At 68.4% G+C, this 53,485-nt stretch carries 52 protein-coding genes and 3 pseudogenes (1 of these 55 running past the window's edge); 28 read left to right on the forward strand and 27 right to left on the reverse strand.

The window, feature by feature from the left end:
- Positions 1–1,889: the 3' portion of a beta-glucosidase family protein gene (locus G1H10_RS25510; RefSeq protein WP_163743266.1), read on the forward strand. It extends 568 nt beyond the left edge of the window; only the last 1,889 of its 2,457 coding nucleotides appear in the window; the start codon falls outside the window, past its left edge; its stop codon occupies positions 1,887–1,889.
- Here the strand turns inward: G1H10_RS25510 and G1H10_RS34770 are convergent, their stop codons facing one another.
- Positions 1,890–2,408 carry a CGNR zinc finger domain-containing protein gene (locus G1H10_RS34770; protein ID WP_163743268.1) on the reverse strand — a complete coding sequence of 173 codons (519 nt, stop codon included), beginning with the start codon at positions 2,406–2,408 and terminating at the stop codon, positions 1,890–1,892.
- A 106-nt stretch (positions 2,409–2,514) separates the two neighbouring features.
- Between G1H10_RS34770 and G1H10_RS25520 the strand changes: the two genes are divergently transcribed.
- A complete protein-coding gene (locus G1H10_RS25520) occupies positions 2,515–3,093 on the forward strand; it encodes a putative glycolipid-binding domain-containing protein (protein WP_163743270.1) in 579 nt (192 codons plus the stop codon).
- Here the strand turns inward: G1H10_RS25520 and soxR are convergent.
- The gene (gene soxR, locus G1H10_RS25525) at positions 3,063–3,545 is read right to left on the reverse strand and encodes a redox-sensitive transcriptional activator SoxR (RefSeq protein ID WP_163743272.1); all 483 of its coding nucleotides are present in this window, start codon (positions 3,543–3,545) and stop codon (positions 3,063–3,065) included. The two genes, G1H10_RS25520 and soxR, sit on opposite strands and share 31 nt — an antisense overlap.
- On the opposite strand from soxR, the gene G1H10_RS25530 reads away from it, so the two are divergent.
- Complete coding sequence (locus G1H10_RS25530; RefSeq protein WP_163743274.1) at positions 3,473–4,261, forward strand: NAD(P)H-binding protein; 789 nt, start codon at positions 3,473–3,475, stop codon at positions 4,259–4,261. The genes soxR and G1H10_RS25530 overlap by 73 nt on opposite strands.
- Here the strand turns inward: G1H10_RS25530 and G1H10_RS25535 are convergent.
- A complete protein-coding gene (locus G1H10_RS25535) occupies positions 4,258–4,788 on the reverse strand; it encodes a winged helix-turn-helix transcriptional regulator (RefSeq protein ID WP_216853661.1) in 531 nt (176 codons plus the stop codon). The genes G1H10_RS25530 and G1H10_RS25535 overlap by 4 nt on opposite strands.
- A 38-nt stretch (positions 4,789–4,826) precedes the next feature.
- On the opposite strand from G1H10_RS25535, the gene G1H10_RS25540 reads away from it, so the two are divergent.
- The 4 genes from G1H10_RS25540 to G1H10_RS33395 all read left to right on the forward strand — a co-directional run bounded on the left by G1H10_RS25540 (position 4,827) and on the right by G1H10_RS33395 (position 7,926).
- The gene (locus tag G1H10_RS25540; RefSeq protein ID WP_216853662.1) at positions 4,827–5,642 is read left to right on the forward strand and encodes a class I SAM-dependent methyltransferase; all 816 of its coding nucleotides are present in this window, start codon (positions 4,827–4,829) and stop codon (positions 5,640–5,642) included.
- A gap of 185 nt (positions 5,643–5,827) precedes the next feature.
- Positions 5,828–6,457 (forward strand): YceI family protein, encoded by a 630-nt coding sequence (locus G1H10_RS25545; RefSeq protein WP_163743276.1) that lies wholly within the window; start codon positions 5,828–5,830, stop codon positions 6,455–6,457.
- 165 nt (positions 6,458–6,622) lie between these two features.
- Complete coding sequence (locus tag G1H10_RS25550; RefSeq protein WP_163743277.1) at positions 6,623–7,042, forward strand: nitroreductase family deazaflavin-dependent oxidoreductase; 420 nt, start codon at positions 6,623–6,625, stop codon at positions 7,040–7,042.
- 254 nt (positions 7,043–7,296) lie between these two features.
- Entirely contained in the window at positions 7,297–7,926 is a 630-nt protein-coding gene (locus G1H10_RS33395; protein ID WP_163743279.1) for a YceI family protein, read from the forward strand.
- A 229-nt stretch (positions 7,927–8,155) separates the two neighbouring features.
- On the opposite strand, the pseudogene G1H10_RS33400 reads toward G1H10_RS33395, so the two are convergent.
- Positions 8,156–9,454 (reverse strand): annotated as a pseudogene (locus tag G1H10_RS33400) (MFS transporter); the annotation flags it as partial.
- A gap of 53 nt (positions 9,455–9,507) precedes the next feature.
- Between G1H10_RS33400 and G1H10_RS25565 the strand changes: the two are divergent.
- On the forward strand, positions 9,508–10,401 hold the full coding sequence (locus G1H10_RS25565; RefSeq protein ID WP_163743280.1) for a LysR substrate-binding domain-containing protein: 894 nt from the start codon (positions 9,508–9,510) through the stop codon (positions 10,399–10,401).
- A 109-nt stretch (positions 10,402–10,510) separates the two neighbouring features.
- Here G1H10_RS25565 and G1H10_RS25570 read toward each other — a convergent pair whose 3' ends face one another.
- Positions 10,511–11,218, reverse strand: a complete 708-nt coding sequence (locus G1H10_RS25570; RefSeq protein ID WP_163743282.1) for a cation efflux transmembrane domain-containing protein — start codon at positions 11,216–11,218, stop codon at positions 10,511–10,513.
- A 113-nt stretch (positions 11,219–11,331) separates the two neighbouring features.
- A pseudogene (gene cmtR, locus G1H10_RS25575) lies at positions 11,332–11,670 on the reverse strand (Cd(II)/Pb(II)-sensing metalloregulatory transcriptional regulator CmtR); the annotation flags it as partial.
- A gap of 137 nt (positions 11,671–11,807) precedes the next feature.
- On the opposite strand from cmtR, the gene G1H10_RS25580 reads away from it, so the two are divergent.
- From G1H10_RS25580 to G1H10_RS25610, 7 genes are all read left to right on the forward strand, one after another.
- Positions 11,808–12,506 carry a response regulator transcription factor gene (locus G1H10_RS25580; RefSeq protein WP_163743286.1) on the forward strand — a complete coding sequence of 233 codons (699 nt, stop codon included), beginning with the start codon at positions 11,808–11,810 and terminating at the stop codon, positions 12,504–12,506.
- Positions 12,503–13,924, forward strand: a complete 1,422-nt coding sequence (locus tag G1H10_RS25585; RefSeq protein ID WP_163743288.1) for a HAMP domain-containing sensor histidine kinase — start codon at positions 12,503–12,505, stop codon at positions 13,922–13,924. Before G1H10_RS25580 ends, G1H10_RS25585 begins: the two co-directional genes overlap by 4 nt.
- A gap of 269 nt (positions 13,925–14,193) precedes the next feature.
- Complete coding sequence (locus tag G1H10_RS25590) at positions 14,194–14,823, forward strand: hypothetical protein (protein WP_163743290.1); 630 nt, start codon at positions 14,194–14,196, stop codon at positions 14,821–14,823.
- Positions 14,820–16,004, forward strand: a complete 1,185-nt coding sequence (locus G1H10_RS25595) for an efflux RND transporter periplasmic adaptor subunit (protein WP_163743292.1) — start codon at positions 14,820–14,822, stop codon at positions 16,002–16,004. The genes G1H10_RS25590 and G1H10_RS25595 overlap by 4 nt, the downstream gene beginning before the upstream one ends.
- Positions 16,001–16,717, forward strand: coding sequence for an ABC transporter ATP-binding protein (locus G1H10_RS25600; RefSeq protein WP_163743294.1), 717 nt, complete (start codon positions 16,001–16,003; stop codon positions 16,715–16,717). Before G1H10_RS25595 ends, G1H10_RS25600 begins: the two co-directional genes overlap by 4 nt.
- Positions 16,714–17,955, forward strand: coding sequence for an ABC transporter permease (locus G1H10_RS25605; protein ID WP_163743296.1), 1,242 nt, complete (start codon positions 16,714–16,716; stop codon positions 17,953–17,955). The genes G1H10_RS25600 and G1H10_RS25605 overlap by 4 nt, the downstream gene beginning before the upstream one ends.
- Before the next feature lie 188 nt (positions 17,956–18,143).
- The gene (locus G1H10_RS25610; protein WP_163743298.1) at positions 18,144–19,964 is read left to right on the forward strand and encodes a glycoside hydrolase family 15 protein; all 1,821 of its coding nucleotides are present in this window, start codon (positions 18,144–18,146) and stop codon (positions 19,962–19,964) included.
- A gap of 134 nt (positions 19,965–20,098) precedes the next feature.
- On the opposite strand, the gene G1H10_RS34170 is transcribed toward G1H10_RS25610, so the two are convergent.
- Genes G1H10_RS34170 through G1H10_RS25625 form a run of 3 tightly spaced genes read right to left on the reverse strand, consistent with a single transcriptional unit; the run spans position 20,099 to position 24,887 of the window.
- Complete coding sequence (locus G1H10_RS34170; RefSeq protein ID WP_163743300.1) at positions 20,099–23,011, reverse strand: helix-turn-helix transcriptional regulator; 2,913 nt, start codon at positions 23,009–23,011, stop codon at positions 20,099–20,101.
- Positions 23,005–23,982 carry a serine hydrolase gene (locus G1H10_RS25620; protein WP_163743301.1) on the reverse strand — a complete coding sequence of 326 codons (978 nt, stop codon included), beginning with the start codon at positions 23,980–23,982 and terminating at the stop codon, positions 23,005–23,007. The genes G1H10_RS34170 and G1H10_RS25620 overlap by 7 nt, the downstream gene beginning before the upstream one ends.
- Positions 23,979–24,887 carry a LysR family transcriptional regulator gene (locus G1H10_RS25625; protein ID WP_163743303.1) on the reverse strand — a complete coding sequence of 303 codons (909 nt, stop codon included), beginning with the start codon at positions 24,885–24,887 and terminating at the stop codon, positions 23,979–23,981. Before G1H10_RS25625 ends, G1H10_RS25620 begins: the two co-directional genes overlap by 4 nt.
- Positions 24,888–25,046: 159 nt before the next feature.
- Here G1H10_RS25625 and bla point away from each other — a divergent pair, with 159 nt between their 5' ends.
- Both bla and G1H10_RS25635 read left to right on the forward strand, forming a co-directional pair.
- The gene (gene bla, locus G1H10_RS25630; protein ID WP_163743305.1) at positions 25,047–26,084 is read left to right on the forward strand and encodes a class A beta-lactamase; all 1,038 of its coding nucleotides are present in this window, start codon (positions 25,047–25,049) and stop codon (positions 26,082–26,084) included.
- A gap of 298 nt (positions 26,085–26,382) precedes the next feature.
- Positions 26,383–26,538 carry a hypothetical protein gene (locus tag G1H10_RS25635; RefSeq protein ID WP_163743307.1) on the forward strand — a complete coding sequence of 52 codons (156 nt, stop codon included), beginning with the start codon at positions 26,383–26,385 and terminating at the stop codon, positions 26,536–26,538.
- An 80-nt stretch (positions 26,539–26,618) separates the two neighbouring features.
- Here the strand turns inward: G1H10_RS25635 and G1H10_RS25640 are convergent, their stop codons facing one another.
- The 3 genes from G1H10_RS25640 to G1H10_RS25650 form a co-directional block, all read right to left on the reverse strand.
- Complete coding sequence (locus G1H10_RS25640; RefSeq protein ID WP_163743309.1) at positions 26,619–26,984, reverse strand: STAS domain-containing protein; 366 nt, start codon at positions 26,982–26,984, stop codon at positions 26,619–26,621.
- A gap of 78 nt (positions 26,985–27,062) precedes the next feature.
- Positions 27,063–27,779, reverse strand: a complete 717-nt coding sequence (locus G1H10_RS25645) for a GAF and ANTAR domain-containing protein (RefSeq protein ID WP_163743312.1) — start codon at positions 27,777–27,779, stop codon at positions 27,063–27,065.
- Positions 27,780–27,883: 104 nt separating this feature from the next.
- Positions 27,884–28,843, reverse strand: a complete 960-nt coding sequence (locus tag G1H10_RS25650; RefSeq protein ID WP_163743314.1) for a TIGR03621 family F420-dependent LLM class oxidoreductase — start codon at positions 28,841–28,843, stop codon at positions 27,884–27,886.
- A gap of 150 nt (positions 28,844–28,993) precedes the next feature.
- On the opposite strand from G1H10_RS25650, the gene G1H10_RS25655 reads away from it, so the two are divergent.
- On the forward strand, positions 28,994–29,992 hold the full coding sequence (locus G1H10_RS25655) for a FliH/SctL family protein (protein WP_163743315.1): 999 nt from the start codon (positions 28,994–28,996) through the stop codon (positions 29,990–29,992).
- A 188-nt stretch (positions 29,993–30,180) separates the two neighbouring features.
- Positions 30,181–31,395, forward strand: coding sequence for a S1C family serine protease (locus tag G1H10_RS25660; RefSeq protein WP_163743317.1), 1,215 nt, complete (start codon positions 30,181–30,183; stop codon positions 31,393–31,395).
- A gap of 51 nt (positions 31,396–31,446) precedes the next feature.
- Here the strand turns inward: G1H10_RS25660 and G1H10_RS25665 are convergent, their stop codons facing one another.
- The gene (locus tag G1H10_RS25665) at positions 31,447–32,349 is read right to left on the reverse strand and encodes a TroA family protein (RefSeq protein WP_163743319.1); all 903 of its coding nucleotides are present in this window, start codon (positions 32,347–32,349) and stop codon (positions 31,447–31,449) included.
- 151 nt (positions 32,350–32,500) lie between these two features.
- On the opposite strand from G1H10_RS25665, the gene G1H10_RS25670 reads away from it, so the two are divergent.
- Positions 32,501–33,331 (forward strand): helix-turn-helix transcriptional regulator, encoded by an 831-nt coding sequence (locus G1H10_RS25670; protein ID WP_163743321.1) that lies wholly within the window; start codon positions 32,501–32,503, stop codon positions 33,329–33,331.
- Here G1H10_RS25670 and G1H10_RS25675 read toward each other — a convergent pair.
- The 10 genes from G1H10_RS25675 to G1H10_RS25720 all read right to left on the reverse strand — a co-directional run bounded on the left by G1H10_RS25675 (position 33,292) and on the right by G1H10_RS25720 (position 43,847).
- Positions 33,292–34,212 carry a polysaccharide deacetylase family protein gene (locus G1H10_RS25675; RefSeq protein WP_163743323.1) on the reverse strand — a complete coding sequence of 307 codons (921 nt, stop codon included), beginning with the start codon at positions 34,210–34,212 and terminating at the stop codon, positions 33,292–33,294. The genes G1H10_RS25670 and G1H10_RS25675 overlap by 40 nt on opposite strands.
- A 91-nt stretch (positions 34,213–34,303) precedes the next feature.
- On the reverse strand, positions 34,304–34,948 hold the full coding sequence (locus tag G1H10_RS25680) for an HAAS signaling domain-containing protein (protein WP_163743325.1): 645 nt from the start codon (positions 34,946–34,948) through the stop codon (positions 34,304–34,306).
- Between the two features lie 58 nt (positions 34,949–35,006).
- Positions 35,007–35,348, reverse strand: coding sequence for a PadR family transcriptional regulator (locus tag G1H10_RS25685; protein ID WP_163743327.1), 342 nt, complete (start codon positions 35,346–35,348; stop codon positions 35,007–35,009).
- A 49-nt stretch (positions 35,349–35,397) separates the two neighbouring features.
- Positions 35,398–36,765 carry a CoA transferase gene (locus G1H10_RS25690; RefSeq protein WP_216853664.1) on the reverse strand — a complete coding sequence of 456 codons (1,368 nt, stop codon included), beginning with the start codon at positions 36,763–36,765 and terminating at the stop codon, positions 35,398–35,400.
- Positions 36,766–36,776: 11 nt separating this feature from the next.
- Positions 36,777–38,990: a xanthine dehydrogenase family protein molybdopterin-binding subunit gene (locus tag G1H10_RS25695; RefSeq protein ID WP_163743329.1), complete on the reverse strand. Its 2,214-nt coding sequence runs from the start codon at positions 38,988–38,990 to the stop codon at positions 36,777–36,779.
- Positions 38,987–39,967 (reverse strand): FAD binding domain-containing protein, encoded by a 981-nt coding sequence (locus G1H10_RS25700; protein ID WP_163743331.1) that lies wholly within the window; start codon positions 39,965–39,967, stop codon positions 38,987–38,989. The genes G1H10_RS25695 and G1H10_RS25700 overlap by 4 nt, the downstream gene beginning before the upstream one ends.
- A 10-nt stretch (positions 39,968–39,977) precedes the next feature.
- A complete protein-coding gene (locus G1H10_RS25705) occupies positions 39,978–40,640 on the reverse strand; it encodes a (2Fe-2S)-binding protein (protein ID WP_174264658.1) in 663 nt (220 codons plus the stop codon).
- A gap of 306 nt (positions 40,641–40,946) precedes the next feature.
- Positions 40,947–41,597 carry a TetR/AcrR family transcriptional regulator gene (locus G1H10_RS25710; RefSeq protein WP_216853665.1) on the reverse strand — a complete coding sequence of 217 codons (651 nt, stop codon included), beginning with the start codon at positions 41,595–41,597 and terminating at the stop codon, positions 40,947–40,949.
- A gap of 249 nt (positions 41,598–41,846) precedes the next feature.
- Entirely contained in the window at positions 41,847–42,599 is a 753-nt protein-coding gene (locus tag G1H10_RS25715; protein WP_163743333.1) for an SDR family oxidoreductase, read from the reverse strand.
- Between the two features lie 54 nt (positions 42,600–42,653).
- Positions 42,654–43,847, reverse strand: a complete 1,194-nt coding sequence (locus tag G1H10_RS25720) for a PQQ-dependent sugar dehydrogenase (RefSeq protein WP_163743335.1) — start codon at positions 43,845–43,847, stop codon at positions 42,654–42,656.
- 134 nt (positions 43,848–43,981) lie between these two features.
- On the opposite strand from G1H10_RS25720, the gene G1H10_RS25725 reads away from it, so the two are divergent.
- Positions 43,982–44,683, forward strand: a complete 702-nt coding sequence (locus tag G1H10_RS25725; RefSeq protein ID WP_163743337.1) for a TetR/AcrR family transcriptional regulator — start codon at positions 43,982–43,984, stop codon at positions 44,681–44,683.
- On the opposite strand, the gene G1H10_RS25730 is transcribed toward G1H10_RS25725, so the two are convergent.
- Positions 44,684–45,055: a thioesterase family protein gene (locus tag G1H10_RS25730; protein WP_163743338.1), complete on the reverse strand. Its 372-nt coding sequence runs from the start codon at positions 45,053–45,055 to the stop codon at positions 44,684–44,686. It abuts the gene before it with no gap.
- 910 nt (positions 45,056–45,965) lie between these two features.
- On the opposite strand from G1H10_RS25730, the gene G1H10_RS25735 reads away from it, so the two are divergent.
- Both G1H10_RS25735 and G1H10_RS25740 read left to right on the forward strand, forming a co-directional pair.
- Positions 45,966–46,874 (forward strand): alpha/beta fold hydrolase, encoded by a 909-nt coding sequence (locus G1H10_RS25735; RefSeq protein ID WP_163743340.1) that lies wholly within the window; start codon positions 45,966–45,968, stop codon positions 46,872–46,874.
- Positions 46,871–48,292, forward strand: coding sequence for an FAD-binding oxidoreductase (locus G1H10_RS25740; RefSeq protein ID WP_216853666.1), 1,422 nt, complete (start codon positions 46,871–46,873; stop codon positions 48,290–48,292). The genes G1H10_RS25735 and G1H10_RS25740 overlap by 4 nt, the downstream gene beginning before the upstream one ends.
- Positions 48,293–48,352: 60 nt before the next feature.
- Here the strand turns inward: G1H10_RS25740 and G1H10_RS25745 are convergent, their stop codons facing one another.
- Entirely contained in the window at positions 48,353–49,333 is a 981-nt protein-coding gene (locus G1H10_RS25745) for an EamA family transporter (RefSeq protein ID WP_163743342.1), read from the reverse strand.
- A gap of 72 nt (positions 49,334–49,405) precedes the next feature.
- Between G1H10_RS25745 and G1H10_RS25750 the strand changes: the two genes are divergently transcribed.
- Positions 49,406–50,314 carry a LysR family transcriptional regulator gene (locus G1H10_RS25750; protein WP_163743344.1) on the forward strand — a complete coding sequence of 303 codons (909 nt, stop codon included), beginning with the start codon at positions 49,406–49,408 and terminating at the stop codon, positions 50,312–50,314.
- Between the two features lie 16 nt (positions 50,315–50,330).
- Here G1H10_RS25750 and G1H10_RS25755 read toward each other — a convergent pair whose 3' ends face one another.
- Complete coding sequence (locus tag G1H10_RS25755; protein ID WP_163743345.1) at positions 50,331–50,843, reverse strand: DUF805 domain-containing protein; 513 nt, start codon at positions 50,841–50,843, stop codon at positions 50,331–50,333.
- Positions 50,844–50,966: 123 nt separating this feature from the next.
- On the opposite strand from G1H10_RS25755, the gene G1H10_RS25760 reads away from it, so the two are divergent.
- The 4 genes from G1H10_RS25760 to G1H10_RS25775 all read left to right on the forward strand — a co-directional run bounded on the left by G1H10_RS25760 (position 50,967) and on the right by G1H10_RS25775 (position 53,331).
- Entirely contained in the window at positions 50,967–51,554 is a 588-nt protein-coding gene (locus G1H10_RS25760; protein WP_163743347.1) for a hypothetical protein, read from the forward strand.
- Positions 51,555–51,786: 232 nt separating this feature from the next.
- Complete coding sequence (locus G1H10_RS25765) at positions 51,787–52,350, forward strand: TetR/AcrR family transcriptional regulator (RefSeq protein ID WP_163743349.1); 564 nt, start codon at positions 51,787–51,789, stop codon at positions 52,348–52,350.
- Between the two features lie 63 nt (positions 52,351–52,413).
- Positions 52,414–52,701 carry a YciI family protein gene (locus G1H10_RS25770; protein WP_163743351.1) on the forward strand — a complete coding sequence of 96 codons (288 nt, stop codon included), beginning with the start codon at positions 52,414–52,416 and terminating at the stop codon, positions 52,699–52,701.
- 24 nt (positions 52,702–52,725) lie between these two features.
- Positions 52,726–53,331: a DNA-3-methyladenine glycosylase I gene (locus G1H10_RS25775; protein WP_163743353.1), complete on the forward strand. Its 606-nt coding sequence runs from the start codon at positions 52,726–52,728 to the stop codon at positions 53,329–53,331.
- 27 nt (positions 53,332–53,358) lie between these two features.
- On the opposite strand, the pseudogene G1H10_RS33415 reads toward G1H10_RS25775, so the two are convergent.
- Positions 53,359–53,485, reverse strand: a pseudogene (locus tag G1H10_RS33415) (IS630 family transposase); the annotation flags it as partial.

Genomic DNA, 53,485 nt, shown 5'->3' on the forward strand with positions numbered 1-53,485 from the left:
AGGCGCGTGCGTGGCTGGTGATGAGCTCCTACAACTCGGTCAACGGATCGACGTTGACCGAGAGCCCGCTGCTGGCCGCACCGCTGAAGGACGAGTGGGGCTTCGACGGTGTCGTGGTCAGCGACTGGGCCGCGGTCCGCTCGCTGGACAGCGCCCGTTATGCTCAGGACCTCGTGATGCCCGGCCCGAAGGGACCGTGGGGCGATGCGCTGGTCGCGGCGGTCCAGCACGGCGAGGTCGACGAGCTGACCGTCGACCGCAAGGTGTATCGGCTGCTCCGGCTGGCGGCCCGAGTCGGTGCCCTCGGCACGGAGCCCGCCGGCGTCGACCACCCGGCGGATGACGGCGTCGCGTTCGCCCGCGAGGCCGCCGCCGCGGGAACGGTCCTGCTCCGCAACGACGGTGAGCTGCCGTGGAATTGTGGCGGGATCAAGCGGATCGCCGTCATCGGCCACAACGCCAAGTTCGCCCGCACCCAGGGCGGCGGCAGCGCCACCGTCATCCCCGAACGGACGGTGTCCCCGCTGGACGGAATCCGACGAGCGTTCCCGGACGCCGAGCTCACCTATGCACTCGGAGCGGTGGTGCAGGAGGGCGTGGCCGCGCTGCCGCTCGAACACCTGACCAACCCGATCACCGGTGAGCCGGGGCTGCGTGCCCGGTTCCTCGATGCGGTCGGCGGCGAGATCTCCGCCGAGGACCGCCGATCCGCCGCGCTGGTGTGGTTCGGCGGCACCGCACCGATCGACGAATCCGCACGTCTCGAGCTGTCCACCTGGTACACGCCGGAGACGACCGGCACCATCCGGCTGGGCTTCGCCGCCGTCGGCGTCGCGCGCATCGTCGTCGACGGACGGACGGTGCTGGACACGGCCGTGGAGCCGGACACGGATGATCTGGCGTCGCTGCTGCTGGCGCCGCCGTCGGCGACCGCGGCGGTGAACGTCACCGAGGGCGTACCGATCGACATCCGCGTCGAGTACGAACTCGGCTTCCGGCCGGCCCGGCTGGCCGGTTCACTCGCGTTCACGCTCGGCATCGAGCCGGATGACTCCGACCCGGAAGGGATGATCACGGCCGCGGTCAGCGCGGCCCGCGCGGCCGACGTCGCCGTGGTCGTGGTCGGCACCGACTCCCGGGTGGAGTCGGAGGGTCACGACCGTCGCACGCTCGAGCTTCCCGGACGCCAGGACGACCTGGTCCGGGCCGTCGCCGCCGCCAACCCGCGGACGGTGGCGGTGGTCAACTCCGGAGCACCGGTCCTCCTGCCGTGGCGGGACGAGGTCGCGGCCGTTCTCGTCTCCTATTTCGGCGGCCAAGAGTTCGGCCACGCCCTGGCTGATGTGCTCTCCGGTGCGGTCGAGCCGGGCGGCCGGCTGCCGACCACCTGGCCGGCGACGCTCGACGACGTGCCGGTGCTGAACGTGACGCCGGCCGACGGCGTGGTCCATTATGACGAGGGCATCCACATCGGCTACCGCGCCTGGCTCCGGTCCCGGGCGGAACCCGCCTACCCGTTCGGCCACGGCCTCGGCTACACCAGCTGGGAGTTGTCCCGGGTCGCCTCGGACCGCACCGTCTCGCCGGGCGGCGCCATCACGGTGTCCGCCATACTGAGGAACACCGGTCAGCGCCCGGGCAAGCACGTGGTCCAGGTCTACGCCGAGCGGCCGTCGTCAGCGGTGGACCGGCCGGTGCGGTGGCTCGTCGGGCATGCGCCGGTCTGGGCGGACCCGGGTCAGTCCGTTCCGGTGGCGATTCCCGTCCCGGCACGTGCCTTCGCGCATTGGGACGACGGCTGGCGGTACGAACCCGGAGTGTTCACCCTCCGCGTCGGGTCTTCGGTGCGGGACCTGCCCGGCGAGGCGACCGTCAGCGTGCTGTCCTGATCAGGTGGTGCGGCGGGCACGCGCCCGGTATGCCCGTACCTTGGCGATACTGCCGCACGAGCGCCCACCCGCGTCTCCTGCCGTCATGAGGCACCAACGCTTGCTTGCGTTGCGCGTGTGATCGTAGAAGACCCAGCGACAGTCCGGGCAAGCCTTGAGACGAGCCCATCGACCGGAAGCGATCGCTTCCAGGACGGCGACCAGCGCCTCACCGGCCGGCCCGGCCTCGTGGCGGTACCCGATCCGGCCGTCGTCGACATCCGGCCGCACGTCGAGCCGGTCGATCCACGCATTGAGGACCTCGCCGGCCGGGGCCGACCGTTCCACCACGCCACGCAGGTCGTCGCGTAACCGTTGGACCGTGTCGTACTGGTCCTCCGGCAGCCGGCGCTGCCGGGCGTAACTCTCGAAGCGGTCGTCGGCGGTCCGAGTGTCATTGGGTATCAGCCAGCTGTTGAGCAGGCCGCGCACGTCTTCGAGGGAACCCGGGGCCTCCTGCCCCGTCGCGATGCTAACCACCTAACTGACTATACCGGTTGCAATGGCCGATCGCGACGATGTTAACTGTCGTTGTCATTAGCCGGTTACGCACGACGGCCCGAACGTCCGTACCGAGGAGGCGATCATGGATAGGCAGATCATGTGGAGTCCGATCAGATGGCCGGGTGCCGAGCACCTGTGGGTGTGCCGCGACAGCACCGGCGTTGTCGCCGACGGCCTGGTTATCGCCGTATTGGACGACGGTTCGCCGGTGCGCGTGTCTTATGAGGTCGTCTGCGACGACGCATGGCGTACCCGGCGGGTGAGCGTCGACGTGCATGGCGGCCCGAGTGTCGCACTGCTCTGCGGGGACGACGGCCGCTGGCGCGAGCCCGGCGGCGGCGAACGCACGGAGCTGGCTGGATGTGTCGATGTCGACATCGCACTGACCCCGTACACCAACACCCTGCCGATCCGCCGCCTCCAGCTCCAACCCGGCGAGTCCGCCGACATCCGCACGGTCTACGTGCGGTTCGAGCCCACCCTGACCGTCACCACGTCCGAGCAGCGCTACACCCGGCTCGACTCGGATGCGGACACCGTCTACGGGTTCCGATCCGGCGCGTTCGAGGCGGAGCTGCCGGTCGACGCCGACGGCGTCGTCATCGATTACCCCGGCCTCTGGAACCGCAGCTATCCGGCGTCATCGGCGATCGGCGCGTAGTCGTTGACCAGCCGGCGCGGCCCTGGGCCGTGCCGGCCCAGCTTGTCCCCGGGGTTGATCAGCGCACACTGATCGAAGGAGAGGCAGCCGCAACCGATGCAGTCGGTGAACAGATCGCGCATCCGCTCCAGCCGCTTGATCCGCGTGTTCAGCATGTCCTTCCAACACGCCGACGCACGCTCCCAGAATTCCTGAGTGGGCTCCGCATCATCGGGCAGGAACCCGAGCACCGCGCCGATATCCGACAGCGGGATACCGACGCTCTGTGAGGCGCGGATGAACGCGACCTGACGCAGCGTCGCCCGCGGGTACCGGCGCTGGTTCCCGGAGGTGCGGTGGCTGCGGAGCAGGCCCTGCCGCTCATAGAACCGCAGCGCGGATGCGGGCACACCGCTGCGCTCGGACAGCTCACCGATGGTCAACACGTCCGCGTCCGGAGCGAGGGATGCCATGCCCACACCATGGCGACCTCACGCAGCCGGACGCCCTCGATGCCGCGCTCGACGGCGTCGACGCGGTCTTCCTGCTCTGGCCCCTCTTCACCACCGAGGCCGCGCCCGCTGCCGTCGGGGCGATCGCCCGGCACGCTCGACGCGTGGTCTACCTGTCCGCCATGTCCGGGAACGGCGACGAGCGACCCGACGGCTTCTGGGGCGAGATCGAGGAACTGATCGAGCGGTCGGGAGTGGAGTGGACCTTCCTCCGGGGCGGGGGTTTCGCCACCAACCTGCTCGGTTGGGCGGACCAGATCCGGACCGACGGCGTCGTGCGATGGCCATACGGTGGGGCCGGGCGCTCGCTCATCCATGAGGCGGATATCGCCGACGTCGCCGTCCGAGCGTTGCTCGACGACGGCCACACCGGGCGGACGTACTCGCTGACCGGTCCTGAGGTGGTCACGCAGGCGGAGCAGGTGCGAATCATCGGGGAAGCGATCGGCCGCGAGGTCCGATGGGAGGAGCTGCCTCCCGACGGCGCGCGGAAGCAGCTGCTCGCCGAGTGGGGCGACGAGGGCTACGTCGACACGGCGTTGCGCGCGTGGGCCGACATGGTCGACAACCCGGAGCCGGTCACCGACACAGTCGAGCAGGTCACCGGCCGACCGGCGCGGACCTTTCGGCAGTGGGCAATCGATCACGCCGACGACTTCCGAGGGCAGGCGGATTAGCCTTCGTGCTCCGGCGCGCCGCCGAAGCCAGCGCGGGCCGCGATCGTCGGGCCGATGACCGTCGTGCCGGGCCCCACCTTCCCACCGGGTCCCGGCAGGTGGTCGGTGTTGTCCACGGTCAGGGGCTCACCGCAGTGTCCGCATGCGGCCTGCATGCCGACGTCTCGCCCACAACCGCGGTGGTGAATACGGACCGGCTCGCGGCCCGGTTCCGCGTACCAGCGGTCGCCCCAGCTCATCAGGGCGAGCAGGATCGGATACAGGTCCTTTCCCTTCTCGGTGAGCCGGTAATCCTCCCGTGGCGGATGTTCCTGGTACCGGCCACGGACGAGCACACCCTCGTCGACCAGGCGAGACAGGCGGGCCGCGAGCACCTTGCGAGAGAGCCCCAGATCGCGGGCGATCGCGTCGAACCGCGTGACGCCCGCGACGACGTCGCGGAGGATCAGCAGCGTCCATCCGTCACCGAGCAGATCGACCGAGCGAGCGATGGAACAGGCCATATCGGCCAGCGGAGTCCTGATCACACCGGAAGGGTACGACAAGTTCCCCCAGGGAACCATGCATGATAGGTTCCCTGAAGGAACTCACCAGATCAGCCGAGGTGATCACCAGCATGCCCAGTCTGCGTATCGAGCTCGACTCGGACGCCCCGGAGGCGATCGACGGCCGGCACATCCGTGCGGTCGCGTTCCAAGACGTGCGTCTGGAGTACGTCAGACGCACGCTCGATCGACTCGGCCGCCCCGACCCGCAGCGCGCTCTGGTGGTCGGCAGTGGGCGCGGACTGCTCGCCCGCGGGCTCGCGGCGATGGGCCACCAGGTCACCGCCGTCGACCCCTCCCCCGCGGCGACGGAGATCGCTGCCGCGGACGCGCAGAGTGAAGATGTGGAGGTGGACCATCGCACCGCACCCGCCGAGGACCTCCGGCTCGGCGGCCAGACCTTCGACCTCGCCTTCTATGCCGACACCTTCGAGGTCACATCCGAGCTGGACGCGGTCGTCGCCCAGGCTTCTCGCGCACTGCGCACCGGCGGCCTACTCATCTACGACACCGTGAACCGAACCATCCCAGCGAGGCTGACCTACCTCGCCGCATTTCAGACATTGCCGATGACTCGCATCATGCCGGCCGGCCGCTACGCCGCCGACCGCCTGCGCACTCCGGAAGAGATGGAGGAAGTGCTGGCACGGCACGGGCTGGGCGGTCATGAGATCTGTCCGTTCACGCCGGCGAGCGCGCGCGGATTGGCGTCGTCGGTGCTCCGCCGGCGCCAGGGGCGGATCACCGACGACGAGATCCCTCCCCTTGTCGACTTCTCGCTGACTCCGGGCAAGAGTCCCGTGGTGACCTATTTCGGACACGCCGTCAAGAACTGAGCACACGCGGCCGATCCCCGCCGACGCGCCGCCGATCGCCTACTCGCCGCCTCGCGTCCGCCCTGGATGCCCCGTACGCGACATCCAGGGCCGCGCACATGGCCCGGCGTCGTCGCGTGCAGTAAAGGTATATTTGCGACATTCTTGACACATGCCGCAGGAATGCACGAATACGGGGATGGCATATGACCGAGTCGACCGGCACCCGCATGTGGAACGGTGCCGAACTCCCGGCACGAGGCACCTTCACGATCGATCCGCAGCACACGACGGTGGGCTTCGTCGCGCGCCACTTGATGGTGACGCAGGTGCGCGGCAGGTTCGACGATGTCGAGGGCACGATCGAGATCGGTGACGACCCGCTGGCCACCCGGGCCACCGCGCGGATCGCCACGGCCAGCATCACCACCGGGACGGCAGATCGCGACGCTCATCTGCGCAGCCCTGACTTCCTCGACGTGGACACGTTCCCGACCATCACCTACACGTCGAGGCAGATCGTCGGCGGCGATCCGGACGCCAAATGGGACATGGTCAACGGACGCGTCGTGCGACGCCGGCGCGGTGCGGGACGGCTCGTCGTCGTGGGTGATCTGACCATCCGGAAGATCACGCACCCGGTCACGCTGCACGTGGCGATCGACGGCGTCACCGGCGACCCGTGGGGCGGCGAACGTCTTGCGCTCACCGCGGTCGGCGAGATCGACCGGGAAGCGTACGACATGACCTGGAACGTCGCACTCGAGGCCGGGGGCTGGCTGGTGTCTCAGTCGATCCGGATCGAGATCCGGGCGCAAGCGCTGCGCACCCGCTGACCCACCTTTTCACGTGCACCGTTCCGGTCACGTGCACCGTCCCTCTCCGCACCACACGCTCCCGCACCAGATCGCGTCGGCGGGACGGGAATAGGGCGCGCACGCTAATTCGTTGGCCGAACAGAAGATCTACCACCCAGATCAGTTCGACCAGAGAGGCGACCGATGACCGACACCAAGAGCTTCAACGAGCAGATCATAGAGGAGTTCCGGGCGAATGACGGGAAGGTGGGTGGCCAGTTCGAAGGCGCTCCGATGCTGCTTCTCACCGTTACCGGAGCGAAGACGGGGCGCCGCCTGACGTCGCCGTTGGTCTACACTCGGGACGGCGACCGGTTCGTCATCATCGCCTCGAACGGCGGCGCCGATAAGAACCCCAACTGGTACACCAACCTCCTCGCCGACCCGGCGGTCACGGTCGAGGTCGGCGCCGAGACGTTCGAGGCGAAGGCGACCGCACATGCGGAGGGCCCCGAACGTGACCGGCTGTTCGCGTCCCAGGCGGACCAGATCCCCGGATTCTGGGAGTACACCAAGAAGACCGACCGCGTGATCCCGGTGGTCACCCTCGAGCGCACCAGCTGATCCTTCCCTCCGCGCGTTCCGCGGACCGTAGCCCGTGGCGCGCGGTCCGCGGACCGCGCGGCCGTCATACGGCCGTCCGGCCCCGGAAGCGGGCCACACATCGGCGCACACCTGGGCAAACGGACAAGTTACCGGTTACGTGGTACTCGCCTGTACCATATGCGAGGACGATCGTCCATAGGCCGAACGGCTCGCCGCCATCGACCACGAGGCCAGGATGATCGTGAACGGGCAACGCGAGCACGGGGGATTGCATGGCGGAGCCGTTAGGCGTACGCAACTGGAACGGCGTGGAGCTCCCAGAACCGGGAGCCTTCACGGTCGACGCACAACACACCACGGTCGGCTTCGTGGCGCGGCACCTGATGGTCACTCAGGTGCGGGGCCGGTTCGAGGCCGTCCAGGGAAGTGTCCACATCACGGATGATCCGCTCGACTCGTGGGCGACCGCGGAGATCGGCACCGCGAGCATCACCACCGGCACCGCAGACCGGGACACCCACCTGCGCAGTCCGGACTTTCTCGACGTGGATGCCTTCCCCACCATCAGCTTCGTCTCTCGTCAGGTCACCGGCGGCAACCCGGCGGCCAAATGGGCGATCGTCAACGGCACCATGGTCCGGCGGCGCCGCGGCGCGGGCTGGTTCACGGTGATCGGCGATCTCACCATCAAGGGGATCACGCACCCGATCGAACTGCAGGTCAACATCGACGGCGTCACGAGAGATCCGTGGGGCGGCGAGCGGCTCGCCCTGAGCGCGTCGGGCGAGATCGATCGGGAGCAGTATGGGATGACGTGGAACGTCGCACTCGAGGCAGGTGGCTGGCTCGTGTCCCAGAAGATCGAACTCGAGATCCGCGCGCAAGCCGTCCGGGAGGTCTGAGGAACGCGGTCGCCCGCCGGAGCCGCTCGCGCTCGTGCGACTCCGCCGCGTTCGCCATGCCGAGCAGCCCGCCGTCGGCCCGCCCCACACGGGAGCCCGGTCGCGTGGCGACGTCCGGTCCCTGCTCCTTCGGGACGATATAGACGAAGCCGCGTCCCGGCCGCTCGCGCAGGATGACACGTGCCCGCAGCCGACCCCGCCTGGCCAGGACGAGGCCGATCACAGCAGCACCGAGCAGCGGACCCACGCCGCAGGCCGCCATCGCCACCTGTGGACCGAACGCCGAGGCTACCTTGCCGATCATGACGCCGGAGAATGCCTGCGCACCGAGCAGGACCACGATGTACAACGCCATGATCCGACCGCGCAGGTTCGGTGCGGTGGTCGACTGCACCAAGGCATTGCTCGACGTGAGATACATCAGGTTGGCCATCCCGATGGCGATCAGGACGGCGGCGAACGGCAGCGGGTGACCCAGCGTGGCGGCGGTCACCTCCAGCGCTCCGATCGCCGCGGCACCCCAGACGAGCTGGCGGAGCCGGGCGTGCCGCTGGCTGGTCAGCAACGACCCGATGATCGCACCGATCGCCACCATGGCGCTCAACAACCCGTACCCGCCGGCGCCCGAGTGGAAGACGTCGTCCGCATAGGCCGTCAGCACAGTGGCGAGGTTGACACCGCTGATGGCGACGAAGCCGACGAGCACGGTCGGCCAGAGCAGCCGGGGTTGGCTGCGCACCGACGCCAGGCCTTCGCGGAGCTGTCCACGGGCGCGCCGCACGACCGCTGGCGCTTTGAGTTCGGCGGGCCGCATCATGACCAGCAGCACCACCGCCGCCGCGCAGGCCACGGCATTGATGACGAACGAGAGCCCTTCACCGACGGCCTCGATGGACACGGCCGCCAGCATCGGGCCGACCAGGGCGCCGAGCTGGAAGATGGAGGCGTTGACCGAGATGGCCGAACGCAGGTGCTCCATCCCCACCAGCTCCGGGACGAAGGACTGCCGCGCCGGGTTGTCGACGACGACGGTCAGCCCCAGCATGGCCGCCATCATCAGCACGTGCCACGGCTGCACCACGCCGGTGAGCGTCAGCACCCCGAGGGTGAGCGCCACCAGGCCCATCACCGACTGGGTGATCATCAGGATGCGTCGCTTGTCGTACCGGTCGGCGATGATCCCGCCGAAGAGGCCGAAGGCCAGGATCGGCAGGAACTGCAGAGCGACGGTGAGGCCCACCATCGCGACGTCTCCGGTGAGCGTCAGCATCAACCAGTCCTGGGAGATGCGCTGCATCCAGCCGCAGCTGTTGGTCATCACCTGAGAGATGACGTAGAGCCGGTAGTTGCGGACCCGGAATGCGACGAGGGTGGCGCGGAATGAGGATCGTGGTCGTTTCTCAGCAGGGCAGGGTTCGGCATCAGCCGTGGTCACAGCGGTTCCTGACGGGGTCGAGACGGATACGTCGTCTTCTACACTAGGCCCACAGTTGAGATTCATTCGGACTATTGCTGCTATAAATGTCATTGAGCTTTCGAATAAGCGCCATACCGCCGCTGAAGATGTGACGGAGGACACCCGTGTTCGACCCGCTCCACCTACGCACCTTCCTGGCGGTCGCGGAGACGCTGAGTTTCACCGGTGCCGCCGCCCGGCTCGGCATCAGCCAGCCGACCGTCAGCCAACACATCCGGCGGCTGGAAGAGAGCGCCGGACGACAGCTGCTGAGCCGGGACACCCGCACGGTCACGCTCACCGACAACGGTCAGGCGATGGCCGGTTTCGCGCGCAGCATCCTGGCCGCCCACGACGAGGCCATCAGTTACTTCACCGGCTCCGCCATGCAGGGCCGGCTCCGTTTCGGGGCCGCCGACGACCTCGCCATCGCCCAGCTGCCCCGCGTCCTCCGGGATTTTCGCCAGCTGCATCCGCGGCTGAACCTGGAGCTCACCGTCACCCAGACCGCAGCCCTGCAACGCCGGCTGGCGGCGAACCAGCTCGACCTCATCTTCATCAAAGAACCGCCGGGACAGACCGAGGGACGCCTGGTCCGCCGCGACCGGCTGGTATGGATCGGGCTACCCGGCACGCAGCTCTCGCCGGACGAGCCGATCCCGCTGATCACGTATGCGACGCAGAGCCTCAGCCGGGCGACCGCCGTGCGCGTGCTCTCCGACGCCGGCCGCAGCTGGCGGGTGACCTGCAAGACCCTGGAGGTGAACGGCGTGTTGGCGGCGGTGCGGGCCGGTATCGGCATCGCCGTCTTCCCGTCCAGCCTGATCCCCGCCGACGTCGAGGCGCTGCCCGCGTCCCTGGGGCTACCGGAGCTCGGCGATATCGACATCACCCTCGTGGCCAATCCGCGTTCGCCCCGCAAGCCGGTCGAGGCGCTCACCGATGCGATCGTCGGCCGGCGTATCAGGGCCCACCCGAGCCCGGCGGCGGGCTCGCCCGCCGCCGCGGCGGCCGGCTAGCCCGCCGCCGCGGCGGCGCATGATGATCATGCGCCGGTTGTGGCCCCTATGCGGGCCACAACCGGATCATGATCAAGGTCAGCCGGAGGTATCGTCGCTCCGCGTCGGATCAGTGGGCAGCACAGCAACCGTCGGTGCACCCGTCCGCACAATCCGGGTCGAGCTCCGCGTCCGGGTCCGTGAGCAAAGCGCCGGCACCCGCCGCGCACGCGTCACCTCGCCACGCTTCGATCCCCTCGCGGACGGCGAACCCGGCGATCGCCAGCGCCGCGATCGGGTCCGCCCACCACCAGTCGAGGGTGGAGTTCAACACCAGCCCGGCGAGCAGCACCGCGGAGAGGTAGGAGCAGATCAGCGTCTGCTTGGAGTCGGCGATGACGCTGGCCGACCCCAGCTGGCGACCGGTGCGCCGTTCCAACCAGGACAGCAGCGGCATCACCAGCAGGCTCACCGCGGCGAGCACGATCCCGACGGTGCTGTGTTCCGGCTCCGCCGCGCCGAAGAAGGTGCGGGTCGCGTCGAACGTCACGTATGCCGCCAGCGCGAAGAAGGAGAACGCCACGATCCGCAACGCCGTCCGTTCCCGTGTTTCGTGATCTCGCGCCGCGAACTGCCACGCGATCGCCGCGGCGGAGATCACCTCCACGGTCGAGTCGAGGCCGAAGCCCACCAGCGCCGCCGACGACGCGGCCGTCCCGGCGGCGATCGCGATCACCGCCTCGATGACGTTGTAGGTGATGGTGGCCGCCACGATCAGCCGCACCCGGCGACGCAGCACGCCCGCGCGTCCGTCCGCGGTCGACGCGACCGTCGTCATGGCGCGGCCACCTCGTCGGCCACGGCCCTGTTCGCTGCGCCCGGGGCGCCGCCGGCCAGGCACTCGTCGTCGAGCGACGTCACGTCGTCGACCGGTGTCTCGGAGCGAGGCAGAGTCTCCGCGCCAGGCAGGGTCTCGTCGTCGACGCACGGCTCACCGGTATCGACCGCGAGCACCATTTCGAGCAGGTCCTTGATCGCATGCGCCAGATGCCTGTCGGCGATCTCATATCGCATCTGCCTGCCCTGCGGAGTCCCGACGATCAACCCGCACCCACGCAGGCAGGTCAGGTGGTTCGATACGTTGCTCCTGGTCAGTTCCAGCTCCGCGGCCAGCCGCCCGGGGTATGCCGGGCCGTCGAGCAGAGCCAGCAGAATGCGGCATCGGGTAGGGTCGGCCAACGCCCGCCCGAGCCGGTTCATGGCGTCGAGACGCGAAGCAATGGTCAGCATGCACTGAACTATACAGCCTCCAATGTACTGACAACACCCTGCCCGTTCGGACGCCGACACGTTCGGCCGTCGGCGCGGAGTCGCCCGACACACATTCCTCTCAGACGTTTCTTAAATGCATCCAGCACACTTCTCACGTGCGGGTGCTTGTGGTCGACGACGAGCCGGCGCTGCTGGAGTCGCTGGCGCGCTCGCTGCGTTTCGAGGGCTACCAGGTCATTACCGCCCGAGACGGTACCGAGGCGCTCGCGAAACTTGCCGACGCACGTCCGGACGCGCTGGTGCTGGATCTCATGCTGCCGCGGATGAACGGTCTGGACGTATGCCGCCGGATCCGGATGCGCGGCGATCGCACACCGGTTCTCATGCTCACCGCCCGGGACGCGGTGCGAGACCGGGTGCGTGGCCTCGACGTCGGCGCCGACGACTACCTCGTCAAGCCGTTCGCGCATGAAGAGTTGCTGGCCCGGCTCCGGGCCATACTCCGCCGGGTAGGTGGAGCCGAGGAGGACGACGCGCCGCTGACGGTCGGCGATCTCCGGCTGGATCCACGAAGCTGGCAGGCGACGCGCGGGGATCGCCGGCTCGTGCTGACTCGCACCGAGTTCGGGCTGCTGGAGCTGCTCATGCGGCACCCGAAACAGGTTCTCACCCGGGGCCAGTTGTACGAGGGTGTCTGGGGTGCCGACCTCGCCGGTTCGACGAACTCGCTGGACGTGTACATCGGGTACGTGCGCAAGAAGCTGGAGGCCGGTGGTGAGCCGCGCATGCTGCACACGGTCCGCGGCGTCGGGTACATGCTCCGTGCCGCCGACACGGACGAGCCCGAACCATGACGCTACGAGCCCGCCTCGCCCTGCTGAGTTCGACGGCCGTCGCGCTCGCCGTTCTGGGCGCCTCGGTGGCCACCTGGTTCCTCATCCGGGACACGTTGCTGGACGACGTCGACCAGCGACTGCTCAACAGCGCCCCGCCGGGCGACCGCGTGCTGCGGCTGGATCCGGAGGAGACCGAGGGGTCCGGCGCCTCCAGCGCCCTTCGGATGCTGCAGGGTGATCCGATCGGGCTCCAACAGGTCGATGCCGACGGGAACCCCGTGCTGTCCATCCCGCCCGGTGACGTACCGATCGACCTGCGCCCGGACGAGCTGGAGCTGCTCGGCGGCGGCGCCACGGAACCGATCCTGCGCACGGAGACGATCGGCGACACCACCTACCGGATCGTGAGCGTAGCCTACGCCGAGCAGGTCGACACCCCCAGCGAGAACTTCTTCCTCCGTCTGGTCTACCCGCTGGACAACGTGGAGAGCACCATGCAGCGCATGGGGTGGCTCCTCGCAGGGGTCGCGGGCGTCGGCATCGCGGCGGCCGGCGGGCTCGGGTGGCTGATCGTCCGCGCCGGAATGCGCCCGGTGAATGCACTCACCGAAGCGGCCGAGCAGGTCGCCCGCACCAAGGACCTGGCGCACCGGATCGAGACGGGCGGACACCGGCGAGACGAGGTCACCCGGCTCGCCCAGGCGGTCAACACCATGCTCGCGGCGCTGGACGACGCGCGCACCGAACAACGGCACCTGGTCGAGAACGCCGGACACGAGTTGCGCACACCGCTGACGACGCTGCGCAACGACATCGGCATGCTCGTCCGCTCCGCCCGGCACCCGGACCGTCGCCTCAGCACGATGGACCGCGAGGATCTGCTGAGCAACCTGGACTCCGAAGTGGCTGCGCTGTCCGAGCTGGTGACCGAGCTGGTCGATCTCGCCCGGCGGGAGATCGAACCGGAGCCGATGTTGGAGACCGATCTCCGTGCCCTGGTGGACCGTGCGGTGGCGCGGACCCGGCGAGTCCAGCCAGAGACCACGATCGAGGTCCGGGGCGAGAGCTTCGAGGCGACGGTCCGGCCCGCCGTGCTGGAGCGTGCGATCGCCAACCTCGTCCGCAACGCCGTCCAGGTCAGCGACGGCGACGGCCCGGTCGAGGTGGAGCTCTGCGAGAGCCGCGAGGGTTGGCTGAGCGTCCGGGTACTCGACCGCGGACCCGGCATCAGCGACGACGACCTGCCGCACCTGTTCGAGCGGTTCTACCGCGGCGAGGGAGCGCGGGAACGGCACGGCTCCGGCCTGGGCCTGGCGATCGTCGCCCAAGCCGCGGAGCAGCACGGCGGGAGCGTGCACGCCGCCAACCGCGCCGACGGCGGCGCCATATTCACCCTCCACATCCCACCGCCATGCCTAAATGATCATGTGAAGTAGGTTTTCTCGTGCTCCAAGAGGTCTGCAGACATGGTGGAGCACGAGAAAACCTACTTCACATGATCATTTAGGACCGGGGGCGTAGGGCAGTTCTCAGCAAGCTCCTAATCAGGGCCTAATGACGTCTTAGACCCCGCCGGGAGTGTGGACAGGGACGGCGGGCCCTGGGCCATGCGTGACCAGTGCAGTGAGTGCCACCGGCTGCGTACTCCGCAGCTCAGGGCCGCTCCGTCGCCACTGGAAACACACCGTCTCGGAGGACGATCACGATGACACGACGACTATGCACGACGCCCGCCCGACGAGGTGCGCGCGGCCTGCCCGCATTCGCGCTGCTCCTCTCCGCCACGCTCGCGCTCGGTGCATGCAGCGGCGACGACGACGAGACGGCGGCAGGCGACGACGACGGAGCGGCCGCCGAGGACGAACCCGGTGCCGGCGAAGACGACTCCTCCGGGGATCCGGTGCTCGACTTCTATCAGTGCCTGCGCGACAACGGGCTCGACGTGGAGGATCCGGGTCCCAGCGGTGGCGGCGGCGCCGGCCTGCAGGGCCCGCCGGGCGTGGATATGCACGACCCGGAGACCGAGGCCATCGTCGAAGATTGCGCGGAGAACCACCTGAACAGCACCGACGGCAGGGTCACCGTCGGCGGCGAGGACGGCCAGATGGGCGACAACCTGGCCGAGCCGGAGGCGCTGATCGCCTATGTCGACTGTATGCGGGAGCACGGCATCGACATGCCGGACCCGGACGCCGACGGGCGGCTGTCGATCCCCGACGGCGTCTCGCGCGAGTCCGCGGAGTTCCAGCAGGCTGCCCAGGACTGCGCCGAGCACCTGGACGGCGGCGGCATCCTCGTCGGTGGCGGCGAGGACGGCGCGGGAGCCGCACGGTGAACGAGTACACCACGGATCTGGACGACGACGACGCCGAGCAGCCGGCTACACGGCGACCGCCACGACGACGGCGGTGGTGGCTGAGCGCGGGCGTCGTCGCGCTGCTCGCCGCCGGGGCCGGCGCCACCTACTGGTACCTCGACGCCGACGACGGCGATGACGATGACCTGGCCGCCGCAGAGACGAGCGGGCCCGTAGACACGGCAGAGGTCACCCGCGAGACGATCGCCGACATCCGCAGCTTCGAGGGCACGCTGGGCCACGGCGCCGCGTTCACGGTGACGACGGCCGGCGAGGGCATCGTCACCAGGATCGCCGACCAGGGCACCACGGTCGAGCGCGGGGACGAGCTGTTCCGGTTGAACGAACGGCCGGTGACAGCGCTGATCGGCACCATCCCCATGTACCGGGACCTGTTACAGGGCTCGGTCGGTGTCGACGTCGAACAGCTGATCACCAACCTGACCGAACTCGGCTACGCCGACTGCACCGCGGAGGACGAGTTCACCTGGTGCGTCGACGCGGCCGTCCGCGACTGGCAGGAGGCGCTCGGCGTGGAGGAGACCGGCGTCGTCGCACAGACCGACGTCGTCTTCGTTCCGCGTGCCACCCGGGTGGACACCCTGCGCAGCGACGTCGGCGGTGCCCTCACGCCGGGCTCGCCCGTGCTGGACATCACCGGATCCGAGCAGGTGGTCAGCCTGGAGATCGACGTCAACGAGCGGGACCTGCTCTCCGTCGATACGCAGGTCACGGTCGAGCTGCCCAGCGGCGACGAAGTCACCGGGACGGTGACCGCGGCCAATGTCGAGCCGGCCGGCACCGGCGGGGGCGGCGGGGACGGCGGGGACGGCGGATCGTCCGGCGACGGCTCCGGCGATTCGGCCGAGGACGACGCGCTCACCGCGGTGGAGGTCACCCTCGCCGACGAGGTCGACGACGCGTTCCTGGGCGGGCCCGTCGACGTGGTGATCGAGGTCGACCAGCGCGAGGACGTCCTGACCGTGCCGGTGAACGCCCTGCTCGCGCTCGCCGAAGGCGGCCACGGCGTCGAGGTCGTCGCCGACGACGGCACCACCTCGATCGTCGGCGTGGAGACCGGCTTGTTCGCCGCCGGCCGGGTCGAGGTCTCCGGAGACGGGATCTCCGAAGGCACCGTGGTGGGGGTGGCGGCACGATGACGCCCGTGGTCCACCTGAGCGGCGTCAGCCGCGTCTACCCCGGCCAACCGCCGGTGCGAGCGCTGGACGGAGTGAGCCTGGACGTCGAGTACGGGGAGATGGTGGGGATCGTCGGCCCATCCGGCTCCGGGAAGTCGACCATGCTGAACATCCTCGGCACGCTGGACCGCGCCGACTCCGGCGACGTGCACGTGGACGGCTACGACGTCGCGGCGCTGTCCGACCGGCAGCTGTCCGCGCTGCGTTCGCGCCGGATCGGCTTCGTCTTCCAGCAGTTCTTCCTCGCACCCGGCGTCTCCGCGCTGGACAACGTCGCCGACGGGCTGCTCTACACCGGGCTGTCGCTACGCAAGCGGCGGGCTCGCGCTCGGCAGACCTTGCAGCGTGTGGGGCTCGCCGACCGCGTCCATCACCGGCCGCACGAGCTGTCCGGTGGGCAACGCCAGCGGGTCGCCGTCGCGCGGGCGCTGGCCGGGCGCCCGTCGCTGCTGCTCGCCGACGAACCGACCGGCGCGCTGGACTCGGCATCCGGCGCCGCCGTGATCAAACTCCTGCACGAACTGCACGCCGCCGGCACGACGATCGTCGTCATCACCCACGACCACGACGTCGCGCGAGAGCTGCCGCGGCAGCTGCACATTCTGGACGGACGGATCTCCGCCGACGAGCGGGCCGAACGATCGGCGGCGCCGGCGCCAGGTGGTGCCCGATGAGACGCAAAGACACCTCCGACGGCGTGTCGCGGCTGGCTCAGTCCCGACTGGCTCCGTCCCGGATGCGCCCGGCCGACGTGCTCCGGGTCGCGTTCTCCGGGCTGCGCACCCGGCCGCTGCGCGCGGTGCTGTCCGCGCTGGGGATCGCCGTCGGCATCGCCGCCATGGTGACCGTCGTCGGGATCTCGGCAAGCAGCCAGGAGCAGGTCAACCGGCAGCTGCGCGAGCTGGGCACGGGCCTGCTCACCGTCTCGCCGGGGACGTCGTTCCGCGGCGGGGAGCCGAAACTCCCGGAGAACAGCGTCGGCATGGTCGCCCGGATCGACCGGGTGCAGGCGGTCAGTGCGATCGGCGCCGTCGAGGACGCCGCCGTCTATCGCAACGAGGCGATCGATGCCAACCGGACCAACGCCCTGGCCGTCTACGCCGCGGACACCGCGCTGCTGGACACGGTCAGCGGCACCGTGGCCGCGGGCCGCTGGCTGGACGCCGCTCTGGCCGAGTACCCGGCTGTGGTGCTCGGCAGCGATGCCGCCATGCTGCTCGGCATCTCGCGCACCGACGGCAGCGTCGACGTCTGGCTCGGCGGACACTGGTTCACCGTCGTCGGCGTCCTCGATCCGGTGCCGCTCGCTCCCGAGCTGGACATGTCGGTGCTGGTCGGCTGGCCGGTCGCCACCGAGCTGCTCGGCTTCGACGGCGCGCCGACGACGGTCTACGAGCTGTCCGCCGAGGACGACGTCGCGGACGTCCGTGGCCTGCTGCCGGCCACCGTGAACCCGTCCAACCCGGAGGAGGTCGCGGTGAGCAGGCCGTCGGATGCGCTGGCCGCACAGGCCGCCGTCGACGAGACGCTGACCACGCTGCTGCTGGCGCTGGGCGCGGTGGCGCTCCTGGTCGGCGGGATCGGGGTGGCGAACACCATGGTGATCGCGGTGCTGGAGCGTCGCTCCGAGGTGGGACTGCGGCGCGCGCTGGGGGCGACCCGGCCGCACATCCGCAGGCAGTTCCTGGGCGAGTCGATCCTGCTCGCCGGGCTCGGCGGAGTCGGCGGTGCGGCGCTCGGTGGCGTGGTGACGGCAGTGTTCGCGGCCAGCCGGGAGTGGCAGTTCGCGCTTCCGGTCTGGGTGCTCGGCGGTGCGGCGGGGGCGACCGTCGTCGTCGGGGCTCTGGCGGGGGTCTACCCGGCGGCTCGAGCGGCCCGGATGCCGCCGACCGCTGCGCTCTCCGCTGCCTGAGCGGCCCCGGTCCGACCGGCCCGGTCGGCCGTCCCGGTCCGGCCGTCCCGGTCGAGACCGTCGGGAGCTGAACCCCTGGCGCCGCGCGTATACTCCGGGCCGCTGAGCAGTGCACTTCTGGCCGACACCCCAGCCGGCCGGTTGAATCGGTACGGTCGTGGTGAGAGCCGAAGGCTGATGGGAGAGGCATGTCGCGACCGCTCGAGGACTACGCGCTCCTGGGTGACACACACACCGCCGCGCTGGTGAGCACGGACTGCTCGATCGACTGGCTGTGCCTGCCGCGATTCGATTCGGGCGCGGCGTTCGCTGCGCTGCTGGGCGGCCCGGAGCACGGCCGGTGGTCGCTCGCGCCGCGTGAGCGGTTCCGGACCGAGAGCCGGGCCTACCGTGGCGACAGCCTGGTGCTGGAGACCACGCTGACCTGCGACTCCGGCAGCGTGTGCGTCATCGATTGCATGCCGATCCGTACCGACCGGCCGGACGTAGTGCGCCGGGTGGAGGGTATCCGCGGACGCGTCCCGATGCGCTCAGTCCTCGCACCGCGCTTCGACTACGGCAGCATCGTGCCGTGGGCGCGAACCCGGGGCGGGAGGCTCGATCTGATCGCCGGACCGGATCACCTGCTCGTCGACGCCGACGTCGAGTTCGACCTCTCCGACCCGGAGCATCCGACCGCGGATTTCAGCGTGGCCGCCGGGGACGCGGTTGATTTCCAGCTGCACTGGCTCGAGCCGTGGAACGCCGCGGCGGAGCCATTGGACGTGAAGAACACCATCGCTCACACCACCGACTGGTGGCGCGACTGGGCCGGCCGATGCAGTTACGACGGTCCGTACCGGGATGCGGTGGTGCGTTCGCTGGTGGTCCTCAAGGCGCTCACCTACGCCCCCAGCGGAGGAATCGTCGCCGCGCCCACCACCTCGTTGCCGGAGCACCTCGGTGGTATCCGGAACTGGGACTACCGGTACTGCTGGATCAGAGATGCGACGTTCACGCTGCTCGCGCTCCTCGAAGCCGGATACGACCAGGAAGCGCGGGACTGGCGGGAGTGGCTGCTGCGCGCGGTGGCCGGCCGGCCGGAGCAGATGCAGATCATGTACGGCGTCGACGGCCGGCGCCGGCTGACCGAGTTCGAGCTGGATTGGCTGCCGGGGTACGAGGACTCCACACCGGTACGGGTCGGCAACCTGGCGGCGCAGCAGGTCCAACTCGACGTCTACGGCGAACTCATGGACGCACTGCATCAAGCCCGTGACCGGGGCATCCCGCCAGACCCCAACGCGTGGCACGTCCAGCGGGCTCTGATGGATTTCCTGGAAGGTCACTGGCGCGATCCGGACCACGGGATATGGGAGGTCCGCGGCCCGCAACGGCATTTCACACATTCGAAGGTGATGGCCTGGGTGGCCGCCGACCGGGCCGTCAAGGCGGTCGGCGCCTTCGGTCTGGACGGGCCGATCGATCGGTGGAAGCGGCTCCGCCGGGAGATCTTCGACGAGGTGTGCGAGAAGGGCTATGACGCCGACCGCGAGACGTTCACCCAGTATTACGGCTCACGCGAACTGGACGCCGCACTGCTGGTGATACCGGACGTCGGGTTCCTTCCGGCCGGAGACCCGCGCGTCCGCGGCACCGCGGCCGCCGTGGAGCGCGAACTGATGCGCGACGGGTTCGTCGATCGCTATCCGACCACACCCGAACAGCACGACATCGATGGTTTGACCGGCACCGAGGGAGCGTTCCTGCCCTGCACGTTCTGGCTGGCCGACAACTACGTGCTTCAGGGCGACGTGGCGACGGGACGCGCGATCTTCGAGCGGCTGCTGTCGCTGCGCAACGACGTGGGATTGCTGGCAGAGGAATACGACCGGGACAACGGCAGGCTGGTCGGCAACTATCCGCAGGCGCTGTCACATATCCCGCTGATCAACACAGCATTCAATCTAGCCAGTACCCACGGTCCCGCACACCGGCGCGGCGGAGCGACGACGGACGATTCATCCTGAAGCTCCCGGCGCGGCCCTACCGGCTCGCCGCCGCGCCCTGGCACAGGTCGACCCGACATGGCCGACGCGCCCGACCAACGCATCGTTCGCCTTAAAGGCCCGGTTCCCTTCCGGGAGCCACCGGATTGAGAGACCTACGCGCCCAGGCCGCGCCGGTGCGCGACCGCGGCGGCTTCACCGCGGCTGCTGACCCCAAGCTTGGCCATGATGTTCGATACGTGCACGCTGGCCGTCTTGGTGCTGATGTACAGCGCCGCGCCGATCTCCCGATTGCTCCGGCCGGCGGCCACCAGCCGGAGGACCTCGCGCTCACGGGCGGTCAGCCCGTGGTCGGTGGTGCCGCTTGCCGACTCGCCCGCAAGCGAGAGCTTCGCCCGTCGGGAGAGTTCGTCGATCCACCCGCACACCAGCTCCGCACCCAGGCTCGCCGCGGCTTCCGCCGCCGCATTGAGCGCGTCCACTGCGGACGCACGGTCGCCGGCTGCCAGCAACGCCTCGGCGCGCCGATATGCCGCGTACGGTGTCAAGTGCGCCGGCCCCCCGGCGGCCGCCACCGCATCGAGCACGTCCTGCCAGCGCCGCGGATCGTCGCCCACGCCGTTGGCCAGCTCGGCCACCGCGACGGGCACCCATACCGGCGCGGTCGCCCAGTCGCGGTGGCTGTCTGCCTGAGAGAGCACCCGGGCGATATCGGTGCCGTCCACGTCGCCGCCCCTGCGGGCGATCGCGGCCAGCGCGGCCGCGCCGGTGGCCAACAACGGCAGGTCGAGGGGTGCGAGCATCTCCCGCGGCTCGTCCAGGCTTGCGCGGACCTCCCGCCACGCCGTCTCCGGATCCCCGTATGCGAGTGCGACCTCGGCGGCGACGCGGGCCAGCGGGACGGAGTACTGCGGTTCGGCCCGCCGTCCCGTGGTCCGCGCCCGGGCCTCCTTCAGCACCTGCGACGCCAGCGACAGCTCGTTCCGCCACAGACACAGCCACGCCCGTAGGATCAGCATCTGCCAGTAGTGGCGCGCCGGCGGATCCAGCTCCAGCGCCCGGGTGACGAGCCGATCCGCCTCGTCCCATTCCCCGAGCGCCAGCAGCGGCTCCGCCGTGTTGCCGGCGAGCATGGTGCCGAGGCTTCGCTCTACGCCGACCTCGCGAGCCAGATCGATGCCGGCACGGGCCACCCGCGCCGACTCCGCATAGCGGCCGATCACATTGAGCGCGTCGGAGTAGTTGATGTGGTAGCCGACCAACGTCCGCGGATCGCCGTCGGCGAGCCGACGGCTCTTCTCGAAGGCGGCCAGGCTCTCCTCGACTCGCCCGAGATGGACCAGCGACGACCCGCGCACGTGGTAGTTGCGGAACTCGAGCTCACGATCCCCGATGGCCTGCGCCAGCGCGGCACCTTCGATCGAGGCCGCCACCGACTTCTCGTGTTGGCCGTCCAGCATGTGCCGGACCGCTCGGATCGTGAGCAGCTGCGCCCTCGGCATGGAGTCCCGGCCGGACTCGATGTTCTCCAGGGCGTCGAGTGCGGCATCGACCGCTTCACCGCGGCCGACATCCCCGGCGACCTTCGCCTGCAGGTACATCAGGGTGGCCAATCGCGCCGGATCCCCGGCCACCGACGGGTCGGCACGCGCCGCCTCGATGAGCGCCAGCGACCGCTCCATCTCGCCGGCGTCCCTCGCTGCGTCCGCGGCGCGCTCCAGCAATGCCGCGCGGTCCCCGCCCGACACGCCCACCGGGTCGGACACACGATCCCACAGCTCAACCGCCTTCTCGAGCATCTTCTGGGCGTCGGCGTGGGCATAGGCGCGGGCCGCGTCGTCGGCTGCCCGCAAGGTCGCACGGAACGCACGCTCGTGTTCACGCGCGTTGTACCAATGATGGGCGACGGCGATCGACGCCACACCCGACGGCACCAGCTCCGGCGAGCCTTCGATCGCTTCGGCGTAACGCGCGTGGTACCGGGTGTGCGCGCCCGGCAGGATGTCCTCGTGCAGCACCTCGCGCAGCAAGGCGTGCCGGAACGCGTACCCGGTGCCGTCCACCCGGATGACCCCGACCGACAGCGCCTCCCGTAACGCCCGATCAAGCGCCGTCGCCTCCAGATCCGCCACCGCGGCCAGCAACGCGTGCTCCACCCGGTTGCCGCCGATCGCCAGCAGCCGCAGGACCTCCTGGGCAGGCTCCGCCAGCTGTTCGCCGCGGACCAACAGGACGTCGCGGAGCGAGTCGGGCAGAACGTCGTACGACGTGTCCGCGCCGGCACTCACCAGCTCCTCGATGATGAACGGGTTACCCTCGCTTCGCTCATGGATCCGGACGACGACGGACGGCTCGGGTTGCCGGCCCAGCAGCCGGCTGAGCAGATCCGCCACTTCGGGCCGGGTGAGCCGCGACAGCTCGATCCGCTGCACGTTGCGCAGCCGCTCAAGCTCGGCCAGGACCGGACGCAGCTTGTGGAAGCGGCCCACCTCGTCTCCGCGGAAGGTGCACACGATCAGCACCCGCGCCGCCCGCAACGCGCGTACGACGAACCGCAGCAGGTCATTGGTGGAGCGGTCCGCCCAATGGATGTCCTCTAGCACGAGAACCAACGGCTGGTCCACGGACACGCGCTCCAGTACGACGGCCACCATCTCCAGCAGCCGGCCGCGTCCTTCCGCCAGGTCACCGCCGCCCGCGCCGGCAGCGGTTCCGAGTTCCGGCAGCAGCCGCGCGATCACCTCCCGCCCGGGCCCGGCGAGCTCCATGAACCGCTCGTGGCCGAACTGCTCGACCAGTTCCCGCATGACGCCGACGATGGGTCCGTACGGCAGGCCGCTGTCTCCGAGTTCGACGCACTGCCCGAACACGACGCGCGCACCCGCCTTCGCCGCCTGCGCACCGAACTCGGTGACCAGCCGGGTCTTGCCGACGCCCGCCTCGCCGCTGAGCAGGACGGTGACCGGGCTCCCCGCGTCGGCACGCCGAAGCGACGACCGCAGCTGATCGAGCTCATCGGCGCGCCCGACGAGCTCCGAGTCGGATGGAAGCGCTAACACAGTCACCATTCTTCCACCCGTGACGCCGATGCGTGCCGTTCCGCGCTGGTCTCACCGTGCGATGACCGCACATGTGCCCAGCCCGAGCGGATCTCATCGCGGAGCCTCCGCGCTACCCGCGCCATCACCGCCTCGGCAGCCGGCTGGGTGATCGCGGCGATGCGGGATTCGGTCAATACGGCGACCGCGAAGACCTGACCGTCGGCATGCTCCACCACGCCCACCTCATGGCGCAGGTTGAGCAGGGTGCCGGTCTTCGAGGACCATGTCGACGCGTCGGCGACGAAGTCCGGCGCCAGCCGATGTCTGATGACGTTGGCTGCCATCAGCTCCCGCACCCTGGCGCGGACCTCGGGCGCGATCGATGACGGCATCCACAGCTGTTGGAGCAGGTCGACGAACGCCCGGGCCGAGCCGGCGTTCGCCTCGGTGATGTCCAGTTGCGGTATCCGATGCCCGCGACCGCCGGTCCCAGCGGCGATCGCGATCGCCTGCGCGAGGTCAGCGTCGCCGTCGTCGAACCGCTCCGCCGGGGTGTCGGTGAGGTCGCGGAGGGGATGGCGCACGTTGATTCCGCAGATACCGAGACGGCCCAGGATGGAGGTGACCTGGGCGGGCGGGGTCAACTCGAACAGGGCGTCCGCGGCGGCATTGTCGCTGACGGACATACTCAGATACAGCAGGTCATCGACGGCGATGACAGCCGGGTGGCGGAACTTGCTCACTCCCGTGGGCGCAGCACCGGGGATCCGGCCCGGCTGTACCTCGATGCGCCTGGCACCGTCTAGTTCGCCGGCCCGGACGCGTTCCAGGGTCGCGACGGCCAGTGGAATCTTGACCAGCGACGCGATCGGGAACACCAGGTCCGGTTCGATACCGATCTCGTCGTCGGCATGCAGATCACGCACCAGGACGGAGCCGCGCAGCCCGGCATCGTCGAGTTCTCCGCGCAGTTGCCGAACCAGCTTCTCGGCGCTCACCGCGCCACCGCCGGTCGTCCGCCGCTCCGGTCGCCGGCTGGAACGCCCAGGCAGCGTGCCAGCTCGGCGGAGAGCCGAGCTCGGATGCGCTCCGCGTCGGAGGGAGCGTCGGCTGCCAGATCGTAGCCGCGGGCGAGGCGCAGCGCCCCGATCGGGCGCCAGCGCAAGCCGAGCTCGGACGCCTGCGCGGCCGAACAGCACAGCAGGTCGGCCGTGGCGTATGCCTCGGCTGTCGCGGCGACGAGCGATTCGGCGACCGTGACCTGCATCGGCGCCAGCCCGGCGGCGTCGCGCGCCCGGAGCAGGCGGTCCCGGATATGAGGGACGTCGTCTTCGGGCTGAATCCAGATCCGCTGTGGTGCCGCCGGATCGAACCGGCCCGTGCGCAACGACTCCAGGCGTATCGCGTCCGCGGGCGGAGGCGCGACACCGGCCAAGCCCAGCGGCACGATCCAGGGCGCCTCCGCGGGCGGCACAGCGGTGACCGCGACCCGGACGTCGAGACTACGCACCAGCTCCGCCCGTTCTTCCGGCGGTACGGCGCGCACCTCCAGAGCAACCTCGCGTGCGCGGGCAGCGGCCACCAGCCGGGCCAGTTCGCCGGGTGCACACACGTCCGGCAGTGCCATGCGCAACGGTCTGGCCCTGGCCCGTTCCGCGTCGTCCTCCACCGCCTCGGCCAGTCGCACCAGTCGCCGAGCGGCGGGCAACATGTCACGCCCGAAGGGCGTCAGCGTCGCACCGCGCGATCTGCGATCGAACAGCTTCTCACCGAAATGCGCCTCCAGCGCGGCGACGCGGCGGCTTGCCACCGACTGCGGCACCCGCGCGGCCGCCGCCCCGAGCGTGAAGCTGCCCCGCTCACTGACCTTCACGAAGACGCGGCAGGCAGTCACAAGATCCACGAGCTCACGTTATGCCATCTCGGCATCGGACATGCCGACAACGTCTTCGACGGCATGGGTCGTCGTCGGCGACGCTGGATCACGGCTTGAGACCCGGCCGAAATGGGATCCGGCCCGGGCCATGCTCGGAACACGTACGCACGACACGAATGGAACCGCATGCCCGCCACTCTGCTCCCCCGCCGCACGGCGATCGCCGCCGTCGTTCTGGCCGCCGCCTTGACCGGGTGCACCGCCGCCGGGGAACCCCCGGACACGTCGCCCTCCGGCACGGCGGCGGCCGTCTCCGCGAGTCCGGCGTCCAAGGCACCGGCAACCGAGGCGCCGGCATCCGAAGACCGAACATCCGGGGCTGCGGAGTCCGACGCGCCTGCCTCACCGACGCCAGACCCGGAAGCCCCAGACACGGAGGCGGCGAGCACGGACGCCCTGTTCGCCGCCCTGGAGAACGAGTTCGACGCGCGGCTCGGCGTGTACGCGGTGGACACCGGCTCGGAGATCACGGTCACCTACCGGAGCGACGAGCGGTTCGCCTACGCCTCGACACACAAGGCGCTCTCCGCGGCGGTGCTGCTGGACCAGAATTCGCTCGCCGACCTGGACGAGGTCATCACCTACGACGCGGACGACCTCGTCGCACATTCCCCCGTGACCGAGCAGCACGTGCGGACGGGGATGACGTTGCGCGAACTGTGCGACGCGGCGCTCCGGTTCAGCGACAATACCGCCGCCAACCTGCTGCTGGCGGAGATCGGCGGCCCGGACGGATTGGACCGTGCCCTTGCGGAGATCGGCGACGACACCACCAGCGTGGACCGGTGGGAGACGGCCCTGAACGAGGCGACCCGGGGCGATATCCGAGACACCAGCACGCCCCGGGCGCTCGCCACGGATCTCCGCGCCTTCGCGCTGGGCGATGCTCTGCCCGCCGAGAAGCAGGAGCTGCTCATCGACTGGATGCGCCGGAACACGACCGGCGACACGCTGATCCGCGCCGGCGTCCCGGACGGATGGGAGGTCGGCGACCGCTCCGGAGGCGGCGGGTACGGCACCCGGAACGACATCGCCGTCATCTGGCCGCCCGGCGACGATCCGATCGTCATGGCCGTCCTCTCCAGCCGCGACGCCGAGGATGCGGAATACGACGACGCGCTCATCGCCGAGGCCGCCGAGCTCGCCCTTGCGGCTCTCCACTAGGTGTCGCGGCCGGCCGCCGACCGCGCCGGTGATCCGAACAGGCGTCCGCGGCGGATTCGCTCTCCACAGGCCGACGCCACGCTCGACGCGCCCGCCGCCAAGGTGGGCACCTCCGGTGGGCTGGCTCTGCGCGCTACGCTCCCGCGACTGCACGGTGTATCCGCGTCGACATACCGCACGTATGCACGACCAGAACCAACCGAACGGCCGACGCTTTCGACGCGACATGGGTACGTAGAAGTGACAGAATTCACTGTGGTCAGATCTTGAACACGAACGTTTTCAGAAAGGAACACGCGTGATCCGGGGGATCCTCGACCACGACAGCAACGGCTGGCGGGTCGAACTGTACGACACCGAACCTCTACGACACACCATCGTCCAGATCGACGCCCTCCCCACGTGGGACGATGCGTCGGCCGTCATGAAGAAGGCATTCCACCTGCTCACCTGAAACGCCGACACAGCTGCGGGGCCACCGATGTGGCCCCGCGACCGCATCCGGCTCACCGATCGGCATCATCACGGTGCTGCTCATGTGCGATGCGGCGTTCTCGCCGCCTCCCGCGCGGTCATGGAGGCCTCGAGCGCCTCCCCGATGTCGTCGAAGAACCGCGGGCAGCATGTCAGCGCGGCGCCTTCGATCCGCGCGCGGACAGCCGGCACCGCGGTCACGATGCAGAGCGTGCCGCCGCACGAGTGCACACGGCGGCAGACTGACGCCACGGCAGAGGCCGCCGACGGGTGGATGGCGGTTGCTTGTCGAAGATCCAGCACGATGTGGTCATGACCGGCAGCGGCACAACCGGCACGGATCTGATGGACGTCGACGTGGCCGTATGCCGCCATAATGACGCAGCCGCCGAAGTCGACACGGGTGACGCTGGCCTGACCAGGCATCCAACCCTCCGATGGTTTCGGAGTCGCGTGGCTACTGCCTGACCACTCGTCCAGGGAACCACATTCGCGGCCCCCGCATCAAGACCTGTGCATATCGGGGCCGCCCGCGCGGTGCTGCTCGCCTGGCAGCACCCGCGTGGTGACGACATGCTGGGCAACATTCCGGAGCTTGATGTTGTAGTTCCGCGAGTAGCGGCGCAACAACGCGAACGCACGGTCTGCGTCCAAGCCGAAGCGCTCCATCAGAATCCCCTGAGCCTGGCCGATCAATTGCCGGGTACCGATCGCTTCCCGCAAGCCGCTCTCCTGGCGCGCGTCGGCCAGCGCGACCGAGGCGTGCCGGCCGAAGATCTCAGCGACCTCCAGGTCGTCCTCTCCGAAGAAGCCTGGCGTCTCGTCGTAGAGATTCAACGCGCCCAGGGTTGTCTGCAGGGTGAACAAGCGGACGCCGATGGCACTACGCAGCCCCAAGGCGGCTATTCTGCGGCCCCACCTCGGCCAGCGCTGCTCCAACTCCGTGTCCGCGACGCGAAACGTGTCCTGGTCCCACATCGCCCGCACGCAGGGCCCCTCCCCCAGCTCCGTCTGCAGGCGGTCCGACTCGGCCACTCGGGGATGTGTGGTGACCGCGGTCTCGATCCGGCCGCCTCCGTGCAAGAGCATCAGGCCTGCGTCGTCACAACCGGTCGCTTCCCGCGCGTATTCGACCACGCGTTCCAGGGTCTGTTCCACGTCGGGTTCGTTCTGCAACTCCAGTGCCATCGCGGCGAACTCGCCTGGATCCCACGCACCCATCACCGCGCCTCCCCCTCAGTCGACGCTGCCGCCCGGCGGCAGTGATTTCCCCGGATGCTACACCCGTGGCGGCCCTTGCGCCCTTGCTGTAGCTCGGCCGCAGTTCAACTGCCGGTCAGCTCCTCGACGACGGGGGCAAACGATTCCATGATCGAGTCGGAGATCACGTAGTACGAGAAGCCGTATTCCTCCCGGCGCGCCCGCATCGTGTCCGCGATGTGCCCGACCGAGCCGATGAACACCGACGGCATGGTGAGCACGGTCCGCGCGTCCAGCCGGCCCCACCCACGGCGGGCAGCGAACTCCGCTGCAATACCCGGAACGTCGTCGGTGACGCGCGGCGATACGAGCATCGACAGCACGATCTGGTCGAACCGGCTACCCGCCCCGTCCCGGATCCACCCGACTTTCTGTTTCGTCGTCTCCGCCGTGCGCTCGGCGTACTCGCCGGAGATCGTCCCGTCGGGTACGGCCTTCGGCAAGATGCCTACGATGTCGGCTTCCCGGCCGGCAAGCCGCAACATCCGTTCACTTCCGGCGCCGATCAGCAAGGGTGGGTGTGGCCGCTGGTGCGCCGCCGGATATGTGCTGAGCGACGACACGCAGTAGTGGCCGCCGGCGAACGTCGTCGGCCGGCCGCTCAGCAGGCTCTTGACGATCATGACCGCCTCCTCGAGCCGTCCCACGCGAGTGCCCGGCGCGTCGAACGGCATGCCCGCGCGCTCGTACTCGTCGCGCAACCACCCGGCACCGAGTCCGAGTTCCAGACGCCCGCCCGACAGGTGGTCCAGCGTCGCGGCCTCCTTAGCCAGCATCACCGGGTGGCGGTAGTCGTTGGCGAGCACCAGGGTGCCGAGCCGCAGCGTCTGCGTCGCCGACGCGACGGCGGTGAGCGCCATCAGCGGCGCGAGTTGGTCGCCGAAGGGTTCTCGGACGAAATGATCGCGCAGCAGAAACGTGGAGTACCCGAGATGCTCCGCCGCCCGTGCCGTCTGCACCAGCATCTCCGCCGTATGTGCGTTCTCGCCGATCACGCCGAATCGAAAGGGATGAGACTCTGTCATGCCTGCGACGGTAGCGATGGCGCAACCGACTCGCTGGCGGCTTTCGGACACGGCAGCGAGGAGCTGAGCAGGCGATCGTCTTACACAAGTTATCCACAGTTCATTGGGCCTACTTGCATCAAACTCATGCTACCCGACACGATCAGAGCCATGCCCTCGACACTCCATGAGAGTCTGATCGAAATGTTCCGTGCGCGCCCAGCGCTCGCCACGGACCTGCTCGTGGGCCCTCTGAACGTTGCCGTCCCGGCATATGAACGTGCCACCGTGGCGTCCGCCGACCTCACTACCCTGGCGCCAGCCGAATTCCGTGCCGATGCGGTGCTGACCTTCACCACCGCCGCTGACGACGAGACACCAGCGCTGGCCGTCATCGTCGAAGTGCAACTGCACGAGGACGAGAACAAGAAGAGATCGTGGCCGACCTACGTCGCCAACTTGCACGCGCGCCTCGACTGCCCCGTGGTCCTGCTCGTGGTGTGCCCGCGCGCCCGGACGGCGACGTGGGCTCGGTCAGCTATCGAGTTAGGGCCCGGGCATATCATCCAGCCGATGGTGGTAGGTCCCGAAGCCGTACCCGTCGTGACCGACCCAGCTCGAGCGCGACAGGAACCAGAGTTGGCCATCATCTCCGCTCTCACCCATGGTCGCGATCTCCGCCACCGCGCCATCCTGGACGCGGCGACCACTGCCCTCAATACCTTCGACCCTGAACACGCGCTCTTGTACGCTGAAACCATGCTCGTCGCACTGCCCAAGGAAGCGCGGCGTTACCTGGAGGCACACATGGCCGTTTACGATATCCACGAACCCAAGACCGAGTTCTTTCGCAGGATGCGAGACAAGGTTCTCGCCGAGGGCCTCGCTGAAGGACGCGCCGCAGGCCTCGCCCAAGGACGCGCCGAGGGCCTCGCCGAAGGACGCGCTGAGGGCCTCGCCGAAGGACGCGCCGAAGGACGCGCCGAAGGGGAAGCACTAGGCGAGGCCAAGAGCATTCTCACCGTTCTCGCCGCACGCGGGGTCGGTGTCCCGGACGACGCACGTGCACGGATTCTGAACTGCTCCGACCTGAGACAGCTCGAGGCCTGGCTCGAACACGCCGTCACCGCTGACTCGACAGACGACCTCTTCGGCCGCGGTTCGCAGTAACTCCCCTCCCCACCTAGGTCGCGTGCCGCCCTGGCGATGACGACTGGCGTAAACCTCTCCGTGTTCGCGTCCGAGGCGGTGCGCATCGCCCATTTCTTCGGTTCGCTTCAGGTGCTTCACAGGGATCTCACGGGTTGGCCCGGTTAGCTCGATTCCAGATCCCATCCGAGGCGATACGGAGGCACTCCATGTTCCGCACGGCTGCTGGCTCGCGCACACCGCACGCGCCACAGGGCGGCATCCACCCAGACCGTCAGCGCTGGCTGACCGCCAGCACGCTCACCGGCGTACTGCTCGTCTCGACCGTCACGGCCGGGGCCGCTGCAGCCGCGACCACCGATGACGCCGAAGCACCGGCCGCCACCGTCACGGCCCGGCCCGACGCTTCCCCCGAACGAGGTCTGCCATTCGGTCGCGGCGGATTCGACTCCCACCGAGGCTCGTACGACACGGGCACCGGATCACTGGACGTCACAGAGGCAACCGATGAACAGGAAGACGGCGTGGTCATCATCGAGACGGTCAACGGCTACTCGTCGAGCGCGTCGGCTGGAACCGGGATCGTCCTCACCGAGGACGGCTTAGTGCTGACCAACAACCATGTGATCGCCGGCTCCACCGAGGTCAAGGTCACCGTGCCTACCACCGGTGAGACGTACGACGCGACCGTCGTCGGCAGCGACGCGACGTCCGACATCGCCGTCCTCGAGCTGGGCGAGGCGGCCGGGCTCACCGTGGCCGACCTCGACGACGACGGCGATCCGAACGTCGGCGACGCGGTCACCGGGGTCGGCAACGCCTACGGCCAGGGTGAACTCGTGGCAGCTGAGGGAACGGTCACCGCGCTCGACCAGACGATCACCACCGCCGGCTCGTACGGCGTCCCCGGAGAGACGCTCGAGTCTCTGATCGAGATCGACGCGGACATCGTGTCCGGCGACTCCGGCGGACCGCTGCTCGACGAGGAGGGCGAGGTAGTCGGGGTCAACACGGCGGCCTCAGAGAGAGGTCGCATACCCGCTCACCATGCGGGCACCACGGATATCACCGCGTACGCGGTTCCGATCGACGACGCGATGGAGATCGTGGACACCATCCTGGACGGTGCGGAGACCGACACCGTCACCATCGGCTACCCGGCCTTCCTCGGTGTCCAACTCACGTCGTCCGGTAACGGATCGATCGTCGCCGGCGTGATCGCCGGGACACCGGCCGCCGACGCAGGACTGCGAGCCGGGGACACCATCACGGCGGTCGACGGCACGACGGTGACCACCGGCGAAGAAATGCGCCAGGCGCTGGACGCCTACCAGCCGGGCGACGCGGTGACGATCACCTGGACCGACGCCGCCGGACAGACGCACACCGCCACCGTCGCGCTCGCCCAAGGTCCAGCCGCCTGACCCCGCACCCGGAGGTCGTCTCTGCCGCCGACGCCGTTGCCCACATCCTCATCAACCGTACGAGGACATAAGGTCGAGCCTTCGGGCAAACGCCGGGCTGGGCTCCCCGGCGGCAGCGGGGTGCAGGATTCCGGCGAGAGCCTCCACGCCGTCGATCAACCGGGGTCCCGGCCGGGCGAACGAGGCGTTCGCATCCACCGCCCAGAGCGGGACGCCATCGGGAATCCGGTCCGCCACCTCACCGGTCAGCCGGGCCGAGTCGTCAAGGCCGAACCCGCACGGCGCGGACACCACCACCTCGGCGCCCGCGGCGGCGACATCATCCCAGCCGGTCCGGAACGATCGCTCTCCGGACCGACCAAGGACACAGATCCCACCCGCAGCTTCCACCATGTCCGGCACCCAGTGGCCCGGTGCGAACGGAGGGTCCGTCCATTCCAGCACCAGCGTGGGCACAGCATGTCTGGTGGCGACCTTCGACCACACCACCTCCAACCGGCCGGAGAGTGCTGAGCGCAACCTCTCGGCATCATCGCGGCGGCCGGTCGCGACGCCGATCGTCACGATTGAATCGAGGACCTCATCTAGTGTCTGCGGGTCCACGGTCAGCACCTCAGCGCGGCACGCGAGGTATTCCAGGGCGTCGTACACCGTCGAGACGTCGACCGCGCACACGGCACACAGATCCTGGGTCACCACCAGGTCGGCGTCCAAGCCGGCGAGTGCCCCTTCGTCCAGGCGATACAGATCCTCCCCCGCCGCCATCCGCTCGTTGACCACCCGGTCGATCTGGGCCGGCGACAGCCCTTCTGGCAGCGCGCTGGTTGACACGATGCGACGCGTACGCGCCTGCGGCGGGTAGTCACACTCGAACGTCACACCGACGACGTCGTCCCCGGCGCCCACGTCGAACAGGATCTCCGTCGCCGACGGCAGAAGCGAAACGGTCCGCACATCTCCACGGTAACCGCCGACCCCGGCGACACGTCGTCGAGTGGTCCGGCATCGCGGACGTCGATGCCGCACGTCGCTCTGAGAAATCTCTGAGCGTTATCCGCCATCGTTCAACCGGGATGCACGCACACACGACGGGAGTGACAACGGCATGCGGATCGATCACCCGACGGCCTCCACCCGCGAGTGGCCGGGGATGCGTTCGGAGTACAACTGGCTCCCGCCGAGCGACGGAGTGACCGTGACCAAGCCGTACCAGATCGGCGTATCGTTCAGCGCGCACAGGCAACTCGTCTTCGAAGCGGGCGGCAACCGCCCGACCTACCTCACCGTGCCCGCCGGCGCCGTCTTCGCCAACGGTCACCACGAGCTGCGGTGGACCGACGTGCAGGAGCCCACCGAGGCCCTCGAGGTCTACCCCGATCCACAGCTGCTCTGTGCCGCCACCGGCGCGCCTGACCTCGGTGCGCTGGAGATCGAGCAGGCGACCGCCGTCACCGACGCCACCATGCTGGGGATCGCCGGGGTCCTCAAACGCGCCCATCTGCATGACGGCGCAGGCGCGGACGCGATGCACACCAGCACGCTCACGCACCGGCTGATCGATCACATGGCCGAGCAGTACTGCCGGCCACGCCCGCTCCGGCCACGACGCCCCGGACGGTTGAGCCGGTCACTCGTCGACCGGCTCGGCACATACGTCGACGACAGGCTGGCAGACCAGCTCACGGTCGACGACCTCGCCCGGGAGGCGTCGCTGAGCGTGTTCCATTTCGCGCGGGCGTTCAAACGAACGACGGCCATGGCGCCGCACGAGTTCGTCACGATGCGCCGGATGGAGCGCGCCAAGTCGCTGCTGATCCGGACCCGTGAGAGCGTGCCGAACGTCGCCTACGCGGTCGGCTACTCCAACGTCAGCCACTTCCGCCGGCTGCTCCGGCGTTACACCGGCTTCGCACCGTCCGGTCTGCGTCCACGCTGAGGCGCACTGTCCACAAGGAAGGCTTCGGCGATCTCGTCGCTGGTGGTCAACCAGATGTCCGGCTGTGCAGTCAGAAACTCCAGCGCCTGGTCGAAGTACTTCGCCCGGAACGCTTGTCCAGTGACGAATGGGTGCAGGGCCAGCGCCATGACCCGGCCGCTATGCTCCGAGTCAGTGCGCAGCCGCTCGTATTGGTCCTTGACCACCTGCAGGAAACGCTCGCCTGTTCCGCCGTTACCGAACAGCATGAGGTCGTTGAGCTCGACGGAGTACGGCACGCTGATCATCCCGGGTACGTTGAGCCGGTAGGGCTGGTCGTCGTTGGTCCAGTCCAGCACGTAGCTCAGGCCGAGCTCGGCGAGCAGGGCCGGGGTGTTGAACGTCTCGGTCAGGCCGGGCCCCATCCAGCCGCGCGGGCGGCGACCGGTGGCGTCGGCGATCGTGCCCACCACCTCGGCCAGGAAGCGACGCTCCTCGTCGCGTTCCATGCCCGCCTGCAGGATCGAGTTGGTCCGCCCATGCGCCAGCCACGCCCAGTCCCGGCTCAGGCCGGCTTTGATGATCTGCGGGTAGCGGTGTACGACGTCAGAGTTGAGCAGGACACTGGCGCGCACGCCGTACCGGTCCAGGCTCTCCATCATGCGCCAGATACCCACCCGCGGACCGTAGTCGCGCCAGCCGTAGTTGAGTGCATCCGGGACCAGCTCGGACGTCCCGGGCCAGATGCTTGTGGACGGGCGGTCGAGCAGGAAGTGCTCGACGTTGAGGCCGACGTAGAAGGCGACTCGTTTACCGTCCGGCCAGCTGATCGGCGGACGCTCGGTGATCGGGCTGTAGTGGTAGAGGGCGTTCTCCGTTGTGTCGGTGATCGTGTTCGTCATGCTGACACGCTAGGACCTGACATCAATGTCAGATTCAACCAGAAGGCGGACGTGAGCACAGCAGAACGAGGCTCCGAGCTGCGACCGGACGTCACAATGCCCTGGCCACACCCCGGCGATACAGCACAACCGCCGCCACGACGCCGGCCACGACGGCCGCCACCAGCAGGCCCGTCCACACCACGTTCTCCCACACGGCCAGGCCGCCGGTACAGGTCGTCTCTACCGGCGGCGTCTCGTCCGACCCGACCTCGACGGCGACCGACTCCGACTCGCACACCTCCGCCGTTGTGAAGGCAGCGACACCGAGCGCCCATAGCGCCACACCCGGTGCGGGCAGCAGCAGTGTGCCGAGCAACTTCTCCCCCGGCGTCCACAGTGCCGAGCCCCACAACAGCACCACGCCGGCCAGCAGCACGAGTATCGGCAGGTAGAAGACCCACGTCAGCGCTCCAACCATGACCAACGCGACGACCGCCGCCGGGATCCACGGCGCCACCCATCTCCGGCTGTCGCGCGCTGCTACGACGTACCGCGGCGTCTCTGTACTCGCCTCGGCTGCGATTGCCAGTGGATCCCCTAGCGAGGCCAACACCTCGTCGACGTCTTCCGGACTCGCCGGGTCTTCGCCGAGGGCGGACTCAATGTGTTCACGGAGCGAGGCGACGATATCTGCTCGGTCGACGACGCCGCGCTCCGTCAGCGCGGCATCCACCTCGGCGAGGTATCGGTCCACCCTGGCTGACCGTGCACTGTTACCCATCGGACCCCCTATCGATTGGTGCCTCACGTTCTCACTCCGTCCCGCTCGCCAGTGCGGCATCCACGGCGGACCGGAACGGTTTCCAAGTCGCCTCGAAAATCTGCAACGCCCGGTGCCCGTCGGCGGTCAGGCTGTAGTAACGACGCGGCGGTCCCGACTCGGACTCCTGCCACGACGTCGCGACCAAGCCGCCCTTGCGTAGCCGGGACAGCAGCGGATACAACGTGCCCTCACTGGCCAACAGGGTGCCCTGCGTCAGATCACGGGCGATGTCGAGGCCGTACCGCTCCCGCCCGCGTAGGAGTGCCAGGATGCAGTACTCCAATGCTCCCCTACGGAGATTGGTCTGAATCTGGGCCTCACTAGGTACCATGCGATACAAGATACCATGCGTCGACCACTCCACCTGGGGGCACTGCGCGCTAGCCGAAGGAAGGCCGATCAGAACCGAACTCGGTGGTGACCGTCCAGGTCGGCTCGGAGCCGTCCACACGTCCCGGCGGACGGATGACACGCACCGGTCTATCGGCGCCGCGCAGCGTCACGTAGTAGGGATCCGGGTCCACCTGGTCGTTGTCCTCGCGGATCACCGGCACGGCGGCCTCCATCAGCCATCGAGCCGTGCGCGCCAACGACAGCGACATCACCTGCGGTGGCCGGCCACGCTCGACTCCCGCCAGCGAGAGCATGGCTGCGGCTGCGGCGAGATAGCCGGTGGCGTGGTCCAGCACCTGCGCAGGCAACGCCCCGGGCCGGCCCTGATCGCCCTCGACGACGGAAATGCCCGTCGCGCACTGCACCAGCGAGTCGAATCCGCGACGCTCCGCCCACGGACCGTCCGGCCCCCACGCGGACAACGTCACCACCGTGAGGTGCGGATGTCGCTCGACCAACGCCTGCGGCAACAGACCGAACCTCGCCAGCGCACCCGGACGATAGCCCTGCACCACCACGTCGGCGGCGGCCAGCAGTTCTTCCAGCCGCCGTCGCCCATCGGGCTCCACAAGATCCAGCAGCGTGCTCCGCTTACCTGGCAGCATGTCGACCGCCTGCACCGGGATCTCCGGAAGGTGCGGACTGTCCACGCGCAGGACGTCCGCACCCCAGGCCGCCAGCGTCCGGGTGGCGACCGGACCGGCGATGACGCGGGTAAGGTCGAGAACACGGACGCTGGACGCAAGCCGGCCCGCGCCGACCGGCCGGCCAGGTCCGGGCCCGGGATCGCACCGCACCAACGGCGCGCGGACCACCGCCTGGCCCTGCGGATGCGCTGCCCAGTCGGCCGGATCCCGCACGACCGTGCCCAAGGCTCCGGCCGCGAAGAGCGCATCCTCCAGCTCCTCGCCCGGCCAGCGGCTGATCGCATGGGCGACGTCGGTCGCATCCTCGCCACACTCCAGCACCCGCAGCGCACGCCGACGATGCCAGGCATAGTTCGCGTGCAGCCGCAGCCAGCCGTCCGCCGTTCGCCAGAACCGGGACAACGGCGCGAACAACTCCGGCGCATCGACCCCCTCTTGCCGGGCGTATCGCTCGCTGCACGCGGCGACGGCGACGTGCTCGGCGTCCAACTCGACCGGCAGTGGATCCTGGCCCGACCTACTCGCATCGAGGACGGAGGCAGCCAGCGTCGACGTCCCGACGGCCGCCAGCATTGCAGGAAGCGCCGGCAACCTGGACGGCAACAGGCCGGGTCGCGAGCCCGCCAACTGCACGAGGTCTACGCCGTTCGGGTCCCCGCCCAGCGCCGACCACGCTTCTCGCAGCAACGTCATGGCCGGGTCCACCATGGTTCGCCACCCTATAGGCCGAGCAGCGCCTCCGGCGTGATGGGGAGGTCGCGGATGCGGCGGCCGGTGGCGTTGAAGACGGCATTGGCGACCGCCGGAGCGACGCCAACGATGACGATCTCCCCGAGGCCCTTGACGCCGATGGGGTCGGCTTTGTCGTCGACGCTGTCGACGTAGATTGCGCGCATGTCGGGAATGTCGGCGTTGACGGGGACGAGGTAGTCGGCGAGGTTGGCGTTGACTATTCGTCCGTCGCGATGGTCGGTGACGGTGTGCTCAAGCAGCGCCTGGCTGATGCCGCCGATCATGCCGCCGAGGGCCTGGCTGTCCGCCAGCCTGGGGTTGATGATCCGGCCCGCATCGAATACGCCGAGCATGCGCCGCACGCGCACCAGCCCCAGGCGGGCGTCGACGGCGACCTCAGCAAAGATCGCGCTGTAGGCGTACATGGAGAACCGGCTCTCCTCCGGGTTGTAGGAGCCGGTCAACCCGAGAAAGGGCCGGTTGTTGCGGGCGAGGAGCTGCCGGTACGTCTCCCCCCGGCTCGGGTCGTCCCGCGCGTGCATCCGCCCACGTTCGACGGCGACGTCGTCAGGGTCGACGCCGTGGAGCGGTGACCGCTCGTCGTCGACGGCCAGTGCGATGGCCCGCCGTCGCAGTCGGTCGCAAGCGTCCTGGACGGCCGATCCGACGCTGGCCATGGTCCAGGCAAGAGCCTGGATCGGGGCCGGTGGGAGCGCCGTATCACCGAGCCGGAACTCCACGGCACCCATGGGCAGTCCGAGGGCGTCGGCGGCGACCTGCGTCATCGATGTGTGGGTGCCGGGGCCGATGTCGCTGGTCGCGGACTGGACTACCGCGGTGCCGTTCGCGTCCAGTCGGACGTGCGCCTGGGCCGCGGCGCGCTCGGTCATGTAGGCGCCTGCCGCCATACCCATCCCGATCAGCCAGTCGCCGTCCCGGGCCACACCGGGCGTCGGATTGCGCCGATGCCAGCCGAACTCGCGAGCGCCGACGTCGTAGCACTCACGTAGCCGCCGGGTGGAGAACGGCTGCCCGGTGGCCGGGTCCTGGGTGGGTTCGTTGCGCATGCGCAGTTCGATCGGGTCGATCTCCAGCTCGTGCGCGAGCTCGTCCAGTGCTGACTCGATCGTGTAGGCGGCGCTGGACCATCCGGGACCCCGCATCCACGTGGGAGTGCTGATGTCCAGCGGCACGTGCCTGACCGCTTGGCGGACGTGAGGAATGGCGTAGAGCATCCGCCCGATGCTCAGGTCATCCGAGTGTCGCTCATAGCGGGATGACTCGCCCCGGACGTCGTGGACCATCGCGGTGATACGTCCGCGGCGATCGCTGCCCACCCGCATCGTGTACTCGTATCCTGGCCGGAAGCCTGCCGTGAAGTACTGCTGTCTGCGGGTCAGCACAAGTTTGACCGGACGTCGTACCTCGCGGGCGGCCAGCGCCGCAATAGCGGAGTGGACCCAGGTCCGCCCGCCATTGCCGAAGGCGCCACCGACGAAAGGTGAGAGACACCGGACGGCCTCCCGGGGGATTCCGAACACGGCGGCGAGCTCGTTGCGTGGGTCGGCGACCCACTGGGTCTTGTCCCAGACGGTGAGCCGCTCGCCCTGCCAGCGGGCGATGATCGCGTGTGGCTCCATCGCGTTGTGATGGTTGCGGCTCATTCGGTAGGTCATCTCTAGGTGGACCTCCGCGGCCTCCCATGCCGTGTCAGCGTCACCACGCGCGTAGGTCTCCGGCTCGTCGGCCGGGGCGCGGGACAGGTCGACGACGGGCAGCTCAACGTCGTAGGTGACCTCGACCAGGCGCGCGGCGTGCCGCGCCACCTCAAGTGTGGTGGCCACGACCACGCCGACAGGCTCACCGAAGAATCGCACCAGGTCGTCCTGGAACGCGCGCAGCCGCTCGCCCGGTGGGTTGATCGAGTCCGGAAACGGGTTGTCCCGATACGGGAGCCGGGGCGCGTTGCCGTGGTGAATGACTCTCAGCACGCCGGGGAGGTTTTCCGCCGCCCGGGTGTCGATGCCAGTGATGCGGCCGCGGCCGATCGAGCTCTCGACGAGGACGGCATGGACGATCCCGTCGACGCCCTCGGCGGGGCCGTGATCAGCAGCGTATCTGGCCTTGCCGGTCACCTTCAGCCGACCGTCCACCCGGGGCTGATCGGTGCCGACAACGGCCCTATGCGGTTGCTGCGTCACTCGGTACCTCCCACGATGAGTAGCTGGCGTTCGACAGTACGCTTGAGCAGATCGATCTTGAACCGGTTGTGGTCCAGGGGCCTGGCACCTTCGGTTGCCAGGTCCGCCGCAGCGGACCACAGCTGGGGCGAGCGACGTCGACCGATCAGGTGATCCTCGACGGCTGTCAGCTTCCATGGCACCGTGCCGACACCACCGGCGGCGACCTTCGCCGCGCGGATCACCCCGCCGCGGATATGCAGCGCGACGGCGGCGGAGGTCAATGCGAACTCGTAGCTCTGCCGGTCGCGCACCTTCAGATATCCAGAGCGTAGCGGGCGCGGGTGAGCAGGTATCTCGACGGCCGCGATGAGCTCGCCGGGCCGGACGGCGTGTTCTCGGTGCGGGGTGCCTCCGGGGAGAAGCAGAAAGTCGGTGAGCGCGACGTCTCGTTCCCCATCCGGCCCGACGAGGTGGACGACCGCCTCCAACGCGGCAAGCGCAACAGCAAGGTCCGATGGATGAGTACACACGCATGACTCGGAGGTGCCGAGGATCGCGTGCGTACGGTTGTATCCGTGCAACGCGGCGCAGCCCGAACCGGGCAGGCGCTTGTTGCAGTCCGCCGAAACGTCGCGGAAGTATGCGCACCGGGTGCGCTGCATGATGTTGCCGCCGATGGTGGCCATGTTGCGCAGCTGCGCCGAGGCGCTGAGCTCCAGTGCCTGTGAGATGACCGGGTAGGTGTTGCGGACCTTCGGCTCGGCGGCGACATCGGCCATCCGTGCCAGGGCGCCGATGCGCAGTCCGCCTCGCGGGGTCATGGTGATCTCAGTCAGCGGGAGTCCGCTGATGTCGACGAGTTCATCCGGGCGCTCGACGGTCTCGCGCATTAGGTCCACCAGAGTGGTGCCTCCGGCGATGTACCGGCCGCCGCGCTGGCCGTGGTCGAGTGCCTCCTGGAGGCTGGACGCGTTCGTGTAGGAGAAGGGGAACATCGAAAGCGCCTCATTTCCCGTGTGCGGCGGCCTGCTCGACCGCGCGGACGATCTTCGGGTAGCAGCCGCAGCGGCAGATGTTGCCGCTCATCCACTCGCGGATCTCCTCCGGAGAGTCAGCGTGCCCTTCCTGAATGCATCCGATGCCAGACATGATCTGGCCGGGTGTGCAGTAGCCGCACTGGAACGCGTCCCGGTCGATGAACGCCTGCTGGAGAGGGTGGAGTTCGTTCGTCTCGCCTGCCTCGCGCCGGGCGACACCCTCGATAGTGACGACGTCGGCATCGTTAAGGCGCACAGCAAGGGTCAGGCAAGCATTCACCCGGCGCCCGTCCACCAGCACGGTGCACGCCCCGCAGGCACCGGCATCACACCCCTTCTTTGTGCCGGGCAGCCCCAGGTGTTCACGCAGCAAGTCCAGCAACGACGTCCGATTGTCGATGGTGACCGGTCGCTGCGCTCCGTTGAGGGTCAGCGTGACTCTGCTGTGCGTCGACGGGGGCAGCGCCGGAGGTTCCGTACCTGATGGAGGTGTGCCTACAGCAACGTCGCCACCTGCGGCAATACCGCCGGCGGCGATGCCACCTGCGGCGGCGGTGATGAATGTGCGCCGGGAGAATTGAGAAGGAGGGTCGGTGGACGGTGGATGGGCGTTGGGGTGTTCGTCGGACATGCGCCCTCGTTTCGAGTTGGCGAATGGTCGTGGATCTCAGCTGCCCGGGGGGGTGCACCGCGATGTTGCACATCGCAGCGCCTGCCGCCGGAAAGGCTAAGTAAACTCAACTGTACCGTTTACTTCTCGATGCCACAAGACCCCTCATAACGACCTTCGCGCATGCTGCCAGCTGCCACGACGTCGCCAGTGAAGAGCGGGCCCGCACCAAGGGTCGCAAGCGGCTCAAGAACCCCTTCGACGCCGCCATGGCGGTAGCGCCCGGCCTACGGGTGAACGACATCGTTGACGCTGCGCTACACCTGCTCACGCATCGCCGCCGTGCACCTCCGCGCGGTCGGCGTCGCCGGACGGCAACAGTTCCGCGACGGCGCGCCGGATCGGTGCGAGGTCGACGTCACTGGCAAGGGTGGTTTCGTCGGCCTCTTCTGGCAGCGGCTTCTCCACGCCAAGCAAGGCGCGGAACAGCCGCGGATTCACCGTACAGCCGAGGATCTCGTACGCGGCAGCGCTGCTCGCCGGCGCAGAGAGCTGGAACCGTTCACTAAGGTAGGCCGCCAGCCGGCCATGAGATGTGCCGAAGATCGCCTCATGATACTGAGCCGATGCCTCCGGGAGCCGCTCGGCCTCGGCAATGCCCAGGCGGCACGTCCGCAAGGCCGGTTCCCGGAGGAGCAACTGCAGGAAGCGACCGCAAAAGAGCACAACCGCTTCCGTGGCATCCTCGCTGTACGCCTCGGGTGTCTTGAGCCTGCCAAGATAGAGCTGCCGGGAGAGATCCACGACGGCGAGAAACAGCCTGTCCTTGCTCTCGAAATGCGCATAGAGGGATCGCTTCGAGGTCGCGGCGCGCGCGGCCACGACATCCATCGACGCACGCTCGAAGCCCATCTCCAGGAAGACGTCCTTCGCCGCCCACAAGATGTGCTCTCGCAGCTCCTCGCCGCGTCGCGCCACCGCCTCGCCTCCCGCACGTCAAACGGTGCAGCCGAGTCTACATCGGGATCAGCTCCGCTCGGCGCTTACCAAGCGGCATGCCCGTCGTCGCCCAAAGGGCCGCCGGTTGACCCGTAAGAACCATTGGGCACGCAGACCATGTTCGAGGCCGGTGTGCCGGAACAGCGTTGAGGACCGGCGTAACTGCCGGACCTCAACTCCGAACGACGTCAGACTCCGCAGGACGCCAGCTCATGCGACTTGAGGCCGTCAGCTCGTGCGACTCGCCTGCATTGCGAGAACCTCGTCGTATATGCCGTTCACCTCGGCGAACCGTTGCCGTTTGACTCGCTCGACGAGGATCTGGCGGGCATCTGGCTGCGACTCGAGCAGGCTCATGACCTCGGTGAGGAACTCCTCAAGTGGCATCGCGTTCTCGTTGTCCGTCGCGCTACCCATGAGGGTGGTGCGGGTGAGCGGCGGGGCGATCTCGATGACCTGCACCGACGTGTCACGCAGCTGTTCGCGCAGGCTCTCGGTATAGGAATGCACAGCGGCCTTGGTCGCGCTGTAGGTCGGAGTCAGCGGCAGCGGTACGTAGGCGAGCCCGGAGGTGACGGTCAGGATCGCGGCGTCCGGCTGCGACGCAAGGAACGGCGCGAAGGCGTAGACGAGACGGATCGGCCCCAGCAGGTTGGTCGCGACAGTCAGCTCGGCCACGTCGAGCGAGTCCGGGTCGAGAACCTTCTCCGGGCGCATGACGCCCGCCATCGCGAACACCACGTTCAGATCCGGATACTTCCCCGTCACCGTCTCGAACAGCTGGCGGATCGAGTTCGGGTCAGTGATGTCGAAGGCTTCGGCTTCCATCCCTTCGTGCTCGGCAACCAGCTCGTCGAGCAGTTCTCGGCGTCGTCCGGCGACGATGACGTGGTTGCCTGCCTCGTGCAGCCGGACGGCCAGGCCACGGCCGATCCCGGACGTTCCGCCGGCCACCAACACGGTGTTACCAGTGATCTTCATGTCGTTCCCTTGTCTCTCTTCTTCGATGGCCTGTTCTCATGTCGTGGTGTTCCGTCAGCTGCTCGGAACCAGCTCGATGCGGATGATGCGGTCGTCCCCCGGTCGCGGCTCCGTGCCGCCCCAGGTGGCGCCGTCAGTGTTCGACGTGACAATCCACAGCGCCCCGTCCGGGGCGACTTCAACCGTGCGGATGCGGCCGTACTCGCCGACGAAGTGCTCGACCGGGTCGCCGCTCGCGCGCGGCCCGTCGACCGGGAGCTGCCAGAGGCGCTGTCCACCGAGCGCACCCAACCACAGCGATCCGCCGGCGTAGGCGACGCCGGACGGAGACGCGTCGTCGGGATGGATGGTGAAGATCGGCGGCTCACCGGTGTCACCCTCGACGCCCTCAGTCTCCGGCCAGCCATAGTCCCTCCCGGCGCGGAGCACGTTCACCTCATCCCAGGTGCGGTGGCCGAGCTCCGAGGCGTACACGGTGCCGTCCGGCCCGAACGTGATGCCCTGGACGTTGCGATGACCGCTGGAGTACACGGCAGTACCGGACGGGTTGTCCTCCGGGATCGAACCATCCAGCCCGATGCGGAGGATCTTGCCGTTCAGCGACTCGTCGTCCGCCGCATTCTCGGGCAGGAATGCGTCGCCAGTGCCGATCCAGAGGTAACCATCCGGGCCGATCCGCAGCCGGCCGCCATGGTGCCGGTCCGCCGTCTCGATGCCGTCGATCAGCACGCCGGTCTGGTCGAGGGAGGAATAGTCCTCTGCCACGCGGAGCGAGACGACGCGGTTGGTCGGCGAGCCGGAGACGTAGGCGAATAGGGTCCGGTCGGTCTCGAAGTCCGGCGACACGACGATACCGAGCAGTCCGCCCTCGGAACTCGTCTCGACACCCGGCACGGCTCCGACGAGCTCCGGCTCGCCACCGGCGGACGGCACCCGGAGGATCTCACCGGACAGCCGCTGGGACACCAGCGCCGAGCTGTCCGGCAAGAATGCCAGACCCCATGGAGCTTCCAGGCCGGTCACCAGTTCGGTGTGATCGCCCGGCGTCAACGCCGGCGGCTCGCTCCCCGCTGTAGGCGAGGCCTCGCCCTCCGTCGGTGAGGTATCCGGCGACGGTGACCCGTCAGGTGACTCCAGGATGTCCGACGTATCCGACGTCGGCGTCACCGCCTGTGCCCGTGGTTCGTCCGGGTCGTCCCCGGGCCCGTCCGCGGAGGTGCACGCGGAAACACCAAAACCTACAGCCATGGCGAGCGCAAGTACCGGAACAGCTCGTTTCACTGACGATCGAGTCATGATCTCCTCCGTTATCATCGCTAACGCTACGCCGATATCGACGCTTCGGCAACCGTCGCTAACAGATAGCTGTTATCATTGATTTTGTGAGCGACCGTGACGACGTCCGCCGCCGGATCATCGACGCCGCTGCCGCCCTGCTGCGGAGCGACGGCCGCGACGCAGTGACCACCCGGGCCGTGAGCGCGGCCGCCGGCGTGCAGCCCCCGACGATCTACCGCCTGTTCACCGACATGAACGGACTCCTCGACGCGGTCGCGTCCGACGGCTTCGCGCGCTATCTCGAGCAGAAGCACAACCTCGCCCTCTCCGACGATCCGGTCGAGGACTTGCGCACCGGGTGGGACACGCACATCCAGTTCGGCCTGGAGAACCCGGCGCACTACCTGCTGATGTACGGCCAGCCCACGCCCGGGCATCGAAGCGAGGCCGCAGAGCGGGCACTGCAACGTCTGCGCATGCTCGTCGAACGCATCGCCGTCGCGGGCCGGCTCCTCGTCGACGTCGAGACAGCCGTCAGCATGGTCCACGCTGCGGGGGTCGGCCTCACCCTGAGCTTCATCGAGATGCCACCCGCGGATCGCGACCTCTCCCTGATCGGCCGTATGCGCGACGCCACCTTCGCCGCGATCATCGCGACCGAACCGAGCAGCCCTTCGACCGTGACCCAGCGTGCCGTCGGATTCAAGGCCGTGCTCGACGACGTCGTGGACCTCTACAGCCCGGGTGAGCGCGCCCTCCTCGATGAACTCCTCGATCGCGTGGCGAGCAAGGCGTCCCCTCTCTGATCAGCGGTCGGCGTCCGTCTTCGACGCCGTCCCAAGGAAGCGGGCCCGATCGACGATCGCTCGATCGATCTCACCGGTGGCGACGACATTCCCGGAGCCGTCAACCGCGTGGACGCTGAAGGTCAGGCGATGAGCACTGATGTCACTGGGCAGCGTTGCAGTGATCTCGACGGTGCCGCCGACGGGCGTGGCGCGGCGGTGTTCGATGCGTACGGCAGTACCGACGGTCGTCTGATCGGCGTCGAGCAGTTCCGCCGTGATCCGCACCGTCTCCGCCTCCATCCAGGCGATCAACCGAGGGGTGGCGAGCACCGGCACATCGCCGCTGCCTAGCGCGGTCGCCGTATCGGCGGCGGTCACCTCGTGACGCATCGAACACCGCCGCGGCACGTCGTGAAGACGACTTTGGTGGGTCCCAGCGCCCTGAACTCGTCCTCATCGATAAGGCCTGCGTCGCGAAGCATCAATCCACCATACGGCGGCGGTCGCCGCCGCGAAGCTCGGCACGCTCGTAGCGGCAACCGCACACGATGGTTTCACCGTCGCCGCATGGACCTCCCTCTCAGCGGGCCTCACGGCGGTACATGTCGTCAAGCGAGACCAGCAGTACATCAGGGCGATGCTGGATCCGTCTCAGCTCGTCACTGAAGCCGCTGCGACTGAAGACCGCGAGCGTCGCCTGACCAGCTCGCTCTCCCAGCAACGCGATCCGTGGCCGACGACGTATGCGGCGTGTCGCCGGCCACCAGCGAGATCACATCGACCTCATGATTCACCTTGTGCTCTTGGCACGCGACTGATGTCCTGCCGGTCCACCCGACGGGTACGTCGTTCCGGGCTGCACGCTCAGTGATCGTCCATTCACGAGCCAGGTTGCTTGCGCCTGCCGCCACCCATGGGCGGCCCGGCCTCTACGTTGGAAGATCTGCAGACGCGGCAGGGTAATGGTGTGATAACACCACATGATGGGGTGTGCGATGTACACGATTGGCTTTCGTTCGCGGAGCATGTCCTTGGCATAAGAGATGAAAACCTGCTCGGCGCAGAGTCATCAGCGGGCAGGACATAGTCCGAGGGTCACGCTCCAGCCTGCTGGCGATTCGGGCGGGAACTACCGGTTACCGCGATTCTCAGGCGCGTCAACGCCCCTCCCGGCCATGCACGGCTCCTACACAGAATTGCCCAATACGCGGTCGCCTCGAGTTTGGTTGATCCAACCGATGCGGACACTCCGGCCGAGCACCGACAGTGACGTTGTACGCCCGGAGCCAAGGGGGCCGCCATGAGCAGCCAGGACAGAACCGCACGTACGGAACGGTACGCCGGACAGCAGGCACGCGAGAAGCTGGTGGCGGCGATGCCGCTGACCGAGCGCCGGCTCCGGTTGGCGGGGGTTTCCACCGCCGTGTTCGAGGGCGGCGACGGACCGCCCATCGTGCTGCTGCACGGCCAGGGCGAGTTCGCGGCCATCTGGATCAACGTCGTACCTGACCTGGCCAGGACATACCGGGTCATCGTCCCCGACCTGCCCGGCCACGGCGCCTCGGAGGTGGACGACGCCCACCTCGGCCCGAGTACGGTGCTGGCCTGGGTCGACGAACTGATCGAGCACACCTGTGCGGCCAAGCCGGTGCTTGCCGGCCACCTTCTCGGCGGCGCGATCGCCGCACGGTACGCGGCGGGGCACAGCGAGCGGTTGGCCCAGCTGGTGCTGGTGGAGACGATGGGCCTGGGATGGTTCCGACCGGCACCGAGCTTCGCGCTGCCGATGGTGCGCTTCGTCGCCCGTCCTACTCCGCGCAGCCGCGACCGCCTGTTCAACCGATGCTTCCTCGACATGGATCGCGCCGGTGAGCAGTCGGGAGAACAGTGGGAACCGATGCTGGCCTATGCGCTGGACCGCGCACGGACCCCGAGCGTGCAGGCAGCGCTCCGGCGTCTTATGACGCGGCTGGGCATGCCGCCGATCCCGTCCACTGACCTGGCCCGCATCGACGTGCCGACCACACTGATCCATGGCCGGCACGGCCTGCAGGTACGGCTGCACACCGCCGAGGACGCCAGCGCCAGGTACGGCTGGCCGCTGCATGTCATCGAGGAGTGCCGCGACGACCCCGCGGTGGAGCAGCCGCAAGCGTTCCTGACCGCGCTGAATACGGCACTCGGAACATCCGCTGAGGAGGAATCGTGAGAACGAAGACGTTCGATGTCAACGGACTCGACGGTGAGCGTGTCGCCCTGTCCTCCAGCGAGCTCGAGCGGCTCAGCTCCGCGATCGACGGCTCGGTGCTCAGGCGGGGAGACGAGAGCTGGGACGACGCCGTGCTGATCTGGAACGCCTGGGTCAGCAAGACACCGGCGCTGGTCGTCCAGCCGACATCGGCGCGCGACGTCGCCGCCACCATTCGGTTCGCCGCGGACCATGGCCTGCTGATCAGCGTCAAAGGCGGAGGTCATAACATCGCCGGAACGGCTCTCGCCGATAACGGCCTGACCCTGGACATGTCCCGCATGCGCGAGGTCACCGTCGACCCGGCCGCCCGCCTCGCGCACGTCGGTGCGGGATGTCTGCTACGCGACGTCGACCGCGCTACTCAGCAGCACGGCCTCGCCACGGTGCTCGGGTTCATCTCCGAGACCGGAGTCGCCGGTCTGACCCTCGGCGGCGGTTTCGGGTACCTCACCCGCCGCTTCGGCTGGGCCGCGGACAATCTGGAAGAAGTCGAGATCGTCACCGCCGGCGGAACGGTCCGGACCGCCAGCCGTGCGGAGAACCCCGACCTGTTCTGGGCCGTCCGTGGTGGTGGCGGCAACTACGGTGTCGTCACCCGCTTCAGCTTCCGGCTGCACCAGGTCGGACCGACCGTGACCGGCGGCTTGGCGGTATGGAGCGCCGACCGGGCGGACGAGGTGCTCGCGACCTATCGGGAGCTCACCGCATCGGCTCCGCGCGAGCTGACGGCCGTCGCCATCATCAGGCTCGCACCGCCGGCGCCGTTCGTACCGGAGCAGTGGCACTTCCAGCCCGTCGCGGGACTACTCGTCTGCCACAGCGGCCCGACCACCGAGGCCGACCTCGCACCGATTCGCGCCCTGGGGGATCCGATCTTCGACCTCATCGGCGAGAAACCCTACGTGGCTCAGCAGTCGATGCTCGATGACATGGAGCCCAAGGGCCTGAACCAGTATTGGAAGGCCGAGTTCCTCCCGACCCTGCCCAGCGAGTACCTCACCACGTTCCGTGACGCCGCGCTGAACGTCGCGTCGCCGCTGTCATTCTCCGTCATCTTCCACCTCGAAGGTGCGCTGAACGAACACGACGACGGCGGTGCGGTCGGCAACCGAGACGCCCGGTTCATCAGCGGATTCTCCGGAGTGTGGCCGCCGAACGCCGACGGTGACGGGATCGTGGCCGCGGTCCGGGACGGATGGGAGCGGATCCGGCCGTTCTCGACCGGCGGGAACTACGTCAACTTCCAGCTGGCCGAGGATGACCTCACCAGAACCGTTGCCGCGTACCGCGACAATTGCCGACGCCTGCAGCAGGTGAAGACCCAGTACGATCCGGGCAATCTCTTCCGGGCCAACCGCAACATCCGGCCACGCTAGGTCAGGCGCCGACGGCGCTCAGCATGCCACCCATGGTGAGCAGCGAGCTCCGGGTCGACCTCATGCCGGATGGCCGTCGGCGGAAAGCTGACGCCCGCGCGTCCCCGGCGGGCCGAGCGTGCTCGTCTCGCCGCTGCCGGGCGGTTTCAAGGAGTCCGAGTGGGACCGAACCGCCGGTCTGCGGCGAGAACTGCCCAGGAGCACGCCGCTGATGACGAGCGCACCGCCGAACATCTCCCCCGCGCTGAACGTTTCGTGCAGGACCACCCCGGCCGCGGTCATTCCGACGACCGGCACCAACATGGAGAAGGGTGCCACGACTCCAGCGGGGTAGCGCGCCATCAACCAGGTCCACATGCCGGATCCGAGCACAGTACCGAACAGCACGGTAAAGGCCAATCCGACGACGGCCGCGAGCGACGTGGGCTCGCGCAACGAGCTCAGCGACGTGCCGATCCTGGCCGGGCCTTCCACCGCCATCGCGAGGATGAACATCGGCACGGGCGGAACCACCGACATCCACAGGGTCAGATGCAGCGGGTTGGCCGGCTTCGCCTGCCGGTTGCACACGTTCCCTGCCGCCCATCCCAGGGCGCCCGCCAGGGTCAGGAGAAACGGGATGATGCTGGCGTTCTCGGCTCGTTGCCAGCCGACGAGGGCCAGCCCACCGACGGCGATGAGGATCCCGACGAGCTGCCGCCCACTCACCCGTTCCCGGAGCAACGTCGCGCCGAGCAGCACGGTGAACGGCGCGGAGCCCTGCAGCACCAAGGACGCCAGGCCGGCGGGCATACCCGCGTCCATGCCCCAGTAGAGGAAGAGGAACTGCAGTGTCCCGAAGCCGAGCCCGTAGCCAACCAGCCATCGCACCGGCACATCCGGCCACGGGACCAGCAGCACCGTCGGGATCGCGATCAATGCGAACCGGAGCGCGACCAGAAACATCGGCGGGAAGAGCTCGAGCGAGGCGTCGATCGCGATGAAGTTCAGGCCCCAGATGACGGCTACAGACATCGCGAGCAGACGGTGACGGATCGGCATACGTCAACGATCAGGCAGGCGGACGTATAAGCACAAGCGAAAGATAATACATCTACTGTGTAGTCTAGCTACATGGACGTCAGGCATCTCGAGCTGTTGCGTGAGTTGTCCGAGCGCGGAAGCGTCACGGCCGCCGCACGCGCCACGCACCGCACGCCGTCCGCCGTCTCGCAGCAGCTGAAGATCGCCCAGCGCGAGTTCGGGATGACATTGGTCGAACCGGCCGGCCGTGGTGTCCGGCTCACCGAAGCAGGCCGGTTGCTCGCCGACGGTGCCTCGACTGTGGCTGCCGCGATCGAGCAGGTACAGGCTCGCTGGGACGCCTACCGCGGCGAGCCGTCCGGAACCGTCACCATCACCGCTCTGCCGAGCGCGGCCACCTTCTTGCTCGCGGAGGTGATGTCCGACCTGGCCAGCACCGAAATCCGGCTGGAGTGCAGCGATGTGGACATCGCCGAGGCCGAGTTCGCCGGCCTCGCCGCCGACCACGACATCGTGATCGCCCACAGCCTCACGGGCGTCCGACCGGCCGGCGCCGACGGACTGACGGTCGTACCACTGGCACAGGAGCCACTCGACGTCGCGATGGCCGCCGACCATCCGTTGGCCGGTGTCGCCGCGGTCCGGGCCGCGGATGTCGTCGATCGCGAGTGGATCGGCGTGCCCCTGGGGTACCCGTTCGACACAGTGCTGCACATGATCGAACAGGTCACCGGCGCCGAGCTGACCATCGATCAACGGCTGCGCGACAACCGCCTGGTCGAATCACTGGTCAGGGTAAGCCATCGGATCGCGATCCTGCCCCGGTTCACCACCCCGACCGATAGCGGGATCGTTCTGAAGGAACTGACCGACATCCCGTCGGCCAGGCATATCTCCGCGGTCCTGCGGCCCGACCGGGCCGAGCGACTGGCGGTCCAACGGGTCTTGCTCGCCCTTCGGCACGTCGCCAGCGAAGTGGAACGCCGCCACCGACAATGACCTGAACGTGCACGAACTAGCCGGGAATTCGAGTGCCCACAGCACGAACGTGGCCGGTGCGATCGTTGCGGTAGGCGCCCAGGACCTTGCCGACGGTGCCATAGAGCTCGATGGTGACCGGGTCGCCGGGCACACTGGTGGTGTCGTTCCTGTCCCGGGTGTCGAACCGCCATTGGGTCGACCCGTCGATGGCGATCTTGACGATGCTGGCCAGCCGCGTATGCGTGATCTCGGCGATCGTTCCCCGCATGAACAGCGGAGCGGCGCCGATGCGCGCGGCACGCTTCCAGGCGGCGCTACGGCTGTGAACGACCGCCAGCGCGAAGACAACCACGCTACCAGGCAGCACACCAGCAAGTACCGCCACCACGGGATCGATGTCGTCACGGATGCCCTCGGCCTCGTCCCCCGCCAGGCTCCCGAGCACGGCCAGACCGAAGAAGACGACGATGAACCAGAGCGCGGCCGCCGCCCAGCGATACTTTCTACCGAGCCGGCGACGTTCCTCCGGTGGGTACAGAGCCGACATCAACGTCCCTTCACGGACGGTTCTGCACGGACGGATACGCTTGTTGTTTCTATCAGAGGACCCTGCCGCTTGCCCGGTGCACACGGAGACGAGATGAGACGACCAGTGAGCGACCGTGGTTCGGTGACCACAGAAGCGCTGACCGCGCTCGCCGTGTTCTTCAGCCTGGGGTCTGCCATCATTGTCCCGTTCATCGTGCTGTACGGCGATCGAATGCCACGCGCGGACGACGGGAGCACGCTCGGTGCGCGGCGAGCCATCACCGAGGACCCGGTCGTGTTCGCCGTGATCATCACCACCACCATCCTGGCGGCGACGATCGCCGACCAGGTGCATCGGCGGCAGCGGCCCCGCCTCATGCGCAACGAGACGACCCGGGATGTCGCGGCCGCCGCACGCGCCGCAGCCGCGACATCCGCAGGGGCGCACGACGACCCCCAGGCGATCTGGCACACCGCATCGACGTACCTCCTCGGCCTGCGCAAACGGCACTGGCCGTACGAAGCAAGCCGGATCTGGATCAACACGGATGGCGATGAGGTAGAGGTGATCGCCGAGCGCAGCTTCCAGAAGCCGACCGGCCTGCTGTGGCACTGGGGATCGCAGAGCGACGTCACACGGATGGACGTCCACAGCCGCGCACGCGTCCGCCCCGACGGTACGGTCACCGGCCAAGACACGTACGTCTACCAGCCCCGCCTCACACCATGACACCACGCACCGGGCGACGCGGCGTCGACCGCGCCCGCCGCCCGACTCACCTCCCGCCAGGCCGCTGACCTGAGGTTACGAGTACCCACCGGTGATCTGGAACTTCACCTGTGGGTGCCAAGTGGTGAGCGCCGGCCGACGGGCGTTGCGAGAATAGGACGAATGTCCTACGATTTTAGCAGCTAGCTAGGACGACTGTCCTAACTAGCTGGATGAGGTGAAGTGGGAGACGGTGAGTACGCGCGAGCAGATTGTGGATGCTGCGAACCGGCTGTTCTATGAGCAAGGGTTCGAGCGGACCTCGTTCGCGTCGATCGCCGAGGCCGTCGGGATTTCCCGTGGGAACTTCTATTACCACTTCAAGACCAAGGACGCGATCCTGGATGCGGTGATCCAGGCTCGCCTGGAAAGTACACGGCAGATGTTGCGTGCCTGGAGCGAGGGATCTGCCGGCCCGCTCGACCGAGTGCGGCGGTTCATCGAGATCGTCATCACGAACCAGGGCGACATCGAGAACTACGGGTGCCCGGTCGGGACGCTGACGAACGAGTTGGCCAAGCTGGACCACCCCTCCCGCACACACGCGGTCGGCGTGTTCGACGTCTTCCGCACCTGGCTTCGTGAACAGTTCGAGGAACTCGGGCGAGCGGCTGACGCCGACGACCTTGCGCTCCATGTTCTGACCTTCAGCCAGGGGGTGGCAACGCTGTCGAACGCGTTCCACGATCGCGCGTATGCGCAGCGTGAGGTCGATCGCCTCAACTCCTGGTTGACCCAGCAACTGGCCACTTCATGAGCGGCCGATCCGACTGCGAATTCCCCACGTCCACTCTCAGACATACTCAGTAAGGAGACCGACGTGTACGTCGTTCTGCTCCGTTTCTCCGCCAACAAGGCCCAGGCGCCTGAGCATGTGGAAGACCATCAGGAGTGGATCCGCCGTGGCGTCGACGACGGTGTGTTCCTCTTGGTCGGGAGCATCCGGCCGGGGCAGGGCGGCGCGGTCATCGCCACAGGGATCACGCCCGAGGCGCTGCGGGCTCGGGTGGCCGAGGACCCGTTCGTCGTCCACGACGTCGTGTCAGCGGAGGTCATCGAGATCGAGCCGAACCTGACCGACCCGCGCCTGTCCTTCCTCACCGACTGAGTGGACCGGAGAGGACACCGACACATGGACTACTTCATCGCTCCCGATGGCCGTCCGCGCTGCGGCTGGGCCGGCGCGGCTCCGGAATTCCTCAGCTATCACGACACTGAGTGGGGATTCCCGGTCGCCGATGACCAACGGCTGTTCGAGAAGATCAGCCTGGAGGGATTCCAGGCCGGCCTGAGCTGGCGCACAATCCTGACCAAACGACAGAATTTCCGGCACGCGTTCGCCGCGTTCGATTACCGGGCGCTAGCCGAATTCGACGAAGCAGACGTCGAACGCCTCCTCGGCGACACCGGGATCGTGCGACACCGCGGCAAGATCGACGCGGTCATCAACAACGCCCGAAGGGCCGTCGACCTCGAAAGCGAGACAGGTTCTCTGGCGGCGTTCTTCTGGCGCTATGAACCAGACCCGGACCAGGTCGACCCACCCCAGACGGCCTCTGCCTCACCTGCCTCGGTCGCCTTGTCGAAAGAGCTGAAGAGGCGCGGCTGGAGATTCGTCGGACCTACGACCGTGTTCGCGTTCATGCAGGCTATGGGACTTATCAACGACCACTCCACCGACTGTGTCGTGCGCCCTTTAGCCGGTGATAGGCGCCGTGATTTCACACCACCCCGCTGAACGACCACGAACGGCGACGCGCCACGCCTAGTGTCGTGAGTCGTTAATTCGTTGGCAGTATGCAGCGAGGGTTTCGAGGATCTCGTCGGCGTCCTTGGTCCAGGTGAACGGTTTTGGGCTGGTGTTCCATTCGTTGATCCAGGCGCGGACGTCG

Source organism: Phytoactinopolyspora halotolerans (genome assembly GCF_010550675.1).
In the GTDB taxonomy this organism is placed as follows: domain Bacteria; phylum Actinomycetota; class Actinomycetes; order Jiangellales; family Jiangellaceae; genus Phytoactinopolyspora; species Phytoactinopolyspora halotolerans.

What these genes read in the sequence shown, in the direction of transcription:
- G1H10_RS25520 (WP_163743270.1), top strand. Translation starts at nt 2,515, where the DNA reads ATGGATAGGCAGATCATGTGGAGTCCGATCAGATGGCCGGGTGCCGAG.
- G1H10_RS25685 (WP_163743327.1), bottom strand. Translation starts at nt 35,348, where the DNA reads ATGGTACCTAGTGAGGCCCAGATTCAGACCAATCTCCGTAGGGGAGCA.
- G1H10_RS25690 (WP_216853664.1), bottom strand. Translation starts at nt 36,765, where the DNA reads ATGGTGGACCCGGCCATGACGTTGCTGCGAGAAGCGTGGTCGGCGCTG.
- G1H10_RS25590 (WP_163743290.1), top strand. Translation starts at nt 14,194, where the DNA reads ATGACACGACGACTATGCACGACGCCCGCCCGACGAGGTGCGCGCGGC.
- G1H10_RS25540 (WP_216853662.1), top strand. Translation starts at nt 4,827, where the DNA reads ATGATAGGTTCCCTGAAGGAACTCACCAGATCAGCCGAGGTGATCACC.
- G1H10_RS25700 (WP_163743331.1), bottom strand. Translation starts at nt 39,967, where the DNA reads ATGTTCCCCTTCTCCTACACGAACGCGTCCAGCCTCCAGGAGGCACTC.
- G1H10_RS25650 (WP_163743314.1), bottom strand. Translation starts at nt 28,843, where the DNA reads ATGACAGAGTCTCATCCCTTTCGATTCGGCGTGATCGGCGAGAACGCA.
- G1H10_RS34170 (WP_163743300.1), bottom strand. Translation starts at nt 23,011, where the DNA reads ATGGTGACTGTGTTAGCGCTTCCATCCGACTCGGAGCTCGTCGGGCGC.
- G1H10_RS25610 (WP_163743298.1), top strand. Translation starts at nt 18,144, where the DNA reads ATGTCGCGACCGCTCGAGGACTACGCGCTCCTGGGTGACACACACACC.
- G1H10_RS25720 (WP_163743335.1), bottom strand. Translation starts at nt 43,847, where the DNA reads ATGGCTGTAGGTTTTGGTGTTTCCGCGTGCACCTCCGCGGACGGGCCC.
- G1H10_RS33395 (WP_163743279.1), top strand. Translation starts at nt 7,297, where the DNA reads ATGGCGGAGCCGTTAGGCGTACGCAACTGGAACGGCGTGGAGCTCCCA.
- G1H10_RS25675 (WP_163743323.1), bottom strand. Translation starts at nt 34,212, where the DNA reads ATGACGAACACGATCACCGACACAACGGAGAACGCCCTCTACCACTAC.
- G1H10_RS25715 (WP_163743333.1), bottom strand. Translation starts at nt 42,599, where the DNA reads ATGAAGATCACTGGTAACACCGTGTTGGTGGCCGGCGGAACGTCCGGG.
- G1H10_RS25735 (WP_163743340.1), top strand. Translation starts at nt 45,966, where the DNA reads ATGAGCAGCCAGGACAGAACCGCACGTACGGAACGGTACGCCGGACAG.
- G1H10_RS25600 (WP_163743294.1), top strand. Translation starts at nt 16,001, where the DNA reads ATGACGCCCGTGGTCCACCTGAGCGGCGTCAGCCGCGTCTACCCCGGC.
- G1H10_RS25655 (WP_163743315.1), top strand. Translation starts at nt 28,994, where the DNA reads ATGCCCTCGACACTCCATGAGAGTCTGATCGAAATGTTCCGTGCGCGC.
- G1H10_RS25585 (WP_163743288.1), top strand. Translation starts at nt 12,503, where the DNA reads ATGACGCTACGAGCCCGCCTCGCCCTGCTGAGTTCGACGGCCGTCGCG.
- G1H10_RS25570 (WP_163743282.1), bottom strand. Translation starts at nt 11,218, where the DNA reads ATGACGACGGTCGCGTCGACCGCGGACGGACGCGCGGGCGTGCTGCGT.
- G1H10_RS25545 (WP_163743276.1), top strand. Translation starts at nt 5,828, where the DNA reads ATGACCGAGTCGACCGGCACCCGCATGTGGAACGGTGCCGAACTCCCG.
- G1H10_RS25640 (WP_163743309.1), bottom strand. Translation starts at nt 26,984, where the DNA reads ATGCCTGGTCAGGCCAGCGTCACCCGTGTCGACTTCGGCGGCTGCGTC.
- G1H10_RS25775 (WP_163743353.1), top strand. Translation starts at nt 52,726, where the DNA reads ATGGACTACTTCATCGCTCCCGATGGCCGTCCGCGCTGCGGCTGGGCC.
- G1H10_RS25645 (WP_163743312.1), bottom strand. Translation starts at nt 27,779, where the DNA reads ATGGGTGCGTGGGATCCAGGCGAGTTCGCCGCGATGGCACTGGAGTTG.
- G1H10_RS25670 (WP_163743321.1), top strand. Translation starts at nt 32,501, where the DNA reads ATGCGGATCGATCACCCGACGGCCTCCACCCGCGAGTGGCCGGGGATG.
- soxR (WP_163743272.1), bottom strand. Translation starts at nt 3,545, where the DNA reads ATGGCATCCCTCGCTCCGGACGCGGACGTGTTGACCATCGGTGAGCTG.
- G1H10_RS25660 (WP_163743317.1), top strand. Translation starts at nt 30,181, where the DNA reads ATGTTCCGCACGGCTGCTGGCTCGCGCACACCGCACGCGCCACAGGGC.
- G1H10_RS25605 (WP_163743296.1), top strand. Translation starts at nt 16,714, where the DNA reads ATGAGACGCAAAGACACCTCCGACGGCGTGTCGCGGCTGGCTCAGTCC.
- G1H10_RS25730 (WP_163743338.1), bottom strand. Translation starts at nt 45,055, where the DNA reads ATGCGTCACGAGGTGACCGCCGCCGATACGGCGACCGCGCTAGGCAGC.
- G1H10_RS25530 (WP_163743274.1), top strand. Translation starts at nt 3,473, where the DNA reads ATGCGGGCACACCGCTGCGCTCGGACAGCTCACCGATGGTCAACACGT.
- G1H10_RS25550 (WP_163743277.1), top strand. Translation starts at nt 6,623, where the DNA reads ATGACCGACACCAAGAGCTTCAACGAGCAGATCATAGAGGAGTTCCGG.
- G1H10_RS25755 (WP_163743345.1), bottom strand. Translation starts at nt 50,843, where the DNA reads ATGTCGGCTCTGTACCCACCGGAGGAACGTCGCCGGCTCGGTAGAAAG.
- G1H10_RS25750 (WP_163743344.1), top strand. Translation starts at nt 49,406, where the DNA reads ATGGACGTCAGGCATCTCGAGCTGTTGCGTGAGTTGTCCGAGCGCGGA.
- G1H10_RS25705 (WP_174264658.1), bottom strand. Translation starts at nt 40,640, where the DNA reads ATGTCCGACGAACACCCCAACGCCCATCCACCGTCCACCGACCCTCCT.
- bla (WP_163743305.1), top strand. Translation starts at nt 25,047, where the DNA reads ATGCCCGCCACTCTGCTCCCCCGCCGCACGGCGATCGCCGCCGTCGTT.
- G1H10_RS25745 (WP_163743342.1), bottom strand. Translation starts at nt 49,333, where the DNA reads ATGCCGATCCGTCACCGTCTGCTCGCGATGTCTGTAGCCGTCATCTGG.